This window comes from Streptomyces sp. NBC_00016 (assembly GCF_045040885.1).
Classification (GTDB): domain Bacteria; phylum Actinomycetota; class Actinomycetes; order Streptomycetales; family Streptomycetaceae; genus Streptomyces; species Streptomyces coriariae.
This window is the reverse complement of sequence record NZ_CP108305.1, coordinates 1-55,633: the sequence shown is the minus strand read 5'-3', so window position 1 is coordinate 55,633 and position 55,633 is coordinate 1. Positions and strand designations below refer to the sequence as shown.

The window sequence follows — 55,633 nt, the reverse complement described above, 5'->3', positions numbered from 1 at the left end:
TGGTGCGCAGCTTCAGCTCCGCGGGCACCGTCGGCGGTTGAGCCCGCCCGGTCCCGTGCCAGCCGCTCGCGTCATCGCACGAGCTGCCAGCAGCGGATTTGCCGCTTTAGGCTGCGGCCTGTTCCGGATGCCAGGCTTTGGCGCGTACGGCAGCTTCGATGCTGAAGCGGGGCTTGTCCTGCTCCTTGGCGTGGGCGGTGACGGCGGCCTGTGCCTGCGCGGCCAGATCCCGCCAGTGCTGCCAGGCCGTCTCGTATGTCTCGGTCTGTTGCGCAGTCCACGGCGTCGCCGTGGGCCGGCCATAGGTATCTCCCAGTTCCAGGACCCGGCTGTGCGCCTCGTCGGCCAGTCTCTGCATCTCCACCAGTTCTTCGAATGTGTGTGCCACGACGACGGATCCTATGTCGGTCGTGCCGGGGGCTCCGACACCTCGCCGGACGCGCATGTCCCTACGGCGTGTCCTCGCCCTGCGCCGTCCACGTCCGAAGCACCCGCTCCCGGGCACCCGTCTTCTCGATGAGGTGGACCTCGACCTTCGGGTCCTGGGTGTAGAGCCCGACCCACTCCGGGTACCGGCCCTCAGCTGGGCCTGGCAGCGCCTACTCGCCTTCTACGGCCGGCCCGTCAGCTTCGAACCTCAATCGGACGAGATACGAAGTCGTCATCGTGCCCTTCTCTCAATTTCGCGCCAGTACGTCGATGTTCCTCCTCGCCGCCGCGCGCGCGACCAGCCGGTGAGGTTGGGGGTGGCCTCTCCAGCCCCCTCGAGCAGTCGGACCCGATGGGTCCGCTCCGGGGACTGCCTCCCCGCCTACGGGCGTGTGACGCGCGGCACAGGCGGGGGTTGGTCCTCGTGCGGAGCAGTCCTTGGTCCCATTCGAGGGGTGGCGTCGAACATCACAATCGAACAGTTGAGCGATTAAGCGTTATGGTGGATACCTGGAGAGGTCACAGGTCAGGGAGGGACAAGCGAAAGGCTGGAGGTGTGGGGCCGTGGATTTACTCATCTGCACGTCGCGTCCGGCTACTCCGCTCGCCACGGCGCTTCTCTTCCCGCGGCCGTGGTCCAGCGGGCCGCTGAGCGCGGGATGACGACGCTCGCGCTGACCGACCGGGACACCGTCGCGGGCACCGTCCGCTTCGCCAAAGCCGCCGCGGCCGCTGGCATCCGCCCCGTCTTCGGTGTCGACGTAGCCGTCGCCCCGCTCACCCCGTCGAACCCGTCTGCCGGACGGTCGCGTACGCCCGCACGTGGTGGCGCGCACGTGATCGAGCCGCCGTTGCGGATCACCCTGCTCGCGCAGAACGCGGCGGGGTGGGCGCGGTTGTGCCGTCTGGTGTCCGCCGCGCATGCCGAGGCCGACGGCGCGCTGACCGTCGTGTCCTGGCCTGCTCTGCGCGAGTACGCCGGCGAGGACCTGGTGGTGCTACTCGGCCCTGCCTCCGAGCCGGTGCGTGCGCTGTCCGCGGGCCGCCCCGACGTCGCCGAGCGGCTCCTCTCGCCGTGGCGGGAGCTGGCCGGGGAGCGGCTACGGCTGGAGAGCGTGTATCTGGGCGGTCAGGGCACCGGCGCTGGTTCGCTGCGGCTGGCCGCGCGCACCGTGGGCCTGGCCGATCAGCTCGGGGTGCGTGCGGTGCTGACGAACGCGGTCCGCTACGCCGATCCCGGCCAGCATCGGCTGGCCGATGTCCTGGACGCCGCCCGGCTCCTGCGGCCCGTTGATCGTCGGTACCTGGATGGCGGGGAGCGGTGGCTGAAGGACCCGGCCGCCATGACGGCGGTGGCCGAGCGGATCGCCCAGGCGGTGGGTAATGACCGGACCCGGGCCGGGCGGCTGCTGGCCGAGTCCGAGGCCACGGGCCAGTCGTGCACGCTCACCCCGGCAGATCTGGGGCTGGGGCGGCCGCACTTCCCCGAACCGTCCGTCGTCGGCGCCAGCGGCGAGCGGGGTTCGGCGATGCGGCTGCTGCGGCAGCGGTGTGAGGCCGGCATGGTCGCCCGCGGCCTGGACCGCGATGAGCGCTCGGTACGGCAGCTCGACTACGAGCTGGACGTCATCGGCCGCCTCGGCTTCGAGGGCTACTTCCTGGCCGTGGCCCAGGTGGTGGCGGATACCCGGGCGCTCGGTATCCGGGTCGCCGCGCGCGGCTCCGGCGCCGGTTCCATGGTCAACCACAGCCTGTTCGTGGCCACGGCCAATCCTCTTGAGCACCGGCTCCTCTTCGAGCGCTTCCTCAGTGAGCGGCGTACGTCGCTGCCGGACATCGACCTCGACGTGGAGTCCGAGCGACGCCTCGAGGTGTACGACGCGATCATCGAGCGGTTCGGGAAGGAGCGGACCGCGGTCACCGGCATGCCCGAGACCTACCGCGCCCGGCACGCCCTCAGGGACACCGGGCTCGCCCTCGGAATCCCGCCGCAGGTCATCGGCGACGTCGCCAAGAGCTTCCCGCACATCCGCGCCCGGGACATCCGCTCCGCCCTGGCCGAACTGCCGGAACTGCGGCAGCTCTCCGCGCGGGCGGAGAAGTTCGGGCCGCTGTGGGAGCTCGCCGAGGGCCTGGACGCGCTGCCCCGCGGCTACGCCATGCACCCGTGCGGGGTGATCCTGTCGAACGCGGCGCTGCTGGACCGGCTGCCGGTGCAGCCGACGCCGGCCGGCTACGCGATGGTGCAGGCCGACAAGGAGGACGTCGAAGACCTCGGTCTGCTCAAGCTCGACGTGCTCGGGGTGCGGATGCAGTCGGCGATGGCGTACGCGGTCGCCGAGATCCGCCGCACGACGGGACGCGCGCTCGATCTGGACAATCCCGACCACGTCGACCTCAACGACCAGCGGGCCTTCGAGTTGATCCGGGCCTCGGACACCATCGGCCTGTTCCAGCTTGAGAGCCCCGGCCAACAGGACCTGGTGGGCCGTCTTCAGCCGAGGCACATGCAGGACGTCGTCGCCGACATCTCGCTGTTCCGGCCAGGGCCCGTGCAGGGCGGCATGCCCGCGCTCTACATCGCCGCCCGGCACGGCGCCGCTCCCACGTATCCGCACCCGGACCTGGAACCGGTACTCAACGACACCTACGGCGTCGTCATCTGGCACGAGCAGATCATCGCCATCCTCACGACCATGACCGGCTGCGACCGCGCAGCCGGCGACGTCGCGCGCCGTGCGCTGGCCGATCCCGACCGGTTGCCGAAGGTCGAGACGTGGTTCCGCCGCACGGCCGGCGAGCGTGGCTACGCCAAGGACGTGCTGGACGAGGTGTGGGAGATCGTCTCTTCCTTCGGCGCGTACGGCTTCTGCCGCGCGCACGCGGTGGCCTTCGCCGTCCCCGCTCTGCAGTCCGCGTATCTGAAGGCGCACTTCCCGCCGTATCTGTATGCCGGACTGCTGGAGCACGATCCGGGGATGTGGCCGCGCCGGGTCATCGTCGCGGACGCCCGCCGCCACGGCGTCCCAGTGCTGCCCGTCGACGTCAACCACTCCCGCGCCCAGCACAGCGTCGAGGGGACCGAGCGGGGCTGGGCTGTGCGGCTCGCCTTCTCCACGGTCAAGGGCATCAGTGAGGCGGAGACCGCCCGCCTGGTAGCCGGGCAGCCGTACACCGGGCTTCAGGACCTGTGGCTGCGGGCCCGGCCGTCGCTGCCGCTCGCGCAGCGCCTGATCCGCATCGGTGCCGTCGAGGCCCTCTCCCCCGGCCTGACCCGGCGGGACTTGCTGCTGCAGGCCACCGAACTGCACCGGCAGTCCCGCAACCGCGCCACCACCGACGGGCAGCTGCCGCTGGGCGGCGAGCTGGTGACCGCCGAACCGAGCGGGCTGCCGGACATGACCAGCCGTGACAAGCTCAGCGCCGAGCTCGACACCCTCTCCATCGACGTGAGCCGGCATCTGATGGAGCACCATCATCGGCTGCTGCGCGAGCTCGGTGCGACCGACGCCGCCCACCTTCGTCGCATGGTGCCGGGGCAGAAGGTGCTCGTCGCAGGCGTGCGGGCCTCCACGCAGACCCCGCCCATCCCGTCCGGCAAGCGCGTCATCTTCACCACGCTCGAGGACGGCTCCGGCCTGGTCGACATCGCCTTCTTCGAAGACTCCCACGAAGCCTGCGCACACACCGTGTTCCACTCCGGCCTGCTGCTGGTGCGCGGAACGGTCGAGGCCCGCGGCCCGCGCCGCACCGTCGTCGGCGAGATGGCCTGGGACCTGGACGAGGTCGCAGCCGCCCGCCGCGACCACGGCCCCCAGGCCGCCCTCGACCTCCTCGGCCAGCCCGGCCCGGCCCCCACCCCGGCCCAGCCGCAGCGCACCCTCGCCGATGGCACGGCCGGGGCTCGGCTGCACCCCTACGCCGACCTCCAGCCCGCCGGCACCCGCTCCGCCGACCTGCGACGACTCGGCCACCGCTCCCAGGGAAGCGCAGGGTGACCGGTATGAGCAGCCGCTGCATCCTCCACCTGCGCTTCGTCCTCCCAGCCGACCCAGACCCAGAACTCCCCGAGCGGCTGCGCCGCCTGCTGGAGGACTTCACGCCCCGCGTGCAACTGATCGAACCCGACATGGCCGTCCTCGACCTGACCGGCGCACTCCCCTACTGGAAGCGGGACGCCCGCAGCGTGAGCGAGCTGGTCCAGCTGCGCGCGCTCGCCTTCTTCGGCCTGCGCAGCTCGGCGGGCGTGGCGCCGAACCGGATGCTCGCCGCGATGGCCTGCGCGCTCACCGGGCCCGGTCGTCGCACCGTCATCGACGACTCCCCCGAGGCGATCACTTCCTTCCTGCGTCCCCGTCCCGTCCGGGAACTGCCCGGCGTGGGCGCGAAAGCGGCGGCCACTCTCACCGAGTACGGCCTGCACACCGTTGGCGATGTCGCCGACGTCCCCCAGCTCACTCTTCAGCGCCTCCTCGGTGCGAGGGCCGGACGTGCACTGCACGAGCGCGCCCACGGCCGCGACACCACGGCCGTTGATCCCACCCCGGCGCCGGCGAGCATCAGCGCCGAGCACCGCTTCACCCGCGACGAACTCGACCCCGCCCAGCACCGGCGCGCCCTGATCGCCCTCGCCAACCAGCTCGGCGCCCGCCTGCGAGACTCCGGCCAGATCGCCGCCGGGCTGACCTGCACCGTCCGCTACGCCGACCACAGCTCCACCCGCCGCGCCCACACCCTGACCGAAGCCACCCACCACACCGTCCTGTTGGCCCGAGCGGCGTATGCGATCTATGACTTGCTCGGGCTCCAGCGCGCCCGGGTCCGCAGCATCACCCTGCGCGCCGACGCCCTGCGCCCTGACGAGCAGGCCACCCGGCAGCTCACCCTCGACCAGGGCGACGACAAGCCTCTCGCGCTCGAAGCCGTCGCCGACCGCGCCCGGTCCCGGTACGGACACGACGTGATCTATCCAGCGGCTCTCGCGGTCCACGCTTCCGGCCGACGGGGTTCCAGCGAAGGTGCCTAGCCGGTGGCCTCGTCGACGCGGTGCGGGTTGTGGTTGCGGACGTTGTTGACCATGGTGGAGGCAGGGCGTTCGTCGAGGTGGCCGCCCGCGGGCTGGCCTAGGAGCGCGCGCAGGTCGTGGGGATCCTGGTGGGTGGGGTCGAGCCAGGCGTCGTAGTGGTCGGTCGGGCGGTGCTCGCTCGAGGACGACCCACACGCTGTCGGTAGGGCAATGTTCCAGCTCGTGCGAGCGTCTCTTCGAGAGGCGGGTCGGAGACGTGGAAGAGGGACGTATCGGCCGCACATGCCGCCACTGTGCTATCCGTGGCCGGGGACGTCGCCGATCATTCGGGTCCGCTCAGCGCGCCGACCGGACCGTTAGGGCGTAGGTGTGGCGTGTGGTCCTGACTCCTCCGATTGAGCCGATGCTTGCCGAGTCCCGGCCTGTACTGCCGCCCGACGGCATGCTGCCCGGATCGCTGCACTACGAGCAGAAGCCGGACGGGTTCAGGGCCATCGTCTTCGCGCGCGCCGACCTGGTTCGAGTGCAGTCCCGGCAGGGCTCGGACCTGACCCCCGCGTTCCCGGACATTGCTCAGGCCGCCGCACTCGTGGGCGAGGACCTCGTCCTGGATGCCGAGCTCGTCGTGCCTCACGAAGGGCGGCTGCACTTTGGCGAGCTGCAACGCCGCGCACGCCACCGCGGATCCAACGCCATCCGCGCTGCCGCCGAGCGTCCCGCCTATCTGATTACTGGAGTACGCGCAGGTTCCTGGGGGATTCTGAGTGCAAATCACTTGCTTCTTAGCAGGCCGGAGACCTGTGTTCGACATGTCCCTCCGTGGCTGGATTTTCCGTAGAAACTCGCAGAATCTGCGAGTGCTACCCGTAATCTGCGTGATCGTGGATGAATCCGGAATCCGTCGCGAGACGGCGGTGCCAAGGTCGGCGGACGGGCATGGCGGGGCCGGCCTGGCTGAGGTCTTCCATCTGCATCGTCGTCGAGGCGAGCGGACTGGGATGTCGGAGCGGGACTACTTCTTCGACACCCTCGCCGAGTACCAGTGGGCGCGCGATGCCGCGGGCTTGGTACCGGAATCGGTCGATAAGCTCGTGAAGCCCGTGATCGAAATCTGTGAGTATTTGAATCTCGCACCCTGGCGCCTGCAGCCGCGGGACCTGGACCGCTACTTCGCCGGGCCGGGCAAGCGGGCGCGTTCCACCGTGCGCAGCAAGATCAACTGTATCGACGGGTACTTCGCGTTCCTTGAACAGCGGTATGCCGGCGAGATCAGCCGTCGTTTCGGCGTGGTCGTGGAGTCACCCGTCGATCCGTTCAACCGGCCACGCCACCGCGGCGACTTCGGACTACGGGTGCCGCCGTCGCAGCAGGCCATGCAGGAGTTTTTCGCCGCGTGGCGGCGTGCCCTGCCTCAGGCGCGCAAGGAGGCGGTCGCATGCCGCGACTACGTCATGGCGAAGATCGCCTATTTGTCGGGGGTACGTGCGGCGGAACTGTGCGGGGTGTGCATGCGCGATGTGCACTGGGAGTCGGGTCAATGGGGTCGCTTCCTCGTGCAGGGCAAGGGAGCCCGCGGGTCAGGGCCACGACAGCGCGAGGCTTTCATGTTCGAGCAGGGGCGCGAACTGCTGTGGTGGTATGTGGAGGAGGTGCGGGGGTTGTTCCGGGATGATCCTGAGCATCCGTCGGCGCCGCTGTTCCCCTCCGAGCGGTTGCCCGTGGCGGTCGCGGCGCTGAATATGCCGGTCGCGCCGAAGATGGTGCCTTCAACGTTCCGGCGGGCGCTGAGGTCGGCCTCGGCGGCGTATCTCCCTGGTCCGGTGGAGGAGTTGTTCCCCCATCTGCTGCGTCACGCGTGCGCGACGCACAACTATGAGCGGGGGATGTCGCTGTGGGAGGTGCAGCGATTGCTGGGTCACTGGTGGAGTACGACCACGGTCCGGTACCTCCTGACGGCGCAGGGCGATCCGGAGCAGGCGGCGCGGCGGGCGTCGGCCGAACGGGCAGGGCAGCGGCTGGTGGCGGACACAGGGAGCCTTCGGTGAAATGGAATCTGCGCTGGGTGGCGGCGCGGCAGGACATCTGGCGTCCGACGGACTTGCTGGCGGCGTTCCGGCGGGTGGGCTTCAGCCCGTCGTTGAGCAAGGTGTCCGCCTTGTGGGGCGGCACGCCGGTCACGGTGCGGCTGGAAGACCTGGATCTGATCTGTCAGGCACTGGGATGCACAGTGGCCGATCTCCTGGAGGCCGAACCGGCGGCCACCGGCGCTGGGGAGGAAGAGGTCGAGACCCGGATGGCCGCAGGCGGCGAAAGGGCCCCTGGCCAGGTGCGTCCGATGCCGCGACGCGATGGCCCGCGACGCCTGCAGCCCCCGAACTGAGACGCGGGAATGGAGCGGGTGAGGCAGTGCGAGGACTGCCTGGCCGTGGCCCCGGGCCGGCCCCGGCGCAGCTGGCGGTGCCGCGGGTGCCAGCTGTGGGATCGCCAGTACCCGCAGCGCGGAGTGTGCCCCCGCTGCTGGTACCAGCAGCACCTCGGTCAGGACGGACTGTGCCGCGGGTGCGTGCTGAGCGTGCGCGACGAACAGGCCACAGACACCGTGCTCGATTTTCCGGCTCCGACACAGCTTCGGCTGCTGTTTCCCGGTGCGGCGCGGGAGGCTTGGCGCCTGGGCCGGCCGACCGCTGAACGACCTGCGGAGTCCCGCCGATGCGTGCTGCCGGCGGCCATGCCCGGACAGCAGGTGCTGTTCCCGGTGCTCCGCCGGCTCGGGGCGCCGGAACTGGTAGATCTGGCCGGAAGGCGCTGGCCCGAGGAGGCGGCATTCAAGCAGCACACGCTGGTGCTGGCGCGGCAGCGCGGCATGGGTCGGGAGTGGTGTGTGCAGGTGGGGCGGCGGCTGCGTCTGGCGCTGGCCGTGCGGGATGCCGAGGGCGAGAGGAAGGTCTCGCGCGAGATCCTCGACCAGGGCCGCGGGATGCAGTTCGGTGCGGCCGCCGCACAGGAAGTCTTGGAACTCGCGGGTCTGTGGCACGGCCCGACGCAGGTGACCGACCAGATGCGCCCGCACCGTAAGGGAGTGCCCGCCGGCGTCGTGACGGGCTGCGCGCATTGCGGCAGCTGGGGCATCACGACCCGCCTGTGCAATGCCTGCGCCGGCTGGCGTCGCGGTGAGCACCGCCCGACGGGCCGGTGCGCTCGCTGCGCCCGCGACGGCCTGCCCGTGCACCCGAAAGAGAGCCTGTGCCGTGGGTGTCTGGCGTTCGTGCGGAACGTGCGTCCGACGCCCGCGGGCTTCACCCAGCTCACCTTCGCCGGACTGCTTGCCCACCAGCTGGTGGGCAAGACAATGAAGCCGCCCCTGGCGCCGGCCGTGGAGCACGACGGTGACGCCGCCTCGCTGTCCGCCTGTGATCCTGTGGTCCCGGGGCAGACCACCCTGCTGACCGTCCCACGCGACTGGAGGGCCGTTCACGCTGTGCCGCACGGCGCCTTGCCGTCGCTCAGCGCCGAGGCAAGAGTGCTGCTGAAGCAGTTCACGGTCTGCCTTCCCGCCACAGCTGGCGGACAGCAGAATCACGCCCACTCCATCGAGCTGCTGCACCGGCTGCTGGCCTACACCGGCATGGCGGAACCCATCGCCGAGCGGGACGTGCGGACGCTCGCGGCCCTGGGGCCGAAAGCTTCCCTGCACCGGATCGTGTTCTTTCTGCACGAGCGCGGCCTGCTCGAACCCGACCACCGGCGCACGACAGCCGCCGCCCCTTCGCTTGCTCGCCTGGACACGGCCCGCACGGATGCCCGTCACCGCCAGGCCATCGAAGACAAGCTCCAACGGCTTCCCGATGCCATGGCCGGCCAGGTGCGGACGTGGGTCGCCGTCCGCCGCGGAGAAGGCCGCCGGCCCCACCCGCCTGCCGACTACACACGCATTCGGCGCGACCTGAACGTCGTTCTTCCGGTTCTGGCCCTATGGAGCCAGGACGGGCTGGATCTGCGGCAGATCACCACAGGGGACGTGACGTCCGCGCTCAGCGACCGGCGGGGACACCAGGCCCGCGGTGTCCACCACGTCCTTCTCAGCATCTTCCGCGCCCTCAAGCAAGAACGCGTCGTCTTCGCGAACCCGCTCGCCAGGCTCTCCCTCACCACCCCCGTGCGCCTTCCCGAACCCCTGCCCAGCGACCGGCTGCGCGGTCTGCTGAACGTGATCGACAGCGCGATGGGGCGTCTGGCTGTCGGCCTGGTCGCCGTCCACGCCATCAAGGTCACCGACGTCGCCCAGCTACCCCTTAGCGCGTCCGACCTGGCTCACGCCACTCTCCACCTTCGCCTGCGTGGACAGCCGCACACGGTCTACCTCGACACACTGACCCGCCGCCTGGTGGACGACTGGCTTCACGAGCGGCAGCAGCAGTGGCCCGCCTCTCCCAATCCACACCTGCTGGTTACGACGCACTCAGCGCACCACCCCGCCCTCCCGCCCGTCAGCTACTGCGCCCTTCGCCGCGCGTTCGACCGCACCGGCATCACCCCTCGCCAGATGTGGAGCGACCGAGTACTGGACGAGGCCCGGCAGACAGCCGACCCAGTACATCTGGTGCAATTGTTCGGCATTCATCCCGGAACCGCTGTCCGCTATGTCCATGCCGCCCATCCCGACAAGGCACTGCCCGTAATCCGCTGACCTCGGCATGGCAGCTCTCCCCATAAGGGGTGGCCACTGCTTGGTCGGCTACGGAGAGGAGGGATTTTCCTTGGCCCGGTTGGGGTTACCCCTTCGGTAGGATACCCAAGGGGGTATTCGTAAGGAGTGTGGGTTGTGGAACTGGCGATGGCGGCTGAGGAACTGAAGACGGTGGTCAACCGGCTGCGCCGGGCGCAGGGCCAGATCGCCGGTGTGATCAAGATGATTGAGGAGGGGCGGGACTGCGAGGACGTCGTCACTCAGCTCGCCGCTGCGTCTCGGGCTCTGGACAAGGCCGGTTTCGCGATCATCGCCACTGGGCTGCAGCACTGCCTGACCGATGCGGACATGGCCGCCTCCGGCGACCGGGAGCAGATGCGCACCCGGCTGGAAAAGCTGTTCCTTTCTCTGGCCTGAGCTGTGGTGCCGCAACGCCGGATCACCCGCCGGGTCGGTTAGCCACTCGGCCTGGCTGCGAAAGGGGAGGGCCCCGGAGAGCCGGGTCCCTCCCCTTTGTGGTGTGGTTCAGCGGTTGCGCAGTGCAGCCAGGGTGTTGTCGAGGTCGGCGGCGCGGGGGCGGTTGTGGGGGAGCTTGGCGAGGACGGCGGCCATGCCGCAGGTGTTGGTCAGGGCGGAGAAGACCAGACCGCCCGCGATGCCGGCGGAGATGAGCTGGAAGGCGGGGTGGACGACGAGCCCGAGCAGCAGGCCGAGCAGCACGATCACTCCTGCGGTGAGCCTTACCTGCCGCTCCATTCCCCAGGTGGCGCGGGAGGCGCCCTGGGGGCGGTGGAGTTCGTGGCCGTCGGCCGCCCAGGCTCCGGTGCCTCCCGACAGGGTGGCGGCAGTGACGCCGTTCTCCGCGAGGATCTTGCAGGCGTTCTCGGAGCGTGCGCCCGAGGCGCAGACCACCAGGACGTCGCCGCGGTCGGCGGCGTGACGGATGTCGGGCAGCGCGCGCTGGATCTGGTCGAGGGGGATGTTGAGCGCGCCGGGGAGATGGCCGCCGGCGTACTCGCCCGGGGTGCGCACGTCGATGACGGTCAGTTCGCGCAGGCGGGTACGCGCCTCGTCAGCGGCAAGGGTCGTGGGGGTGGTCATGGCAATGTCCTTACGGTTCGGAAGTTGTGGTGGAGCTGGATTTGACGGAAGCGGGCTGGAGGCGGTCCTGGGAAGCGGGGTGGGCTGGAGGAGTTCTCCTGGTCCCTGGTCTGAGCCGTTGGCAGCCGTCGTGTTCAGGCGATGACGTCGACGAGCATGAAGGCCGCCACCGCCAGCAGGACACCGGCGAAGATCTTCTGAAGGGTGGTGCCGGAGATCTTCGTCGCGAGGCGTTTGCCGTCCCAGGCGCCGAGGATCGCGGCTCCGGTGAAGGGGCCGATGATCTCCCAGTGGAGCCCGCTGCTGGTGCCGGTGCGAGCGGCGAGCGCGGCGAGTGAATTCACCGTGATGACGAGCAGGCTGGTGCCCACCGCCCGCCGCATGGTCAGTCCCAGGACGCTCACCAGAGCGGGCACGGCGAGGAATCCTCCGCCAACCCCGAGGAAGCCCGTCACGGCGCCGAGTCCGGCACCGGCACCGGCCGCCTTGCCGGGACGAATCCGGTCCGGCGGCTCGGACGTGGAGGGCCGCAGCATGCGCACGGCCGCCAGCGCGGCGATGAGCGCGAACGCCGCCGTCAGTACCGCCTCGGGCAGGCGCCCGGCGACAGCCCCGGCGAGGAAGGCGGGGACGATGCCCGCCGCGGCGAACAGGGCCCCTGTCCTCCATGCCACGTTCCCGTCGCGGGTGTGGGCGTACAGGGCGGTGGCGGAGGTGGCGGTGACGATGATCAGGCTTGCGGTGGTGGCGGCGGCCGGGGTGAAGCCGAGCAGGTAGATCAGCGCCGGTACGGCAAGGACGCTGCCACCGCCGCCGAGGGCTCCGAGGGCGAGACCGATGACGGCCCCGGCGGTGAGGGCGAGAACGAGTACGGTCACGCTATCTGACCGCTGTTCCCGCGTTCGTCGACGACCGGGTGCCCGGCGGCGGCCCACGCGTTCATGCCGCCCTCGACGTCCACCGCCTGCGCTCCGCGCTCGGTGAGGAGCCTCGCCGCCTGCTGGGAGCGGTGACCGCTGCGGCAGATCACCACCAGCGGACGCCCCTCAGCTTCAGCGGGCAGGGCGGCGCCGGCCACCAGTTTCGTCAGCGGTACGTGGACGGCGCCCGGCGCGTGGCCCGCGGTCCATTCGGGCTTCTCACGCACGTCCAGCAGGACCGCGTCCGCCCGGTCGCCGCTGGTACGGCTGCGTGCCTCGTCGACCGTGGCACGGGGCCCGTTTCGGCGAAATAGGAACATCACACGCTTCCTTCCTTGCGAGAGGGGACGGCCGGAAATCAGCCGGAGGTCAGGGATAGCCCGGCCTCCGCCGCGGCGTCGAAGCCGTCGTCGACGGCGACCACGTCACGGCCGGCGGCTTCCAGCAGGGAGGCGGCGATCGCCGCGCGCATCCCGCCGGCGCAGTGCACCCACACCCTCCCGTCCGGCACCTCGCTGATACGGCCGTGCAGCTCATGGATCGGGATGTGGACCGAGCCCTCGATGTAGCCGCCCGCACGCTCCGAGTCCCGGCGCACGTCCAGAACGACGACGTCGTCGCCGCGCTTACGGATGTCAGCGAGGTCGGCGAAACGGGCGCGGGGGAAGGAGGCGAGCTGCTCCCCCTCGCGGATCCAGCCGGCCGGGTCGCCAGTGGCTGCGGCGGCCGGGCGGTCGATGCCCACCCGCGTCAGCTCCCGCTGCGCGGCGGCGATCTGCTCCGGGGTATCGGCGAGCAGGGTGACGGGCTTGCCCCACGGGATCAGCCAGGCCAGGTAGGTGGCGAGCTTGCCCTCACCCTCGAAGTTGAACGACCCGGCCACATGCCCCTCGGCGAAGGCCAGGCGGCTGCGCAGGTCCACCACCCACTCACCCGCCGCCAGCCGGGAGGCGATCTCCTCGGCGTCCGCGTGCCTGGGCGGGGTGAGATCGACCGGCGCCGGGCCCGCGGCGTTGGCCGGGCCCATGTGCGCGTAGTAGGCGGGCACGTCGTCCAGCCCTGCGAGCATCTGGGCGACGAAGGTGTCCACATCCAGGGTCAGCGCGTCGTTGATCTCGCGTTCCTTGCCGATCGTGGTCGCGTCCCCCTCGGCCTGGGAGGAGGAGCAGAAGCTGCCGAACCCGTGGGTGGGCAGCACCGGCACCTCGTCGTCCAGCTCGTCGGCCAGCCGGTGGGCGGAGGCGTGCTGGGCCCGGGCCAGCTGCTCGGTCAGCCGCGGCTCGACCAGATCGGGGCGGCCGACGGTGCCGATCAGCAGGGATCCGCCGGTGAACGCCGCCACACCCCGCCCGTCCTCGGTAAGGGCGTAGGAGGTGTGGTGCGGGGTGTGCCCGGGAGTGGCGATCGCGCGTAGCACCAGCCCCTCGTCGACCGTCACCGTGTCGCCGTCGGCAATAGGGGTGCGGGCGAACGACACGCGCGCGCCAGCCGGCACCAGGTACTGCGCGCCGGTGACACGGGCCAGCTCCAGACCGCCGGTGACGTAGTCGTTGTGTACGTGGGTCTCTGCCACGAACGCGATGCGCACCCCGCGGCGGGCCGCTGCGGCAATGACCTGATCGATATCCCGCGGTGGATCTATGACCACGGCAGCACTGGGTCCGCCAGCCAGGTAACTGCGGTTGCCCAGGCCCTCGAACTCCAGAGTGTCGACGAAGAACACGGCTATGACTCCTCTCGAACGATGTACCCCCGGGGGTATCTGACACTCACACTAACAGCTATACCCAGGGGGGTATTCCAGGGGTCGAGGAGCGCCCCCTCAAGGCTTCACCTGGCGCGCTTCGGGTACCCGGTGGGGTATAGAGGAATCAGTCGTTCCGCACCTACTCGGGAGTGCCCGTGTCCTACGACCGCACCATCCGCCTGGCCGTCACCGACTTCGACGCCGCCACCGCCGCCGTCCGCCAGGCCCTGGCCGACCAAGGGTTCGGCATCCTCACCGAGATCGACGTCCAGGCCACACTGAAGGCCAAGCTCGGCCACGAGATGGAGGACTACCTGATCCTGGGTGCCTGCAACCCGCCGCTCGCCCACCAGGCCCTGGAGGCCGACCGCTCCATCGGCCTGCTCCTGCCCTGCAACGTCGTCGTCCGCCGCGACGGTGACCACACGCTCGTCCAAGCCCTCGACCCGGGCACCATGGTCACCCTCACCGGCCTGGACGCCCTCAAGCCCGTCGCCGACGAAGCCACCGCCCGACTCGACGCCGCGCTCAGCGCCCTGACCGCCGCCTGACCTCTCCCCGGTTCGGCGTCTGGCCGACGCCAGCACGCGATGCCGCAGTCTTATCTCCCGGCCGGTGCCGCCCACCCAGCAGCAGCCCTCGCGCCATACTCGCCGGCGCCACAGTAGCCATGCCCCTCGACGGCCACGGACCGCTCTTCTTCATCCTGACCACCGTCTCTGCGGCTGCCGCGCTCATCACACCGAAGACAGCCACCTACGCCGTGCTCTACCGATCCTCCCGGCTCTGACAACCACAACAGCCCCGGCAGGCATAAACGAACCCGCCCTCCCTACCACCCATAACCCGGCAATGACGCGCGGGTTCAGCGGTTGCCCCCTCCAGGAATCCGCGAACTCGTTCCCTTCTGCCTTCGACCTGCTGCACCTGGCGGGCACCGACACCACACCATGGCCGTATCACCGGCACCGGGCCGCCATCGAGGAACTCTTCACCGGCCAGCAGCTGCACGCCCCGTGAACGCTGACCCCGTCGACCACCGACCCCGACACCGCACGCCAGTGGCTGGACTGGGCCACCGGCCTGGAAGGGCTGGGCTTCAAAACGACTGACCGAGCCCTACCACCCCACGGCCAGGATCTGGCGCAAGTACAAGCTCTACGAGACGCGCACGACGCCATCGTCGCCGCCGTAACCGGGCCGGTCGATGCGCCGCAGTCCCTGCTGCTCGGACGCCACGACCCCGCCGGCCGCCTCCAGTACATCGGCCGCACCACCACCCTGTCCCCCGCCGGCGCCCGCACCATGGCCGGACATCTCGCCAAGGCTGGCACGGGGCACCCATGGATCGGATGGTCGTTCTCCGCTGGCTGGGGATCCCGGGAAACCCTTCACGCGGTCCTGGTGCGGCCCGACGTCGTCGTCGAAGTCTCCGGAGATGTCGCCCGCGACAGCAGCGGCCGCTTCCGCCACCCCGTACGGCTACGTCGCGTACGCGACGATCTGACTTCGGGCCCCATCTGACGGGAAGGCGTTGCCACACAGAGAGGCGTACGGATGTGCAGGGGCGCACGTTCACCCTTGACGTGTGCTCCCGCTGTGAGCTTTGGCACGCTGCCTTCGGGAACTGGCACCGCGTATCCGACGCCTCGTCAGCCACAGTGCCAGGTGGGGGGACTTGAGCTTTGTTTGAGCTTGGGCTCAGCGCCCATGCGACCGCTTGGTATGGCACGGGGTGTCAGATACCGCTTTGGTAGTGGGGGGTTGACCGGAAACGGAATCCGCAGCCCTCCGGTAAGGTCTCACCACCCGTTACCCCCGGGGCCTACGCGCGAGCGTGGACTCCCCCGGGGAGTCCGCGAAGTCTGTGGACCTCCCGCGGAACTGCGAAATCCGCAGTCTCCAGAGGAATGGGGTGACGGGTCCTGATGACTGAGATGGAAAAGTCTGAGGGGCACTGCCAGTGTTGCAGCAAGCGGGATCGGCCCAAGCGGGCCACCCGGTGGCTGGGGCTTGTGATCCACGTGATCTACGAGATCGCGCGGGACTGGCCCTGGTAATGCGGAAAGCCCCAGCCTGAGGGCCGGGGCTTGACCGACTTGACAGGTCGGCCGCACTGCACGCGGTGTGCGAAGGAAGGCCCCATCTGGATGCTTCGCGGGCGTCGGGTGGGGTCTTCTTTATGTCCGAATGCGGTTACCGCCGCGTACGCAAGCGATTCCGGGCATGTGTGATGTCCGTCACGCAAGGGGGCTGCGATGTCCCCACTATGCCTTGACTTGCCGCCCTCATGCGACGGGTAGTCACATGTTGATCAGCGGCCCCAAGACGCTCTGACCCGGAATCGGTGCAGGTAGTTCCCGATTTTTCCCATGTGGGCGTGACTGATATCACATACCGGTTCGGGTGAATGGCCGCCTGCATGGACGGGCTGTTTTGGGGTGTTTTGCCAGAGCTTCACTAGTCGCTCGAGAGGGTCCGGGCAGGAGTCGCCGAACTGTACACGCCACCACTGACAATGGCGTTCCTGCAGAGACGGTTTCCTCACCTTCTCTGCATAATCCCGCAGCCCGCCCTGTTACGCCCGGTAACACCATCTGGCGAGGCAGGGAAGCCTACTGAGGCCACGTCAGCCGATGCCGTGTCGCAGCCACCAGTGCATCTGCGTCGCGTGTCGGGTCCAGCCCTTGCGTCGGTCATAGCTGTGAGAGCGGCGAGTTGAAGCAGGGTACGGCCCACTTGGCCGACGACCTAGTAATGTTCGGCCGCATGAGCATCCCGAGCCCCCGGGGAGAGCGAGAGAAGCTAATTACGGCCCTCACTCCCCAGCTGCGCAGGCACTTGAAGATCCGCGCCTTTGAGCACGGAATGGACATCCAGGACGCGACTGAGCACGCGATCAACGCCTGGTACTCAGCCGACGCCGACGATCTCCCCAACGTCCCGACCGACGGGGCGAAGACGTGGGGGACGTTCCTCCCTGTCGGTGAGCCGGACCGGTTCAAGGCTGCCTGCTCGGAGCGCGGTGTCACCTACGTCAAGGGGCTGGCGCAGGCGCTCACGCTGTGGCTCGACAACCACCCCTCTCCCACCGCTCCGTTGGTCGCTCAGCCGGTGGTGCGGGTGATAGTGGCCAACCAGAAGGGAGGGGTGGGGAAGACGTTCCTGTCGTCGGGGATCGCGCAGGCTCTGGCGGAGGCCGGCCATCGTGTGCTCATCGTCGACTACGACCCGCAGGGGCACCTCACGGCGGAGCTCGGGTTCGAGGAGCTCATGTACGAGGACGACGTCGAGACCCTGATGATGCACATGGACGGGACCGCAAGAGGCGACATACACGATCTGCTGGTGTCTCTGGACGGCGAACGGTTCGGCGACCGGCTCCACCTGCTTCCCGCATCCGACGACGCGTTCCTGCGCGACGTCGCCCTGTCCAAGGTGAGCTTCAGCGAGGCTGCCCTGGAGCGGGCCATGGAGCCGCTCGAGGCGGACTACGACGTCATCATCATCGACGGCCCGCCCAGCCTGGGTCTGAACATGGACACCGCGCTGTACTACGTGCGCCGCCGTGACGGAGAGCTCGCCGACCGGTCCGGAGTCATCACGCCGGTCTGGGCGAACAAGGCCTCCCACCGCGCGTTCCGTCTCCTCAGCCGCCAGATGGACGATCTGTGCAAGAAGGGCCGGATCCAGGTCGACTACATCGGTCTGATCATCAACGCGTACGACAGCCGGCGCGGCAAGCTCGTGAAGCAGAACAAGGATGAGTGGGAGAAGAGCAGTTCCCCGCCCGTCCTCGCCGTGATCGGTGATCTGAAAGAAGGCCGGGAGGCTGCGGACGGGGAGATCCCGCTGCTGGAGTACGCCCCCGACAGTGAACACGCGCAGGTAATGCGCGATCTGGCGAAGGAGCTTGCCGTATGACACCCCCTCAGGACCGGGTCACCCGGGGGTTCAGCATGGGCGAAGACAACGGAACGGGCGAGAAGAGGGCGCCGCGCCGGATCCGGACCCGTCAGCAGATCATGAACGGTGAAGGCAAACGGCCTCCCGCCGCGGTAGAGCTCAAGCTGCTCGCCGGCAACCCGTTCAACCCGCGCGACGAACTCACCGAGATCGAAGAGACAGCCGAGTCGCTGCTCGCCAAGGGACAGATCCAGCCCGTCACGGTGGTGCGGCGCGCAGCCTTCCTGAGTGCGCACCCTGGCCAGGAGGAGGCGCTCGGCGAGGACGCCGAGTACGTCGTCATCGACGGCAATCGGCGCCTGGCAGCGGCTGGCATCGCCGACCTGACGGAACTGCGGATCGACGTCCATGACGATCTCGCCGCTTCCGCTGCGGACATTCTGGAGTCCGCCCTAATCGCGAACATCCACCGCGTGGACGTCCCGCCGATGGATCAGGCGAAAGCGGTCCAGAAGCTGGTGAAGGTCCACGGTTCGCAGGGCGAGGTGGCCAGGAGGCTGGGCAAGACACCTGCCTGGGTGTCGCAGCGTCTGGCGCTCCTGGAGCTCACTCCCGAGCTCCAGGAGCAGGTGGAGGCGGGCGAGCTGAAGGTGGAACCCGCCCGCCGTATCGGCCGGCTGCCCAAGGGGCAGCAGGCGGGCGAGGCACAGAAGGCCATCGCAGCCGCCAAGACCCCGCGCCAGCGGCGGCCCAGCCCGTCGGCGGAGCAGGACAGCGCCTCTGTCGTTAACGGCGTTAATACCTCCACGAGCACGCCGACACCGACCAGCCCGGGCACGGCAGCCGTCAACGGCGTTAACACCCCGGCAGGTACGTCGCCATCGGCCTCCGCGGCGGTGTCGACCGTTAACGCCGTTGACACCCCGGAGGACCAGGCCCCGGAGCAGGCAGCGCAGAACGACGCTGGACAGCCCCGCCGACTCCCCTACGATGACCCGTTCTCCGTGGTGACCCACCTCCAACTGAAGATGGAGCCGCCAGCATTTGCTGAGGGTGCCCGGGTATGGCTGAGGATCCTGCGCGAGCAACAGCCTGCTGAGTACGCGGCTCTGCTGGCAGACCTGGTGCGGCAGGAAGAACACACATCGGTCTGACTCTCGGACAACTGGAAAGGGCCCGACCCCGCGAATGCGGGATCGGGCCCCCTTTTGTCTGTCAGTAGTGATCGCTGCGCCCGTTTCCGCTCCTGCTCCTGCGGCGGCGACAGTCGCCAGCCTCCAGAGGGCGGCTGCCTTGCTCAGCGAGCTTGTACTCAGCCCACGCGCCCACAGTGCGCACCACGTTGGAAGCCGACCGCGTCACGGCACGAAAGCACCTGGGTGAGCTGGAGCCTGAACTCGCCCAGCGTCGATCATCTCGAACGGCACCCGGGTACTACGTCGACTGCGTCACGGCGGGCCGGGCAAGGTCGGACTCCCGTTTCGGCGCGCGCTGGTCACTGACCACCTATACACAAGGGTGCGGGCGCCGTGAGAGGACTCTGTGCAAGGACGCGCGCAGTGTGCGGGGGGTTGAGCTCCGCCGGGTCGCCGCCGGGGCAAGAGCCCACTCAGTGTCCCCATGGCCTGCTACTTCGAGCTGACACAAGAGTGGCGGGAAACGCTCGCCGATCTATGAACAGGCTGTGGTTCTTCTGTGTTTTGATCAACGCGACCGGGCGCGAGCATGACAGGTCTCGCGTCCTACTGGCTGACAAAACAGGGGGGCACATCTTGAGATTGAGGAGATACCTGGCCACGGGAGCGGCTGTGCTGGGGCTGTTAGGCAGTTACCTGACCACTGCCCAGGCGTCCCAAGCTACCAACGCTGCCGTCGGCACTGCGCAGGCTGCTAGCGCCGCGCTGGCACCCACCGATGACACGCCGCTGCCGGAGGACCTGGATGATTCGTCCGAGGAACTGAACGACGACATCTCCCAGCCGGTGCCGGAGACAGAAGACGGCGCGCCAGCCGTCTTGGGGGACACTCCAGGAGATGGGAGCGCGCAGGACGACGGCATCGGCAGTCCCGACCCGCTGGCGGCCGCCGAGAGTCTCTCCATCATGTGCCGGACACGGATGCTGATCGCTATCCGGGACGGAAGCGACGTACCGATCCCGTGTGCGACATGGGACAGCACACCGCTCACATCCGAGATGCGTGCGGCCGCCTCCGCCTGGCCCACCCCTACGTGGTGCGATGACGACGGAGTCAGCAACAAGTGGTACGTCAACCGGTTCAAGGCATGCGGGATCTTCTCTGCCACGCTGAATGTCATCAACCCGCGTACCGGCGCGACGGTCGGCACCATGCACTACCTGACGCGCGCGTACGCCTACAGCGGGCGGGATGTGAAGAACTGGGCGTATCAGGTGGAACTGATGCAGGTGTCTGCCACCGGCTCGGCTGTGGGCATGAGCGCGTCGGGCAGAGCGACCTGCGCCGCCAAATGCAAGGTGACCGACAGTAAATTCCCCTCGCAGCCGATGAGTTCGAGCAAGGACGCTGTCGGGCAGTTCTTCCTGGAGACCACGATCAACACCTCGACCAAGGGACAGGTGGGAGAAGGCCAGGCTACGGCGGCATGGGTGTTCACCAAGGCCGGAGTCAGCCCCAGCAACGAGATTTCCCTGCCGACGCCTCCCGTTCGGTGCGACAACGCGCTTCCGGGCACGTCGAAGCCGGGTTGCGTGATGCCGTACATCCCGGAGATGGTCTACGCCAAAACAGGCGAGTACCCGCAGCTCGCCCAGCACATCGAGGACGCGCAGAACATCAAGAACCTGCCGGGCAAGCACGGCACCACGAGCTATCTCACCCGGCTCACAGACAAGGCCAAGATCACGCAGAACCGGAACACGGCCTGCCCCACCAGCCTCCCGCGTCCGCTGTTGGCATCCTGTGATGAGTACCCCTTCGCCTCAACGTGGCAGGGCGCCAGCACGGGCGGCAGCTACAGCCAGCGCATGATCGATGCGAAGCAGAACACGGGCGGCGGCCGGACTGTGAGCCTCTTCTACCTGTACAACCGCATCATCGAGAAAGACCGGTTCCTGGTGTGGATCAAATAGCGGGAACTCCGACTAAGGACTGCGGATGAGCGACGAGGTCGAACGGGGCAGCGGACGTGTCCCGGTGCAGTACCACCAGTTCAACATCAGCGACGAGGAGGGACCCACCGCCCCAGATCTGGCGTACGAGCACAACGGGCTCGTTCAGGTCACCGAGGGTGTCACCGTCATCCACACCGGCATCCACACCGGCGACGTGGACGTCACCGTCACCTTCCACGAAACCGCCCCCGCACCCGGCAACGACGACTGGCAGGAGATCGTGGAGCTCTCCGCACACTCCGCGTCGGGCGATCTCATGGTCCGGGGCCTGATGGACGACCTGGACGAAGAACTTCCCGCCCTGTCGTTCAACGGCCCTGGCGACTACCGGCTGCGCATTCACGCCCGCGGCCGAGACACCGCAGTCGACCTCGCCCCTGATGAGGTCACTGAGTGGTACCTCATCCAAGCGTGGCCGGCACCTGCCGCACCCGTCGCCGTGCTCCGCCACAGCGACAGCTACGGCGCCTCGGTACGCTCTCGCTGAGCACTTCACCCCTCTGCCCGCCCACCGCCACGTGGGCGGGCAGAGCCATCTGCACCGCAGGTAGGAAAGACCGCCGTGTGGAGACGGGCGAGCTGAAGGTGGAGCCCGCCCGCCGTACCGGCCGGCTGCCCAAGGAACAGCAGGCGGGTGAGGCGCAGAAGGTCATCGCAGCCGCCAAGACCCCACGCAAGCGCCGGCACGACCCGGTAGCGGAGCAGGACGATGCCTCTGCCGTTAACGGCGTTAACACCTCCCCGAGCACATCGGTGCCAGCCGTCCCGGACGGCGCGACCGTTAACGGCGTTAATACCTCCGCGGATGCAGTGTCACCGGACTCCCCCACGGCACCGACCGTTAACACCGTTAATACCCCGGAGACACAGGCTGCGGAACAGACGGGGCAGGACGACCCCGGACAGCCTCGCCAACTCCCGTACGGTGACCCGTTCTCCGTGGTGACCCACCCCAACTGAAGATGGAACCGCCAGCTTTTGCTGAGGGTGCGCAGGTGTGGCTGAGGATGCTGCGCGAGAAGCAGCCTGCCGAGTACGCGGCTCTGCTGGACGAACTGGCAGGCCAGCGAGAGCACACGGCGGGCTGACCTCCGTGCCCGGAATCGCAAAAAGGGCCCCTGCGCTCCCAGATCTGGGAGCGCAGGGGCCCTTTTTGTAACTGGCTGTGGTGGGTTGGTTCGGGTCAGGCTGCCCAGATCGCGGATGCCGCATCGCCGTCGGGGTTAGGGACGCTGGCAGCTGCGGCTGGGGCGGCAGGGTGCCGCATGGCGGTGATCGGGACGGCGCCGGGCTCGGTGTCGGGTGCCCAGACCATGCGCCAGGTGTCGTCCCACTCGCATCCGCAGTCGTGGTCCGGGTGTGGGTGTCGTAAGAACACGCCGTGGGTGTGGACGGCGCGCGGGATGGGGGGATGAGCACCGAGGGGTCGTCGCCGGGGTACAGGTGCAGGTTCCGCCAGCCGTGGATCTGGGCCATGTACGCGGCTGCGGCCTCGATGATGTCGGCCCACCGCTGATGCCCGAGGGCCAGGAAGCCGACCGGGTAGAGGTCGCCGTCGGCCCCGCCGTCGATCCCGGCGACGAACAGGCCCTGGTACGCGATGAACCCGTGGTCGGCCGTGCCGTCGGCATAGGGCGTCCAGATCTGTTCGGCCGGGGTGCGGGGTGTTGTCGTCGCCCTCGCTGGTCTCGATCTGGTTCAGGCCAGTGGTGGTCATGCGCTCGCTCCGGTGTTGTTGTCGGTTGCCGTCTTGACCATGTGGAGGTCCGTTTCAGTAGGTGGATAGGGAGCGCCGGGGCGGTTGAACGGGAGGCCGGCGGCCGCCCCGGGCGTCATGCGGCCGCGGCGCCAGGTCGGCGCTTGGCAGTCACGGGTCGAGGTCCTCCACCCCGGGGACGGGGATGTCTCCGAGGACGTCGTCGAGGGCCCGGGTGACGGTGACCCGGTCTTCGGGCCGCGTGGCGTCGAGTACGGCGCGGGTGAGATCGATCAGGTCGAGGTCGCCGAAGAGGTCGGTGAGGTCGGCGATCGTCTCTGCGTCGAGGCCGTCCGTGTCGTCGGCCGGCAGGGGCAGGGGTGCCGTCCACAGGACTTCGAGGGTGGTGACGTCCATCCACATCGGCTCGTCCGGGGTACGGGGCAGGCGCAGGTGGCCGGTGATGCGGAGCTGGTCGCCGGGGACCAGGTCGTGCAGCACGGCGGCCGCGAGCGCGGGGGTGGTGGCCGTGCACGGCAGGACCATTTCGTCCGCGCGCTCGTCGGTGGGGGAGACGATGAGCCGGAACCGTGCACTCGTCTCCTGCGAGCCGCCGGGGACGGTCTCGTCGTCGAGGAAGCCTTCCAGGGCGACCGCTATGCCGGTGTCATCCATGGTCATCCCGCCTTCCTGGCCTGCACTCCGGTCAGCAGCCGGTGCACGTTGCGCTGCTGTTCGTCGCGCGTGAGCCGCCGGGGTCGGCGCGGCAGGGGGCCGTTGAGGTCGCGGTCGAGACGGACGATGCGGGCCTGGTGCACGATGAGCGGGGTGTAGCGGGCGGCGAGGCGCTGCGCGCGGCGCCGGTCCTCGCGGTCGGCGACGACGGTCGCCCAGTCGGTGCCGAGCCGGTCGGCCAGGCGCCAGCGCAGCTGGATGCGCTGGCGGGCGGTGGTGCTGGCCCACACACCCAGGCGTGCCTCGCTGGCGTGGGCCAGCGCCCACTTGAGGCAGCCCGCTGCGATCGGGCAGCCGGAGCACAACTGTTTTGCCTGCTCGATGTCGGCCTGCGCCGCCGGGGTGCTGGTCGCTTCGTGAGAGAAGAGGGTGGGCTGGCGCTGGCAGGCGGTGGGGGTGGCGGTGTAGGGGAAGGTGATCCGGTCGGAGTCCGGCAGGTCGGATCGAAGTCCGGGCATGGCAGAGCTCTCCAGGAAGAAGGGGGGAGGGTCAGGCGTGGTCGTCGTCGCGCTGGCGCTTGGGCTGGATGTCGGAGGCGAACCGGCCGCGACGGGCTTCAGCGGGGTTCGCGGTGATCCAGTCCTCTGCACAGGCTTTATGGACGGGCTCTCCGTAGTGGGAGCGCATCGGCGTCGGCTGGTGGCACAGCACGCACGGCAGGTCCTGCCAGTGGTCGAAGTGGCGGCCGTCGCGCCAGTCCAGCAGACCGCCGGGGGCCGGGACGCAGCCCGGCTCCCACAGCGGCGTCTTGCGGGTACGGCGGGTCATCCGAGGGGCAGGTGCGTGCCGGGGCGGCCGGGACGGCGTCCGTGGACGGCGGGGGCATAGGCGTCGTGGCGGGTCGCCAGGTAGCCGGGCGGCTTCTCGCCAGTCTTCACCCGGTACATGGCCATGTCCGCTCCGCGCAGGATGCGGGAGGCGTCGGCCGCACCGGGCAGGTCGGCGGCGCGGGCGGTCCCGATGGACACGGCCGGGGTGAGCCTCTGTCCGCCGTGATCGACGGGCTGCGCGAGCACCTGGCGCAGCGCGGTGACCTCCCGCAGGGTCGCGGTCGGCGCGAGCAGCACCGCGGCGGCAAATTCGTCGCCTCCGATCCGGGCGGCGAGGCCTCCGCAGGCCTGTGCCCACGCCCCGATGCGGTGGCCGATGGCGGCGATGAGGGCGTCACCGGCGGCGTGTCCGAGGGTGTCGTTCACCGTCTTCAGGCCGTCGGCATCGGCGACCAGGACGTGCAGGAGGCCGCGGTGTGCACGGGCCAGGGACGCGGTGCGGGCCTGGAGGGCGTCGCGGCCGGGCAGGCCGGTGAGAGGGTCGCGGCGGGCGGCTTGCAGGTGCCGGCGGACCCTGACGTCATCGGCGACGGCAACCGCTAAGGGCACCGCGACGGCGGCGAGCGCAAGTATCCGCGAGCGCTGCCGTAAGGCGGGCTCAGCATGCATGATGGAATCTCCGTTCTGCCCTTTCGGGGGCTAGATCGAGAGAGGCGCGCCCCGAGTGCTTCCAGGCGAAAAGGGGTGCGCCTCTTCCTGCGTGATCACGTGTGGGCCGGGGAGTGCCGGGCCGGGCATGCTGGGAAGTGCACTCGCCCCTCGTGACGGAGAAGCTGAGGGGCGGGTGTCTCTCCAGCGGTAGGGCCTAGATGCTTCGGCAGTCGCCGACGGTGTCGTCGTGCATCGACCGGCCGTGCGTCGGCGCGAGCTCCGCGAGCAGTTCGAGCAGCATCTCTTCGCCGTCGAGCGTGATGTTGGTGTAGTGGCCGCAGGTGCACGGCACGACCAGCGTGAGGAGGTCGGCGGCGCCGTCGTACTCGGTGATGCGCAGGGTGTGGTGCAGCCACAGGCCGCCGTCCAGCCACGCCACAGCCGACGGCTCGACCCGTCGGCCGCCGCTGTCCGTGGCCGCGGCCCCCTGCCAGTGGGCGGCTTCCACGGCCTGCGCGAGGGTCTGCGGGTAGGCGGCGTAGGTGTGATGGGCGGCGGCGGTCTCCGCGTCCTCGCGCTGCTCGCTCTCATCGGGGCCGTACGCGTCGGCGGCCACCTCCAGCAGGAACGCCAGCGGACTGTCAGGCCCGTACGCGCGGGTCGTGGTGGTGTCGGGCATGGGTCAGATCTCCAGATCGTGAAGGGACGCCGGGTCTCACCGGCGCTGGGGATGTGAGTGCGGGTGGGGTCCGGCTCACGCAGCCAGCTGGTGCGGGCCGGACGCCGGGGTCATGCAGGTGCTGGGGTCCACGGGAATGCCGTCATGGCATTCCAGGCAGCAGCCGAGCTTCTTGGAGAGGCAGATGTAGAACCGCCGCCCGCACCGGTGGCAGGTCTGCCTGGCGGCCATCGCCCGGTCCAGCGCCCACTCCTGCGCGAGCGTCGGCACCCGCTTGGGCGTCGCCACGGTGAGGTCGTAGAGCCAGGCCCGGCGGCGGTGCGTGCACGACCACTGCGGCGTGGTCCGGCAGGCCTTGCAGCGCAGGATCGCGACGACCTTGCCCCGGCCGGGGCACAGGCCCCTGTCCCGCAGCTGACGGCGCGTGACCAGATGGTCCGGGCAGGCTCCCTGGTCGTACTCGGGCAGGCCTTGCCCGCCGCGGGGTATGCGCTCTGCTTGCTCCCGGGGACGGTGCGGCCGGGGGCGTGGCATCACTGCCCCCAGGCGCCGGGCAGCCGACGGGGACGGTGCGGGTAGCGGGAGCCGGGGCGCTGCGGGCGGGGCCGGCCGATCCGGCGGCGCGGGCGAGGGATGAGCACGAGTGATCTCCTCCAGACGTCGGTGGGCAGCAAACGGTGCGCCCCGCCGGTGGTGCGTCGGCGGGGCGCGATGTGTGGTCAGGTGGCCGGGCGGCCTGTCCGGTCCTCGCTGGCCGGGCGTCGGCAGGCGAGGGCCGGGCGGAACGTCCGGGGTGTGGCGCACCCTGGCAGGGGGCGCGGGTCGTACGTCACGCTGGGGGCGTCGACAGAGGGGGTGTCACATGGCGGTGGAGTTCGACGCGGTGATCGACCGGGATGGCGTGACATGGCGGGCGTACACGGACGATGACGGGGTGCTGGTCATCGATGTCGACGCGGATGTCGAGGTGTGGGTGAACCGCGCCGTGGTCGGCGGGTACGTGTATCCGGCGTGGGTCGACGACTACGGGCGGCTCGTCATCGAGCTGGACGGCTGACCCCCGGGCGGCCGGTCTACCGGCCGCGGGCGTCGGCGAGGCCAGCCGCTTCGAGCAGCATCCGGGCCGGGACGGCGCCGGATCGCTGCCGGTCGTTGAAGACGGGCACGGATTCGTCGTGGAACTTCCGCTGGACCGCGTCCAGGAGAATCGCTGAAGCGTCGTCAGCGAGGCCGCGGTCGCCGCCGGATTCGGCGCGGATGGCGCCGATGAGGCAAACGGCGCCGTCCTCGTCGGTGAGGACGCCCGCGCACCATCCGGCGGTCTGCATGCGGTGGTGGGCGCGCTCGAGGAGCGCGGCGGCGGGGGTGCGGTAGGTGGCCGGGGCGGGCGGCTGGTGGGTGGGGGTGAGCGGGCCGATGATGACGTCCGCGAGGTCGATGGGGTCGATGGCCAGGTGCGCGGTGCGTACTTCGTGGGCGACGGCGGCCTCTTCGAGGCGCAGCGTCATAGCGGCGTCGATGGCGGCGAGCCGGGCCTCCAGCCCGAGCGTCACGGGCGCCGCCGAGGCGGCGGGTGCGGCGGGCTGCGGCGGCGCGGTGGCGGTGCGAGTGGAGGCGGGCATCGGGTGCTCCGGTCAGACGGTGGCGATCAGGTCCGCCAGAACGCTCATGAGACGAGTGATGGCGGGGGCGAGGCCGGTGGAGGCGAGGGTGAAGCCGAACGCGGTGCAGGCCAGGGCGGGGGCGGCGGTGACCGTGCCGCGCCTGACAAGGGCTGCGACGGTCAGGCAGAGCAGCAGGGGCAGGGAGATGGTCACGGCCACGGCGGTGATCCCTTTCAGGGTGGCGGGGGCAGGCGGGTGCTGCCCGGCGGACTGCGCCGGGCAGCGGAATGGGGTCAGTCGACGGTGGTGACGGCGAGGTCGGCGCGCAGTTCGCGCAGGACGTCGTCCTGGGCTTCGGGCTTGACCAGGACCTCGCGGGCCTTGCCACCGTCGGCGGGGCCGACGATGCCGCGCTGCTCCAGCGCGAGAATGACGCCCTGTACGTCGGCGTAGCCGATGCGGAGCTTGCGCTGGAGCATCGAGGTGGAGCCGAACTGGGAGCTGATGACCAGGTCAGCGGCCAGCAGGACCAGTTCACCGGCCGCGGCGGCAGGGTCCGGGTCGGCGCTTGCGGACTGCGGGACGTCGGCCCCACTGCCGGCGGGCAGGGGGACGACGGGAGCGTAGACGCCGTGGTCGACCTGGCGGAGCCGCCCGTCGGCCACGAGGTCGCTGAGGGTGTTACGGACGGTGCCGGCTGCCGCGTCGACCGCGCTGCGGATCTCCTTGGCGGTCATCTCCCGGTCGACGGCCGCGAGCACCTTCTCCTTGACGGTGGGTGCCTTCCGGGCGGGCTGGGGGATCGGGGGCGGAGCGAAGCTGCCCAGCCCGCCGCCCATGCCGCCGACGGCGTCGGAGCTGTCGTCCGTTCCGGATGGGGGCGGCATGGTCCAGTCGTGCCACAACCCCAGCTCGGTGAGCGCCTCGGTCTCCCGGTCGGTCAGCGTGTTGATGCCGCCGCTCTCCGGGAAGATCTCGTCGAGTCCGTCGGGGGATCCGTCGTCCGGCAGGTGCACGTAGAGGGTGCGCATCATGGTGGCGTCGGAGCCGGTGACGGTGTGGCCCATGCCCTGGGTGGTCTCGCCGGGGACGTCGCCGGCGGTGCCGAGCATGCGGTCCATCAGCGACATGTGGGCCCCGAGCCGGTCCGGGATCGGCGCCAGTTCGGCGTCGCCGGCGAGGCCGCCGGTGGCCTGCCGGGCGGCGATGCCGCCGGTGATGCGCAGGACCACGCCGATTCCGCCCTGGACCTGGTCGCGCAGGGAGGCGGCACCGCCGAGCTTGTCGAGGTTGAGGGACTGTCCGGCGAAGATCACGCCGATGCCGAACTTGCGGCCCTCGCGGGCGAGGACGTCGGTCATGTGCGCGATGTCGTCGCCGTACACGTCGTCGCCGACCAGGCTGTTGAACTCATCCAGGACCAGGGTCAGGGCGGGGTAGGGGGAGTGGGCGGAGAAGTCGTGGCCGGCTTCCGTGTTCATCTGGCCGCGGATGTCCATCAGCGCGATGGCGGCCTTCAGCAGCCACCAGGTGAAGACCGGGCCGGAGTTCTGCCGGTCGACGTGCCGGCCGACGGCGGACATCTGCGCGTCGGGGCGCGCGGACGTCACCCACGTCGCCATCCCGGCGAGTGCCCACGCCGCGCACATCAGCGCCAGCGACACGGTCTTGCCGGAGCCGGTGACACCGACCAGGAACCCGTGGAACGTGCCGCTCGCGGACCGCATGTGGACCTTGGCGTCGCTGCCGTCGTGGGCGGTGCCGATGGTGTAGCGGCCGTAGGCGTCCAGGGTGAGCAGCTCGCGGGTGGCGCGGCGGGCGACCTTCAGCGGCGCCGACTCGTACAGGGTCACCAGGACTTCGCTGCCGCGTGTCTCCACGACCAGGCGCAGCTCTTCGGCCTTGACGCCGAATGCGGTGCACAGCTGGTCGAAGTTGACGCGGGCGACCTCGCCCGGCTCGACTTCGGCGAGGATCATGCCGCGTGCGGGGAGCTGGTCGCGTGCGGGCTGGCGTTCCACGCGGACGATGCTGCTGCCGGGGATGGCGCCGCCGGGCCGGGCGATGAGCGCGGTCCAGAGGTCGTCGATGCTGCGGCCGGCCTCCTGGGTGGGGGCGACAGTCAGCCGGATCCTGCCGGGTCCGTGTTCGGTCTCGCGCAGTGACACGGCCAGGGTGGGGACGCCGAAGCAGGCGGCGATGGCGTCGGCGTCGATCTTCCCTACCGGCTTGCCGACGGGGGCGACGATGTCGCAGGCGAAGTCGGGGTGGTCGCGGGAGATCGTCTGCTCGATGTTCTCCAGCCGGGTGCCGGGGGCCACTTCGTGCTGGTCCCACAGCCGCATGACCAGGCCTGTGAAGCCGGGCGGGTAGGCGGTGGTCATCTCGCCCGGCGGGGTCCAGGTGGAGCGGGACGCGGGCAGCCAGGCGGACATCAGGCCGCCCCAGCCGAGCGCGAGGGGGATCTCCCACCAGCTGGCGCCCGGGGCGAGGGCGGCGGCCGCGTAGACGGCGCTGCCGGTGACCGGTCCGAGGAGGCGCTGGCCGGAGCGGATCGTCTTGCGGAAGTCGCCGGACTTGACGCGCTGGTAGAGCCACCAGGTACTGGCGCCGCCGATCGCGCCGACGGTGAGGTGGGCGGGCAGCAGCTCGAGGTTGGGCAGTACGGCGAGGGCGGCGGAGGATGCCCCGTAGGCGGCCAGTTCCGCTTTCGCCCGCGTGGGCATCCTGCGCATCACGGCAGATCAGATCCTTTCAGGGATGAGGAAGGGGCCGCGCCCGTCTTCGGGCGCGGCCCCCGAATGAGGCGGTGGTAGTGCGGTCAGAACGGCCGGTAGAAGCCGGCCCGGGCCTGGCGTGCCGGGCTGGAGGTGACCGCTTCGTGGACGGCGCCGTATTCGGCCTGGTGCTCGCTGCCGGCGTGGCCGGCGGCGAGCAGTACGCCCTCGGCTGCGGTCTGGAGGCCCTTGCAGCCGTGGACGGCCCCGTCGAATGCCTGGCCGATCTCGATGACGGCGGCGATGTGCTTGGGGTCGACCTCGGCGGCCGTGCACAGGTCGGCGAGTTTCAGGGAAGCCCTCGCGTCGCTGCGCATGCGTTCGGCAACGAGGTCGGCCTCTTCCATCAGGCCGGCTGCTGCCTTCTTCAGGGCGGTGAACTTGGCGGTCACGGCTGTGAAGCCGTTGGCGGCGCCGTCGTCACCGATGGCGGGCGCGCTGTGTGCCACGGGATCTCCTTCTAGTTCTCGTTGTGGATGCGGGCGCTGGGGGTCAAGAGTCCGGCGTCGATGGTGGCGTCCTGCGTGGGCCGGTAGTGGCGGGCCATCTGCGATTCCTCGGCTTCGGCGAGCTCGGCGGCTTCCAGGCACGCCTTCGCCATCCGGTCGGCCTGCCGCACCAGTTCACCGACCTGTTCCATCAGCTGTGCCAGGCCCGCGTGGGTGCGCCGGCCGCTGACGTTGTGGGTGGCCCGCAGGTCCTGCGCCATCGTCTCCAGCTCCCCCAGTAGCTGGCGGGAGTGCTTGGCCAGTCCGTCGCAGTCGTCGTAGGTCCGCATGCCGGAGGAGGTCAGCAGGGTGAGCGCGCGCAGTGCCACGTCCAGGGTGATGTCGGTGGCGTGCTGGGCGGGCATGCGGCCCGGCGCGGCGGCGGGCCGGGAGGCGGCAGCTGGCATGGGGATGGGCTCCTTTGGTCGGGTGGTGCCGGGCCGTGGGCCGGCCGGGCGCTGGGGTGCACGCGGCAGAGCGGGCGGGCCCTGACGGACAACCGCGTTCGGTTGCCCCGGCGTCCGGTTCGAGCGGGCCGGGCCGTCCTGCTCCACCGTGTACGTGGCCTCGGGCTCAGCGGCGTCGTCGAAGGGGGAACTGCGCGCGTCGGCACCGGGCTGAGCACCGCCCGCGCCCGCGTGCCTTCTTGCGTAGTCGTTCATGGCGTCCCAGAAGCGACGCTCATTCGAGTCCGTGCCCTCGTCGGCGCCCCCGGACTTGACGCCGGGCTTGGCGGCGCGACGAGGGCCTCCGGCGGCGGCCCACTGGTCCCGTCGGCGCTTCCACCGGTCGGCGAACGCATCGGCGACGGCGTCTTTGAAGGTGACCCGCCGGTCACCCCTGCCCCCGGGCGTGCGCCAGTTCCTCGCAGAGTTGCGGCGGCCGCTGCGGCTGCCCTTGCCGGTGTCCTCGCCCCGGGCAGCTGGCGTGGCCTGCTTCCACCGGTTGCGCGGCTTGTCTCCGGCCGCGTCCCAGAACGTCGGCCCCGGCTTCGCGTTCCTTACGGCACTGCGTACGGCGGCACCGGCGCTGCCGGTGCCGCCGCCGGCGGCCGTCGTGCCGCGGGAGGTCTTGCCCTTCTTCCACCAGTCGGCGACGGCCTGGCGCGGGGAGCGCCGTGCGGAGTCACCGGAGCGGCCCGTGCTGCCGCCGCCCGCGCTGCCGGAAGCTCCGCCGCCGGTCCGGGAGCGACCGGCCCCACCAGAACCGCCGGTGCCGGAGCCACCGCCGGTACCGCTCTTGCCGGAGCCGCGGCGCCCGGACAGCAGCCCGCCGGGACCGAGGGATCCGTTTCGGCTCCCTCCGCCGCTGTTTCGCGAGGGCGCGCCGTCATTTCGGCCGCGCGGCTGGCCGTTTCGGCCCGAGGTTGTCTGGCTTCCGGTCGACGTGCTGCCGTTTCGGCCCCGCCCTGGGGCCGCCGGGCCCGTGCCGTGGCCGGAGCCGCGCCCGAACATGCCACCGCCTGACGGCCCGCCGCTGCTGCGGCCGCCGCGGCTGACGGAGCCGCGCCCGAGGGCGCTGCGGCCGTAGTCGTGGCTGGACGGGACCCGGCTCTTGGCGCGCACGGCGCCGGCCTCGGCTCGCAGCCGCGCGGCGTCCGCGTCGGCCTTGGCGGCCAGGAGCTCCATCTCCCGCTGGTGCCGGGCGGCTTCCGCGCGTCGCGGACCGTTCTCCTGGATCCAGGTCTGCATGCCCTCGAACGCGGCAAGGGCGATGGCGAGGATCGCCGCGAGCGACAGCGCCCCCGGCTGCGGGGATCCCGCGTCGGGGGCGCCAGACGGTTCGGTGCCCTCGCTGCGCAGGGCTGTCGTGACCGCCGCCGGAGGGGCCGGCACGTGCGGCACTTCGGGGGCGTCGAAGGGCGAAATTCGAACATCCCCAGAGCCTTCAGGGGCGCTGGCGGCGAGGGTGGTGAGGTCGGGTGGCGGTGGCAGGTCCGGCAGCGGCGGGGAGCCGATCCGGGGCAGATGGCGCAGGTTGTCCGGGTGGTCGTCGTCGGACACGCGCCCTCCTTTCCTGGTGACTGCCGGTCACGGGAGGGGGCCGTCTCGCACGCATACGCGTAGGCGTGGTTGGGACCCCCGTCAACCCCCATTCCGGCGGTGATGATGATGACGATGACGATTACTGGCAGTGAGTTCGGTAGAGCCGCTCCAGCTCCGCCGACAAGGTGTTGAACACCGCCTGCTGCCCGGTGGAGCGGGCCTTTTGAAGAGCTGCGACCTTGAGCAGGTCGTGCCAGGCCCGGAAGAACAGCTCCGGGCCCTGGGCTCCGGCGGTGCGGGCCTGTTCGAATCGGGCGTTCCAGTGGGCGGCCTTCTTCGGGGACATGGCGGGCGTGCTCATCAGGCGCCCCGCTGCTGGTTGTTCGGGCCGAAGAAGTCACCCAAGAGCCGGGGCGCGCCGGCCTGCTCGCCGTCGCCCCCGCCCGGTGCCAGCCGCTGGAGCGTCTGCTGCGCGGAGTTGTGGGCGACGGCCCCGATCTGCTGCTTGCGCATGGCCTTCTTCAGCGCCTTGTCCTCGCGCCGCTTCAGGACCATGTCGGGCGTCGTCTCCTCGTACGCGGCGACGGTCGCGTTGATGGATTTGGCGGCTTTGCGCATGGCCCGGGCGGCCTCCCGCAGCGGCTTGACCCGCTTGCGGGCCCTTGAGGCGGCGGACAAGCCCCAGGGCAGGTCACCGTCCACGCGGCGGGTCTTCAGGTCGGCCTGGAGGGCGTCGGCGAGCGCGTCGTAGGTCTGTGCGTCGGTGAGCAGGCTCCCGCGGTGCTGGGCCTGCCAGCCCTCACGCTGCCCCGGCACGGCCAGGGCCTGCACGCCGGTGGTGACGCGGGTGGCGATGTCTTTGCTGGTCATCAGGGGGCTTCTCCTCAGGAGGGGTGGTCGGGCGATCCGGATCGGTGGGAAGCTCTGTGCGGCGTCTACGGCGCCTTCACCGCGTCCCCAGGGCACTAGTCCTGTCCTGGGGGCCGGTGGAACCGTCGAGACGGATTCATGCAGGTCAGGGCCGGTACCCTTGGGCGAGTAGCTCGGTGGCCTCTGCGCGGTACTCGGAGGCGGTGCCGGGCGAGGTGACGGACAGTTCGCGCTGGATGTCCGCGAGGGGCAGCCGGTCGGCGGCGCCGTCGGCCTGCGCGAGGATCATCCGGGCGACCTTGCGGACCGCGCGCTGGCGCGGGGTGAGCCGTGCGGTGTCCTCGGCTTCGACCGCGGCCCGCTCGATTTCGGCGGCGGCGAGCCGGATTTCGGCAGCGCGGTACTCGGCTTCGGCTTCAGCCTTGCGGGCTGCCTGCGTGCGGGCGTCGGCGAGGGCCTGGCGCTCCGTCTCCTCCGCCGCGTGCCGGTCGGCTTCGGCGGCGCGGCGGCGCGTTTCGGCAGCAGCCTCCTCCGTTTCGGCGGCACGCCGGTTCGCTTCGGCAGCGGCCGCGCGGGCTTCGGCGATGGTCTGGGTCTCGATCGCCTGAGCCTCTGCCGCGGCCACCCGGTCAGCCTCCGCCGCCAGCTTCCGCTTCTCGGCTGCCTGGCGCTCCAGCTCGGCAGTCTCCAGGTCGGCGGCCGCGCCCGCCTGCCGCTCCTGAGCGGCCGTGCGCTCCGCCTCCGCCGCCCGGGCGCGGGCTTCGGCAACCAGCGCCGTCTCCAGCGCCTTCTCCTCCAGCTCAGCGGCCCGCTCTGCGGCACTGGCCTGGGCCCGGGCGTGGGCACGGGCCTGGGCCGTGTTGCCTTCCACCCGGGCGCGGACGGCTTCCAGCTCGCCGTCGGCCTCCAGCCGCTCGGCTTCGGCCTTCTTCTGCGCGAGCTCCCGCCGGGTGGCCGCGTCCAGGTGCCGGCGCTCCGCCTCTTCCGCCCTCGCCTCCGCTTCGCGTTCCTGCTGCTCAGGCAGCGCGAGGGCCTGTGCGACGGTGTAGCCGTGGGCAGCCATCTTCATCGGCAGCTTCTCGTCGTCGCTGGCCTTGGACAAATCGTTGTCGTACTTGCGCCTGAGCCACTGCTCGTAGGCAGTGAGTTCCTGCTGGCGGCGGATCATCTCCGGGTAGGAGGTGACCCCGTGCAGCCGCATACGGCGGTAGAAGCGGGGTGTAGCAACCGGGGCGAGGATCCAGCGGTGCAGCGGGATCCGGTCGGTAGCCGTACCGGCTTCGAGCTGTGCTTTCTGGATGAACAGGCGGCGGGCGGCTTCCACGCCGATCACGAACAGGATCGGCATGACGCCGTGGCTGGCGCTCTTGACCGGGTCGGCGCCGATCTCGCCCTGTGCGGAGGCGTTGAACCAGATCGTGGCACCGGTCATCCCGTGCGCGGCCATGCGCAGCACCGGCCACGGGATGCCCCGCAGGATCAGGTAGAGGTCCAGGGCGAGGAACGCGAGGATCGACGCGTCCACGCCGATCGGGAACCAGGCTGCCAGGTCCTCGCCGAATCCCCAGCTCAGGGCGACTTCAGCGAGCGTGTTGTAGGACGTGGCGAAGCCGATGCCGCCAACCAGCGTTCCGAAGATCGCTGCGACGTAGGGCAGGGCAGCCGTGAAGCGGTCCCGCTTGGGCTTGCCTGGGTTCCGCTTGTCCGTCTCCGAAGCGAACTCGGATGCTGCCGAAACGAAGCCGGGTGCGCCCGAAACGGCGGCCGGTGCCCGCGAAGCAGGGGTGTCGGGTGCCGCCTGGTGCGGCAGGTCGGTGATCGTCACGAGGGGCCTCCTGAGAAGGCTGGCGGGTGGGGGCGAAACGGTGGGGGCCGCTCCCGAAACGCGGGCGGCTGCTCCCGAAACGGCGACCGGTGCCCGCGAAGCAGGTCCTGGAAAGCGGCCCGGGCGGGTCTGCCTCCGGTCGGGGCCGCGGTGGTCAGTGCGCGGCCGGCAGCGTGCGGTGCCGGCGCAGGCCCTCGGCAAGGGCGTCCAGCTCAAGCAGCCGCGTGCGTTGTGTGGTGATCTGCCGGTGCAGGTGGTCGGTCAACCGGTCGCCGTAGGTGCTGGGAGCGGAGCCGTCGTAGGAGCCGTGCCAGGCGACGCGCCAGTCGGAGGCCTCCAGGCCGAGCTCCTGCGCGACCGTGTAGAGGGGCAGGTCGTGGTCCTCGCCTGCCGTCCGGATCTGGTCGTGGGCGAGCCGGGCGAGACTGGCCGCGACGGCGTCGAACCGATCGGCGGCGGCCTCAGCGGCGGCTTCAGCGTCGGCCAGGCGGAGCAGCTGCGCCTGCCAGTGACCGTCGGCGGCCTTCCGGAACCCGTCGAAAGTTCGGGTCAGGGTGTCGCGGGCGGCGATCCAGGCCTGCCACAAGGCGGCGGCCTCGCGCAGCAGCGGGGCCGCCTGCCGGCGCAGCCGGGCGTGGGACCACGCGACCTGCGCGGCGTCGTACTCCGTCGACAGACGGCGGCGCTGCTCGCGGGTGACAGCCGGATCGCGCCAGGCGTCCAAGGGGAGATGCGGTTCGTCCTCCAGCCCGGTGAAGGGCAGGACCTGGACAGTGAGGGTGTCCCAGGGGCCGGGCTCGGAACCCGCGACGTGCGGGTGCCGCCAGCGGACCCAGTAGTCAGCGGCGACGGCGGGGCGGTGCGGGTCGATGGCCCGGCCGTCGGGGAGCAGTTCGCCGGTGTCGTCGAAGACCAGGACGCCGTTGCACAGCAGGCTCCACCCCTGCTCGGGGTGGGCGGCCACCACATGGGCGCGGTCAGCATCCGGGCTGGTGCCCGTCGGGCAGGCCGGGGTGTGCAGGCACAGGGAGCGCGGCTGGCAGCGGGGCAGGCCGGGGTCGTCCAGTGGGGTCAGTAACGGGAGCGTCCGCATGAGGTGCCTCCGGGAGGGGGTGAGTCGTGGCTCGCGCGGGCTGCGCGGCTCCCCTGGACGCCGCACCGTCCGGCCGCCGACGGGGGCGGGGCCGGGCGGTGCGGGTCAGGCAGCCGACAGAGGTGGCGGTGTCGGACTGGCGGAACGTCAGCGCCGCTTGCTGCGCTGACGGTTGAGGTAGGCGTCCTGCAACCGCGTGAAGCTCTCGAACAGCCGCTGTCCCTGCTGGCAGCGGCTGGTGTCGGTGCAGGCGGTGCAGGTGGCGTGGTGCTGGCGGTGGGCGGTGGAGGCGACCTGGTAGCGGTCGTAGAGGTCCTCAGGCACGGGGCGGGTCCTCGAGGTGATGTGGGCGGTGCGGGTGGAGGTCGGCGACCCGGTGCCCCGCCTCCCATGCCGTGATGGCCGCCGCGGCAGCGGCGGCGAGCAGGGCGCGGGCGCGGGGGTGCCGAGCAGGACGGCGGCCCGGGCAGCGTGGTATGGGCTGCCCGGCCGCCTGTATGAGGTGCGGCATCAGTGCCCGGCGGCCCGGCAGGCGTCACACGTGCCGCCGTTCCAGTCGTCGAACCACGCGTGGCACCAGGAGCACTGGCCACTCGCGGCGAGGACCAGGCGGCGGGCGAGGGCGGCCAAGTAGGCGCGCATCAGGCGGTCCCCCTTCCCTGGCAGTCACCGCAACGGACCCAGCCTTTGCGGGTGATCCCGCCCTCGCTGTAGTCCACGGTGCTGCCGTCGGCGCCGTGGCAGGTACCGCAGGGCTGCTGTCCGCTTGCCTCGATCTGCCTCAGTCGCATCTCCGCGACGGTGCGCGGGGCGCGCCGGTCGGCGGGGATCCTGGCGTCCTGGCGGCGGACAACGTCCAGGAGGTGAGCACCCAAGCGGCGGTGGGCGTCCTGCTCTGCCGGGACGGGCCGGGTGCGTGTCATGCTGTCGATCACAGGGACTCCTCGAAAGTTCCTGTACTGGCGGCTCCGGAGCTCTCAACCTCCGGGGCCGCCGCCCGTGGCTGGCCGGACGGCCAGCCACGGCCCGGCTCTCACCCCTTCGCGCTCTGGCGGGATGGGAGCTGGACCGTGGCGGATCGTCAGGCGGCCTGGGTGTAGGCGGGCCTGCCCTCGCGCAACAGGTAGTCGGACGTCGTCCACACCGAGCCGACCGCGAACGGCTGGCCGTCGGGGCGCAGGGTGTCGCGGACAATGACCGCCCACCGCGCGCTGTCACGACGCAGCAGCTGCGCCGCCTCGCGCGAGTCGGTGATGAGTGCCAGGACCTCGAACCGGCCGTCCGCGTTCTGGTAGATGGCGCCCGGGCGGCGGGGGCCGATCTCGTCGGCGGCAGTGCGGGGCAGGGTGATGAGGGTGGGGATCATGCTGCGGCTCCGATCAGGCGGGTGGGGACGGTGTGCCGTGCGGTGTGCTGCGGGTGGGGACGGCCGCCGGGCTGCTGGGGCTGGCGGCCGTCACGCTCGTGCGGCTGGGGCCGGATCGGGAGCGGCGGCCTGGTGTCCGCCAGGGCGGGGGCTGCCATGCTGTGCATCAGTGGGTCGTCCTCTCAGAAGGGCAGACCTGCGAAAGGACCCCCGGGGTAGCCGCCCCGGGGGTCCATCGCGTGAGTGCGTCCTGCGCACTCCGCCGCCGACCGGCCCGCGCTCGAGGCGGGGCAGTCGACGGCGGGCAGCGCAGGGCTGCGGGTGGCGCGACACCCAGAGTTGGGGTGCCGGATCTCGGGAGACATGGACCACTACCGCCGGGAGATCCGTCCGGGCGGGTCTGCGGTGAAGGTTTGCCATGTCGTTCTTTAGCGTCGTGGGGGTGCCGGCCCTCCGCACTCTCCGTCAGTAATGAGCACCTGGCTGGTGATAGCCCAGGCCGCACTGCTAAAGCGCGCCCGACGGGTCGTTGTACGTGCCGACTGCCACCACCAGAAGTAATGGCGCCGCACGACGGGTCTCCACTCACCTCAGCCGGTGTGGTCACGGCGTCGTCGGTGTGGTGGATCACGCTGTGGAGTTCTCAAGTAGCGAGCGCTTCCTTGGTGTCCTCACCGAGGGAGGGTTCTTCCGGGCGCCACCTAGTCGACTTACTTAGCTTGGTTGATACAGTGCACCACCAAACAAGCTGTGTCAACGAAGCTGGTCAAGCTATCTAGCCCAATGAGGGAGCCTTACGATGTGGCTCATGACGGCCGAGGACTTGCAGCCCTACCAACGGATCACTCAGGACGTGAAAGACCAGGTCAGGCTGGGCCGATTGAAGAGCAACGACAAGCTGCCCAGCACTCGCGAGCTGTCGGATCACTACGGTGTCGCCCCTGGCACAGTGCAGCGAGCCCTTGCCGAACTCCGCAAAGAGGGCGTCGTCTACTCCCACCAGGGCCGCGGATCCTACGTTCGCGAGTCGGCCGTTGACGCCGTCGCTGATCCAACCGCCCGGGCGATTCAGCAGCTCCAGAAACAAGTCGCTGACCTGACCGAGCGGCTGGAACGGCTTGAAGCCGACAACGACGAGAAGAGCTGATCGAACGCCGCAAGGTGGGGTGAATGCGATTACATCAGGCACAGAGCTCACCGGTCCCGCTTGCTGTTCGACTCCAGGAGGACCTTCACAATCAGCCCCGTAAGGCTGGTGCCGGCCGCAGTGGTGACGATGTCGCGGATGACCACGATCAGCACCGAAACCACCAGGCCAGCAGCAAGGATCGCAGCGACGCGTACCGCCGTAGCGCCTGGTCGTCTGCGCGGCTGCAGCGCCGCAGTAGATCTCATGCAGGGGCACCCGTGCATCGATGCCGCCCCGGGAGGCGTGAAGTCGACGTGGCGGCCATGCGCGTCGGCGACGGTGCCCGCCATGTTGTGGGCGTGCCAGAACTGAGTCATCTCGCCCTCCTTGAGCGCTGGTTACAGGCTCCGGATCTCGGCGAAATCCGGTACTCAAGGTGTAGGCGTGATTTTCGCCGACTTCTACGGTTGCCCTGTATCCGTCGGCCGGATACAGGGACTTGGATACATGGAGGGGAATCCGAATGGGGCAGCGGCCGAATCTGCTAACACCGGACCGGTCGCCGCAGCATCGTCTTGGGTTTGTGATCCGGGAGCTGCGCGAGGCGCGCGATTTGTCCATGCGGGAGTTAGCCGCCAAGACCTACGTTTCGCACTCCAAGGTGCAGCGATGGGAAAGCGGCGACCGCCCCCCGAAGGACCTGGCCGAGGTCGAACTCATCGATCGGGCACTTGGCGCTGGCGGGGTCCTAGTTGAGCTGTGGCAGAGCATTAGCCGGGGTGCCAGTGACCCTCGAGATGTATCCATTGCAGTGCCTCATGTATCCGATACCTCGTCGGCCCTGGTCACTGCCCTATCCCAGCAGGCAGCGTCGGATGGCGAGGGGATCTTCGTCCCTCGACGTCTAGACGATGGAACGGTGGTGCTCGTGGCACTCAACCGACGCGCGCTCCTGCGCGCCGGGGCGGGGATCGGGACAGCAGTGATGGCTGGCATTCCCATGCCAGCATTCGCGGCTGTCGCAGAGGATCCCTTCGGCTTCGCAGAGAGCATGACCGAGAACTGGCCGGGACTTCGGTTGTCCCGTCCAGCGCCCGAGTTCGGTGTCGACTGGCATGCGCTGCTGCCAGCAGGTCGTTCCATGCTCGGCTCACAGCTTTCGCTGCAGGTACACCCTGCGCGCGTCGAAGCGGGCCGAGTGATCGTGTGTATGCCTGACCAGCGCCGGGCCGAAGAGTTTCTGGCGCGGCCACATCGCGGTCTGCTGGTAGGAGCGGTGGACACCGGTGGGGTCACAAAGTTCTACGCATTGGACGCCCGTACGGCCCGCACAAAGATCACGAGAAATGGCGGCGTATGCGAAGTCACTGCGCCGACCGCCTACGAGTTGGACGACCTCACCTACGGCATTCTGTGGGCCGTTAGCGGCTACGACGACGCCCTGCAGGCCGATGACCATGCTCTGGCCGAGACGCGCAGCGATCTCAAAGCGTACGAGCGACTGTCTGCCTCAGCGGTCAGCCGGGAAGCCGCACCGGGACTTAACACCGTCGCCCACATGTGGCTGGGCAGCGATTTCTGCGCCCGTCACATCCTGCGTGCGCTGCCGAATCTTCCGGCGCTGCCCGCCTTCTGGACCCGGGAGCAACGAGGTGAGGAGGCCAGCGCGTGGCTGATCTTCGATCACAAGTTCCCGTACCTACGGGAGACCACCAAGACCCTCGGCAGCGCCAGTACCCGGGCCTTCTGCATCCCAGAAGACGTCGTCCGTTCCTCCCCGCAGCATGAGCGGATTCTGTTGTTCCTGGCCGTGGCGCTTATGGAGTCGCTAGGTATCCACTCCCAGTTCACGACCGATCCCGCCTACCAAGCTGTCGAAGGCTTCGTGGTCGCCCCGGACAAGGAGGCGGTGATCGCCAACTGGGTTCGAGGGGACGGCATGTGGCACGTCGACGTGACGGCCCGGTCCTCGATCGTTCGGGAGTTCACGATCGCAGCACGCGACGTCGACGCGGACTCAATCACCGCTGCACCCACGGCTGCCGGACGGCTCCGCGCCCTTGCCCAGTACCTGGAACTGCCATGGTCCTGGCTGATCGAGCGGTGCGGCCAACTCGCCCGGTACGGGTCATCCGGGCTAGTTCAATCCCGCAGCCGGCTCGTCTCAGCGGCCGGGATCGACGCTGCGTGCCAGTACGTGGGATCTCTCCCCGCCGATCACTGACCCACCCAGCCCCGCCTTTGAACAGGAAGCAGACTATGGCCGACCAGTCCCGGCGCGTCGCAGTGATCTCACTTGGCGGCACCATTGCGATGACCTCCCAGACGGACGGCGGCGCTACACCGACGCTGTCAGCCGACGACCTCGTCACAGCCGTACCAGGCCTTGCCGACACGGGCATCGCGATAGAGGTCCACGACTTCCGCCGGCTGCCCGGTGCATCGCTAGCCTTTGCCGACCTGCTCGAGCTCGCCGCGCTGCTGGGGACACTCGCGGTCGACGGAGTGGTCATCACTCAGGGGACGGACACGATCGAGGAGACCGCCTATCTGCTGGACCTCGTCATCACCAGCGACATGCCCATCGTCGTCACTGGAGCCATGCGCAACGCCAGCATGGCCGGAGCTGACGGTCCTGCGAACGTGCTGGCCGCCGTTCGCGTCGCGGCCAGCACTGAGGCCCGCGGCGCAGGCTCTGTGGTGGTATTCGCTGAGGAGATCCATGCTGCCCGCTGGGTCCGCAAGACCCATGCAACCAGCCCCACGGCCTTCACCTCATACCCCGGACCGATCGGGTACGTCGCGGAAGACAGCGTGCGCATCACGGCACGCCCCGCGCCCTCACCGAAGCTCGCCCCCCGCAACGGCACCCCGGACGTGCGCACCGCGATCTACACCGTAGGCCTTGGCGATGACGGAACTCTCCTGTCGGCGCTGAGCGCTCAGGCCGACGGCCTCGTCGTGGCGGCCTTCGGTGCCGGCCACGTCCCGATGGCCTGTGTGGAAGCGCTCAGTCATTCCGCGAAGCTAATGCCCGTCGTTCTCGCATCACGGACCGGATCAGGGCCCGTGCTCCGCCAGACCTACGGCTTTCCTGGCTCAGAATCCGACCTGCTGGCGCGCGGGCTGATCTCGGGCAACACCCTTGACCCGGTCAAGGCACGCATCCTCCTGCAACTGCTCCTGATGGCAGGCGCCGAAAAGGATCAGATCGCCCAAGCCTTCGACACCGCCTCGTAACCACCCCATAAACCTCGGGACTCACCTTGCGTAGCTACGAACTCACCACCGGTCGGACCTTCGGCGTGACCTTCGACCACGGCGACGACTTCTTCCCCACGCTCGCCGACTTCTGCCGCGAGACCGGCGTGAAGCACGGCTACATCCCCATGTTCATCGCCGGCTTCGCAGAAGCCGAGATCGTCGGTGCCTGCGAGAAGCTCGAGAACCCTGACGCTCCCGTCTGGAGCAAGGTCCATCTGACCGGCGTGGAGGCCATGGGGTGCGGAACGCTCGCGTACGACGCTGAAACGGACACGGTTCTGCCGCACATCCACACGTCGCTGGGCGAGAAGGCCCGCTCGGCGACGGGATACACAAGCCATCTGCTGAGGGCGCAGGTGCAGTTCCTCGTCGAGATGCTGGTCGTAGAAGTCACCGCGCCGGTAATGACACGCCCCAAGGACCCCGCCCTCTACGACGTACCTCTGCTGACCTTCGGGTGACAGAGCCTCAAATGCACCACCAGAGGCAGCAGTCCATGTACAGTTTCAGATCACATGTGAAAGGGGGAGTGATGACCGATCTGTTCGATGCGGTGGATGCGCTGCTCAGCCGCCCCGCTGATGTTCTTCCTCCGCCCGAGGTGCGGGCTCGACTGCGCAAAGCCTCCGGCTTGACGCAGGGAGAAGTAGCCGATGCCTTCGGCGTGCATCGAATGGCCTTCCTGCGGTGGGAAAACGGCCACTCGATGCCGCGCCCAAAGCACCGGGCCGCCTACTTGCGCCTGCTCAGAGGGTGGGCCGAGAAGCACCCGGACGCGGCCGTAGGCTTCGAACTCTCGGAGGCGTGCTGAGGTGCACACGACCTCCCGATCACCGTAGAAACGCCGAAGCGGCCCTGTCGCCACAACAGGACCGCTTCCTAGCGAATCGACTCGCAACCCGTCAAAGCTTCGAGTCGTGAGCAGCGAGGTGACCTCGTCTGCCGGGTGATGCCCGTGAGCCCAAGGGCCCGCGTGGTCACCTATACCCAGAGTATGCGCAGTAGATTGCGCAACGCCACTACTCAAGGGTTCTGATAGGTCACATGTACTGGTCACGGCTCCCCTACCTGGGGAGATGACCCACTTGCACGGCCCGCCCTTCCTCTCGCGCCGGACAACCGGCGCTGCTCGCCCGTCCAGCCAGGCCCCGGCTTGGCGCGCCTCCGCCTCCGCTTGCGACCCGGTCGAGGTGCGTCGGTGATCCAGCACATGAACCTGGTCTTCCAGGCCGATGACCTGAGCGTCGGTGAAGGCGCCTTCCTGATGGCGTGCTGCAACCACACCGACCAGCGCGGGTACGTGATTGCGTCCATGCAGCAGCTGGCCGACGAAGCGCACATGAAGATGACGGCCGCCAAGGCGAACAAGCAGCGGCTCATCGAGCGCGGCCTGCTGGCGGCGAAGGACCGGTACAGCCCGAAGAACGGGGCCCGTATCGCGGACCTGTACCGGGTGAACCTGGAGCTGCTGGCGAGCATGAAGCGCGCGCGCACCGACTACGGGCCGACCCTCGTCGAAGAGCTGACGTTCCCTGCCCCGCCACAAACCCGCAGGTCAGACCCCCCGTCGGATTCCGACCCTACCCCCCGTCGGATTCCGACTCCCCCCGGTCGGATTCCGACCCGCCCCCGGTCGGATTCCGACGGGGGCGGGGGGTCGGATTCCGACCCCCTTCTCCTTCCTTCTATTAATCCCTCTTCTCTCTCTCCTGCCGCAGCCGACGCTGGAGCTCCGGTCAGCGCCTCGCCGGACGGAGAGAGAGAGATCGATGCTGCGCCAGGAAGCCAGAACCTCTCCGGGGCTGACGTTCCTCAGCAGCGCGCGAGTTTGGGCAAGAATTCGGCAGCAGGGGTCCGGATCGTGGATGCGTACGCGGCTGCCCTCGGCCGGCCTGTGCTGAACGGCACCAGGGCCAAGCTGGAAGGTCAGGCCGTTGAACTCCTCGCGCAGGGCCTGCCGGAGAGCTGGCTGAGCGACCGGGCGCAGGAACTGGCGGCACGCGGCTGGTCCGATCTCGCCCGCCATGCGGAGCGGTCGACCGCTCCGCTCCCGTCCGAGGGCAAGGCTGCAGTGAGCGGGCCCGGCTTGCCGGAGTGGTGCGGTGAGTGCGGCGAGGGGACTCCGGCCGCGCGCCTCAATCCGCGGTTCCGCACGCTCGGGCCCGTGGGTACCGGCGAGCAGTGCCCGAACTGTCACCCGGCCCGTACGGCTCCCGCAGGCTCGTAAGGCCGCTGAGCGGCGCTGAGCCTGCCTCTCGGCTGCCTGACGGGGAAAGCCTCGCCGGACAGTCGGATCGGCCCTCAGCGGGCCATGTAGACGATCAAGAAGGGAGGTCCCGATGGGTCTCATCGGTGACGGCCTGGACCGGGCCATGCAGCAGGCGTTCACCCGCCCCATCCCCAAGACCGCCGGGGCACAGATGCGTTTCCTGGTCAGACAGTTGGACGGCACTCGCGCGGTGGCCGGCCTGCTGGGCATCTCCCAGCGCACCGTGGAGCGCTACGTACGCGGGCAGTTCAAGCACCCGCGCCCCGATCTCGCGGACCGCCTGGCCGACGCCGTCCGGGCTCGCTGGCAGCCGGGAGTCCGCGCCCGCGCCCGGAAGGCGGCAGCCACCTCGCAGGGAATCGTCATCGAGACCCGCGCACGGTTCGGATTCACCGCCGCACCCGGCACCACCGACGACGGACGCATGCGCCGTCTCACCCAGGCCCTGCCTCCCGAGTACGCGGCCCGGCTCTTCTCCGCGCACGAACAGGGCGCGTCCGAGGGCGAGCTGGAGCGGATCGCCGCAGAAGGACTCCAGGAGGTGTACTTCAAGGACGGCGGCCGCCGCGCCGGAGATCTCACGGTCGAATTCACGGACATCGACTACATCGACTTTGGGCTGTAGCGACGTCAGGCGGGCTGCTCCTGGCCTGGACCGAGCCGACGCCGTTGGGCGGCGGCCGGCTCCAGGATTTCGACGCCGGCGGGGGGTGGCTGGGCCGCGGCTCGCTCAGCGGCGGTTCCTGGCCGATCGAGGGCGGCGGCGGGGACGGCGGGGAGGGGCTGGGGACCGGTGCCCAGAGGGCGGCGGCGGGTGGCGCTCACTGGATCATCCTGGCAGGTCCCATGCCGGGCCGTTACCGCCCTGGTTTGGCTGCGAGGCAGCACGCCACCACCCGCGGGGATGGCTGGTTTGCGGTCTGTAGACCCTCCCAAAGAAGGGAACGTATGTTTCATTTTCGGGGTAGTGAGTACGGTGCGGATGTCGGGTGGTTGGATGCCAGTGCCCGGTGGTGCGGCGGGTCGTTGGGGTTACCGCGGGCCGTTCCTGTGCCGTCGGGGATGAGGCTCGGTTCGAAGGGATGGAGGGCCGGCCGGTGAGTGACCGCAGTTCGATCGAGTGGACCGAGGCGACGTGGAACCCGACCACAGGGTGCGACCGCGTTTCGGAGGGGTGCGACAACTGCTACGCGCTGACGCTGGCGAAACGGCTGAAGGCGATGGGATCACCGAAGTACCAGGCCGACGGTGACCCGCGAACTTCCGGGCCCGGGTTCGGGCTGACGGTGCATCCGGACGCCCTGCGCGTGCCGTACGGGTGGAAGAGTCCGCGGACCGTGTTCGTGAACTCCATGAGCGATCTGTTCCATGCTCGGGTGCCGCTTGACTATGTGCGCCGTGTCTTCGACGTGATCGCGGAGACCCCGCAGCACACCTACCAGGTGCTCACCAAGCGGGCGCGCCGTCTGCGGCAGGTTGCCGACCGGCTGGAGTGGCCGCCGAATCTGTGGATGGGTGTGTCTGTGGAGAGCGCGAAGGAGCTGCCGCGCGTCGACGACCTGCGGCAGGTGCCGGCGGCGGTGAAGTTCCTGTCCTGCGAGCCGCTGCTGGGGCCGTTGGACGGGCTGGATCTGACGGGCATCGACTGGGTCATCGCCGGAGGCGAGTCCGGTCCTGGGCACCGGCCGCTGGACGAGGCGTGGGTGACGCAGATCCGGGACATCTGCCAGGAGGCCGGGGTGTCTTTCTTCTTCAAGCAGTGGGGCGGCCGCACGCCGAAGGCCGGCGGCCGCGAGCTGGACGGCCGAACTTGGGATCAGATGCCGCAGCTCGTGGTGGCGTGAGAGCAGCCGGGGCCTTGTGCGGTCAGTGGTTCAGGCCGCAAGGCTTCCGGGGTGGACAGTGATTTCCCGCGTCCTGCGCACGCCCACCCCGTTGCTGGGAGTCTTCCCCTGCTCATGCAGGAGGCGTACAGCCTTGCGCACCACCGGCTCCGGTACCTGGCCGTAGAAGCTACCGAAGACCTCCAGCGTGTAGTCGACCAGCTTGATGGGCCGCCGTGTGCGCAGCAGCAGCTTCTCCAGGTTGTCCGCAATCTCCGGTACCGCCCGGGCTTCCAACTCCTGGGGGTCCGGCCGGCTGGAGAAGAACGACAACTGTCCCTCGCTTTCTTCCTCCTCCCGGGTCTCGAAGGTCTTCCACCATTCGTCCCGGGCGCGGGCAACGGTGTCGCCGAACACCCACAGCCCATACTGGCTGCGGGTTGCGAAGACCAGCCGGTAGACAGCTCGCTTGTGCGGCGCGTGCGACACGGGTACCGACTGCACGAACATGCCCGTGCGCCGGGCAAGCCGACGGGCGTACTCGGCTGCCACGGCCTCGATGGCGTCTTCCGCGGCGCCAGCCCTGGCGGAAGCCGCCGACGCGTCGGCGAAGTACTCGCGCCACCACGTGCCGCCGCAGACGTCGTCGAAGCGTTGCAGCGACTTCTCGTTCCCCTTCGGGGAGCGGACATGACCGCCCAGACGCCAGACCGCCATCATGCTGAAGTTCATCAGCAGCTCGGTCGCCGGCTTCCGCTGCGGCCGCTGCCGCGCCAGGACCTCCACGAGACGGTCCTGGGGCAGCACCAGGCCGCACGGATCCAGGAAGAGGAACAACGGCTCGCGAACAGCGCGCTGGACCACGCTGTCGAGGACACCGTCGACTTCGCCACGGTGGGCGTGTGCGAGAACTCCGCTCGCCCGGTAGTGCCCGACCACTTCGTTCAGACGATCGAACGACTTCTGCTGCGACTCCGTGAAGAAGCACTCCACAGTGATCCCGTGCCGGGCGCGGAAATGGGAAGCGACGCGCAGCGCGATCTCTGCCGACGCCGGCTCACCGTTCTCGTACCGGCCCTCACCTGCATAACCGTCCAGGTAGACGACACGCTTGTCGTGCGACTGTGTGCCCGTCATGCCGCCGAACTGGGGCACGTAGCGTTTCAGGAGCTCATGCTTGAACACGCTGGGCAGCGCTTTGTCTGCCCAGTAATGGCCACCCGTTCCCGTGGACATGGCTCCCCCCATTCCGTCACGGCTCAACTAACTGCCTGTTACGCATAGTCAGGCCATGTACCGAAGCCCGACAAGAGGCCCAACGCGCCACCTGCTGGCTGATCGAGCCTGCACCGCATGAGAGAACGCCGAACTGGCTCCCGGTTCCTGCGGTACCCCATACGGGGTACGCCTGGTGCCACCTGCACCGGCCCTGCTCTGACTGGTCACGGACACGCGAAATTACGGCACCCCTCTTCGGTCCGCAGTCCCCCCGCCAACCCCCGGCCACGGCCGCCGTGGATGCCTGGCGCCGTCTAGCCACCCAGGGAACGCAGCCAGCCTCGAGCGCAGTACGCGCCGAGCCGGGGTTCCGGGCGGCGCCGCCAGAGCAGATCTAGGACTGGACACGGCTGTGGGCGCGAACGCAGGCAGGCCGGGGGCGGATTGACCATCGAGCGAGGCGAGGCCGGGACCAGGGGTCCCGGCCTGCGCTTGGTGGAAGGGCGAGCCACCGCCCGTTCCACAAGAACCCTGTTCGCTGGTTGGAGCCAGAGGAAGTCAGGGCCCGCCCAAGAAAGGGCAGATGTGCGGATGGTCGCAGCATGGTGCGACGACAGCAAGCGGATGTGAGACGAACTCGAAGAAAGGGGTGAGAGGGATATAGGCCCAGAGTGAAGCAATGGCCAAACTTTTGGGGAAAGTGCAGGTGGCCAGAGAGGGATGACGGGTGCGGCGATGCGCCTTGATGGAAGTTGCCACTTGGCGCTGTCTCTGGAACGTGCGACAGATACGAATTTAGTACCCGCGATCGGCATGCGAGCGGACCGATCACTGGCACGATGCTGTGCACCGCGGTGCGGCGGAGCCACCCGCTGCGCAGCCGGTCTTGGTTGGAGCCAGAGTTCGGTACTTCGGTACCGCGTAGCCGCGTGCAGCATCGCGCGCGGCATCGGAACAAGGGAATCCCATGATGCAGCATCGCTCGATACAGCTGAGCAGACAGCATTCGGCGCTAATGATCAGATAGCTCAGTGGCGCTCACGGGGCGTCCCATGGCGCCCATTCCGAACCCAAACAGCTGGAAGGGCCGACTGGCCACAGCACTTCGTGAAGGCCGAACTGCCCTCGGGCTGACCCGTCCGCAAGTCGCCGACAAGGTGGGGACATCGGTCGGGACGATCCAGCGTGCGGAGGCCGGCCGTGATCTGCCGACGCTTCAGATGGCACATGCCATTGCGGTTGTCTGCCGCCTGGATGGAGAGCGGATCGAGTACCTATGGCGGCAGGCCTCGCAGCGCGGGCGCAAAGCACACCTGACGCGGGCACGGCCACTGGCTCAGATCGTCAACTCCGCTGAACTGGGACTGGCACTGAGACGCGCTTGGGAGAAGAACGGCTGTCCGTCGGCGAGAGAAATGGAACGCCGGGCTAAGGCCCGCGTCCGCGAATTCGGACACCTGTCCCGGTCGACGGCGTGGCGAATCCGTGAGCGGGACCAGCCGGTCATGTCGAAGCACCAGCTGTTCGCCTACCTTGTCGCCTGCCAAGTACCGGAAGCGCGCCTCTACCTTTGGGCTGAAGCCTGGCAGCGGGTACGGCAAGCGGAAAGCCGACACGACACTGCGGGTGACGCCCGCCAATGGGCGCTGAAGGAAGCCGAAGCGGAACAGCGCCTACGCGAGGCCGGGCTCGTCCCAGAAGAACGTTTCCGGGGAACCAGTGTTCCCTGGACCGTCCGCTGCCGGCGACGTATGTGCCGCCAGATCAGCAGAATCCGCTACGCGGACTTCGTCGTCACCGGCCGCGGCTGCCGAGTTTGCGGCGGACATGCCGCCTAACGGCACACCCGTCTCGAAGCGCTCACGCCTCAGACACCACGCACCGACAAGACCCACCAGAGCACGCAGACCAGGAGGAGACCCATGCCCGTCATCAGTCGCCAGCCCGCAGGCTTCCGGAAGAGAGTCGCAGCATGGGTCCGCCGCCGCTCCCAGGCGATGCTCTCCAGCGCCCTGCGTGGCGCTGCCTATGGCGCCGGCGCAGGCATTGTTGGCATGTTGTTCTGGTGCATCCAGCAAAGGTTCTAGCCCCTCCCTGAGCATGCTCGGATGCGAGGCTGGCAGCCCCACACAGGAGCCTGTTTCTGTGCAGCCCGAAGACTGTTGAGGACCGGGGGTGTGCGGCATTCTTCAGCGATGCAGTCCGATCCCGAGCCGTGGTACAGCACCACCCTCAACCTCTGGCAACTGGCGGGAGTGCTGGTCGCCAGCTGGACTCTCACCAAAGCACTGACTGAGGGATGGCGCCGCACTATCGGTCGCCGACGCTACGTCACCACCCGCCTCCGCAAGATCGCCCCAGGTGTCCGGCACGACTATGTCGCGTCCCTGCTCGGTGAACCGAAGTGGCAGTCGACGAAGCAATGCACCAGGCTCCGCCCGACCGAGCCTCAAGAAGCCAGCGGCGAGACGCTGAAGGTCGAGCTCACAGTCCGGACCTGGCTCCTGTCGAAATTCTGCTACCTGGTCACATGGTGCGACAACGACGCCGTGGTCATGTACGGGATCACCACGACCAGCTGGTGGTTCCGGCCCTGGATACGAGTCCACGAGACCCGGGTCCGGCTGGGTAAAACACCCTTCGCTGCTCTCACCGATAGCAGCATCCATCGGGCCTGGCTCGGCAACCGCCGGTTCGGGTACTACGAGGAGCACTACTTCGGCAACCTAGGCGGCTACCGATCGTGGTACGTGGGAGTCAACGACTTCGGATACAACGCCTTCCCTGTCGCCGACGGCTGGTTCGACGTTTCGGACCCGTCTCGCACCCTGCTCCTGTCCGATGCCCGTAAGGCGTACCGGGCGAGCGCGCCGATCAACACGGTCGTCGTCAGCGGCATTGCCCTGTACGAGGAGGTCCAGGACGGCCGCTTCTTCGGTATTGCCTTGGGTGCCGACCAGGACCTGGTCCGCCTAGCCGATCCCGAGTACCACGTGCTCGACAGCAGGATCGCTCGTGCTCACCGGCGTGTACGTGCGTGGCGCTGGGACCTGCGCTACCGACGGTGGGAAAAGAAGCAACTGGCGCGGCAACACCAATGACCGTGCCGGGCTGGCGTGCCGTGTGGACATGAGAGTTCTCACAGCCACCGGGGTTCACTGTCCAGGTCCTTAGCAGTGCCCATGGTCCTGCACGGGTCGGCTGCCCCCACACTGGCTGCGTGAGTCGGGCAAAGTTCGTCTTGCAGATCCTTGATGTCAGTGCCCAGCGCTACTGTTAAGGCGAATGTCCCTTGTGCAGGGCGGAGTTGCATTTATGGCGTTCTTGGTGAGGCACGAAGTATGGGGAACCATCGACGCGACAATTCCTGATCTTGGCTGCGGTAGATCTTGGGGCACTGTGCACCGCGTACGACCGCGGGCCCCCCTCACCTGCCGTGAGTGCCAGCACACCATGGTCCCGGTCCGCTCTCCCCGCGGGTTGCGCTTCTTCCGTCACGCCCCGCGAGCCCCGCACTGTTCCATGTCGGGGGGTGAGTCAATTGACCACCACATGCTGAAACTCGAACTTGCCCACGCAGCTCGCGCCGCGGGGTACCACGCCGAATACGAGGTCGCCGCGACGGACCGTTCCTGGCGCGCCGACGTGATGGCGACCAGCGCCGACGGCACACAGCGCGTGGCTCTTGAAGCGCAGCTCTCGTTGATCACCCCGGAGGACATCAAGCAGCGCACGAACCGGTATGAGCAGGACGGCGTGGGAGTCTGCTGGTTCGGTCTCAGACCCCACTCCTGGGTGGGAAGTGTTCCCACGATACTGCTCAATTCCGGTCGAGACAGGGGTGTTTGGTCCGTGAGCGCCGGGATCGCGCGCATGACGAAACTGGACCCCAATTCATCATTTCAGCAGTGGATTCCAGTGGAAGAAGTAACCCTTACCGATGCTGTTGCATGGATCCTGACCGGACGGATGAGGGCATACCGGCCTCAGTCCCTGGCCAAGTCGGTTCTGGACCCGCAAAGTCGGAAATGGCCTTCGAGTTGGGTCGGTCAGAATTCTGACGCATGGGACATGTGGTGGACTACCTCTAGTCACATAGAAACGGACATTCAACAGCATAATGAGTACCGCGAACGAGTCCACCTCACGATCCTGCGTGCTGAATCTCCGATGTGGGCATTTCGTGCGCGAACGAAAATTGAAGATATATCCAGTCTGGAAAAGTTAGTATTAAAGCAATTCAACAACAATGCCACACGCTCCTTGAGTGACTTCCTTATCCGGCCGGACCCCAAATATGCAGACGGGTTAGCCTTCTATGGATATCGCTGGAACGGCTCAGGAACGAGGCGGGACATCGAGCCATTTGTTGTTGTCTGTCCTGACATTATCGGTCCACACGCCCAGTATTGGGCGAATGATGTGCCCGCAGCTTTTCCTGTCCACTATCGAGACCGTCTCGACAGAGTAAAGAATGTTTGGCTATTTGACCTCGAAAAGGGAATTATCTGGCCAGTCGAATCGAAAAAATCAGTCATCGACACCGCTCTCGCAAGTTGGAAATCCGTGACCCCGATCGACGGCAGCTCGCCTGAGACGCAATAAGGGACGAATACCGCGCTGCACCAGCCAGGACCCCACCGGGAGCACGTCGCCGGCGTCCACATGAAGATCGAGGCACCCCAATGAGTCTGTCCCGCCCGGAACCGGACCGACTCACCCCCGCCAGATCCGCGAAATCATCCGCAAGGTCTGTGTAAAGCCGGGTAGCGTCCTTGGCCATGCACAGCGATCTCGGCACCGATGAAGCATGGGAGCGGCTGCGGGCCAGCCGCTCGAACCCACCGGCCAGGGCCAGCACTGGTGCCCGTCGCAAGACTTATTCGGCTGCCCTCGAGCAGCTTGAGCAGATGTTCCGTGCAGCTGCTGTTGTGGGCCCCGCCACCCGCCCGCTCCAGGTCTTCTACGGCCTGAGCCAAGCTGGCCGTGCCATCACGGCAGCAGCCTGGTCACTCAAGGGTGAGGACTGGCGGCTGGACTCCCATGGAATCAAAACCACGGGATTCGACCGCCCCTTTCCTGAAATCGAGATACGAACTGATCCGGCTGGTACCCAGGGCAGCTTTGTGAAGGTCAGCGAAGTACTTGATTCACCCGTATGGGAGAAGACCTCCGTACGCTTGGAAGACGTCTGGGACCTACTTCCTCCGACTCGCCGTCATCCCCTCACATCCAGGAACCGGATGCCTGCTCTGTACACAGATATAGAGAGCGTCGGAGGCCATCTCAACTCCTTGATGAGCCTTCCTGTGTGTGACATCCCCGACCGAGTTATAGAGGCAGGAACCCGCGAAGCACTGGCCGACTTTTTCGCTACTTACCCCGCCCTCGCTGGGCATGCTGGCTACGAGATTACCGGTCCCCTAGGTGACGATGGGCCTCCGGACTACGCTCGCTATCGCCACGGCGGCGGCGAGCTGAGGGTGATGTGGGCCATGCCCGAAGGAGTAACAGACGGTAATGAGCTTCGTAGACATATACGGGCCATAACCCGCAGCTACGCCGGATGTTGGTACTTTCTGCCAGCCCTGCCCCGGATGACCCGAGAACTGCATCCTCTGATGGCCTGGTGGGCCGTCCTATATACCCTGTCGATGCTAGCCCGCTACGAGCCTGCGACCTGGGGCAGGCTCATCAGCGTGGACAACAGCCAACACGCAGTTCCAGTTGAACAGGTCTTGGAACGCGCCATTAGCCACCTTCCTGTTCTGATCGCAGACACAATCATTGAGGTGAGCAGCTAATCGAATCGAAGCCCTGTCGTAGCTACGCCGCTCAGATAGCAGCGGCAGGGAGGAGCAGCGGCCCGGCGAGAAGAATCCAGCCAGGCGGCGACCCTCGCCACTTGATATGCCGGGCCGCCCTCGTACGGTTCCCGGCCAGCGGGCGCGGACGCCAGCTGCTCGCGGGGTTCGCGGCCGGCGCCGCCTACGTCGTGCACCGCCACCCGACTTGGAGCCAGCCCCTCGGCGCCGCGTTCGGCGCGGTCACGGTCATGGTCGCGCTGGTCGGCGTGATCCTCGCCCGGTGAGCCGCACGTCCGTGCCTGGTCGAGGCACCGGGGAGCCCCGACCACGCACGGTCTGGGGGGAACGTGCGCCGCGGAATGGGCTAGTTACTGACCGGCCGGGCATTCCAACCGACAGACCCTTGCGGACGCCGCCGACGATCAGGACGACGCGTCCGTCTTGGACGGCCAAGGGCATGACCCTTGCCACCAGGTTGGGCAGTTCGTCGACAAGAGCAAGATCGCCCGTGCTCTGTCCTGGAGCCAACTGGCGGAGCGGGAGCCCCACATGGCGCTCTCGCCGCCGTGCAGCCTGTCGATGGGTATTCGGGTAGGGAGGCGGCCTGTTAGGCCGTCAGATCGCCACCCAGGCCCTTCCTGGGGGCAACGGAGGTTTAGCAGTCACTCGATGAGACCGATCTTTTCGCTCAGGTGGATCATGAGTGTCGTTGTGGCAGCGAACGTTGCAGCTGCCCAGATGACTGGTTCAGCAGCGCTTTCCGCCACGTGAGTGCCGATGATGTAGGCGCCGAAGGCTGAAGCGATACCTGTCACGACAGCCAGAAGCACCACCAGCACCTTGATTTTGGTGCTCTGGGGCCGCGGCACAGGGACGGGAGTGAACATGGGCAGCTCACTGCTCCCGTTGCGATCCGTTCCACAGTTGCCGGCCCGCTCGGGCTGCTCGTCGATGTGTACCGTCATGGATAGGCCCTCCAGGGTCTAGGGGCCTGCCTGCCACGATCCGCCAAAGACCGACAGGCAGGCCCCACTTCGTTCCCCGGCCTGGAGCGGCCGAGGCTGCCGTTCACGCCCCGCCACCTGCTGAGGCGGCCTGATGGGTGCGTACTCCGCTGAGGGAGTGCAGCGACATTAGCCCCAGACGCGCCGTCATTTCCGGCCGCCCAAAACGGAACTTACCGATGAGTTAAGTAATGCTCTGTCCATAGGGCGTGCGCGCCTACGCGCACGCGTAGGCGCGCGAGAGTGACGCAGTTCACTTCCGCGGACGTTTTCGGCGCTTCCCAGAGCCCTTCGTGAGGCGTTTCTGAGGGACGCTACGGGTGGTCTGTTGACGCTTACGCCCCCTCCCTCGCCGGGTGGATTGGCGGTTGGGTCGGCGACCCTGCGGCCACAAGCCGTACCGACGCAGAACCTTCCTGCGTTTGTAGTCAGCTTCGACAAGCCACCGGTCATACTCTGTTTCCGAGAGATGTTGGGGAGGCCGGCTTCCCTTGCCTCGCTGGATGGCGATGAGCTCCCTCTGGCGCTGAGCTTGCTCCAAAGAGCGACGAACCGAGGCAAACCACTTTGAGACTCGTGGTTTGGTGTAACCGGTCAGGAGAGCGAACTCGTCAATCGCAATGCCTGCGGCCATAGCCTTTCGAACAAGCGCCTTAGCCCTGGCGGAGATCTCCAGATCTCTCTGAACTGTGCGGCGACGCTGTTGATCAATGAGCTCAAGTCGGCACTGAGCGGTCTCAACCGGGACGACTCGAGGTCTTTTCTTCTGCTTGTTCAGCCAACGCATCACAGTCTCGAGCTTGTATCCGGTCATCGCGGCGGACATCTCGAGACTGATTCCGGCTGCCACTGCCTCCGCAATGCGTTTTCGCACGTCACGCAAATTGTTAACACCAGCCAACTTTAAGCGTTTACGACGTCGAGAAATGCGAACCAGGTGTACACGGAGATCCTCGGCCGCCTCCTCTGGCAAAGCCCCGTACCGCCTAGATAATCCATGCTTCATGAACAACCCCCTCGGCGGCATCATGCCAAAGAGCCATCAGGTTTGTAGCCTGGTCAGAGCGATCGCTGGCATGCCGATCGGCTGCGCCATACCGTGAAGCGGATAGTGGACAAAATGCCAATCTCTACACAGCATGGATCGCATGATGCAGGACCGGAAGGTAGCTGTTCTGTGGTGTGGTCAAGGTTCGCCAACGGTACTCGCCGCATCACGTGGTCCACAGATCCGGTGGGTGGTGGTTGGGATGCAGCGCCGTAACCTGGTGTCCATCGTGAGCACGTCGGACACGGTCTGACGGTGGATCAAAGGTCTGTGCGGTTTGTCGTTGGGTGGCTGCCTTGACGGCAGGGGTGTAGTGGGTCAGGATCCCAGACCTTACACAGGCTAGAGGGTGATGCACCCTCATCCCTTGCTGCCCGGCGAAGGCGGTAGGGCGGGAGCGCAGCGGACGCCCAGGATTCCCGCTTGCGGGAATCCCCCTATCCGCGCTTGCGCGGATAGGCACGCTCTAGAATTCCGTTTACGGAATTCATTCCCGCGTTTACGCGGGAATCCGAATTGCGCTTGCGCAATTCGTGCTCTATGCCCCGGCTTGCCGGGGCATTA

The 55,633-nt window shown here is 68.6% G+C and carries 58 protein-coding genes and 1 pseudogene; 29 read left to right on the top strand and 30 right to left on the bottom strand.

What is annotated here, in order from left to right; genetic code table 11:
• Window positions 1-106: 106 nt before the first annotated feature.
• Complete coding sequence (locus OG933_RS45350) at window positions 107-388, bottom strand: hypothetical protein (RefSeq protein ID WP_405633766.1); 282 nt, start codon at window positions 386-388, stop codon at window positions 107-109.
• A 595-nt stretch (window positions 389-983) separates the two neighbouring features.
• Here OG933_RS45350 and OG933_RS45345 point away from each other — a divergent pair.
• Both OG933_RS45345 and OG933_RS45340 read left to right on the top strand, forming a co-directional pair.
• Window positions 984-4,427 (top strand): DNA polymerase III subunit alpha, encoded by a 3,444-nt coding sequence (locus OG933_RS45345; RefSeq protein WP_331730921.1) that lies wholly within the window; start codon window positions 984-986, stop codon window positions 4,425-4,427.
• Between the two features lie 5 nt (window positions 4,428-4,432).
• Entirely contained in the window at window positions 4,433-5,455 is a 1,023-nt protein-coding gene (locus OG933_RS45340) for a DNA polymerase thumb domain-containing protein (RefSeq protein ID WP_331730918.1), read from the top strand.
• On the opposite strand, the gene OG933_RS45335 is transcribed toward OG933_RS45340, so the two are convergent.
• A complete protein-coding gene (locus tag OG933_RS45335) occupies window positions 5,452-5,739 on the bottom strand; it encodes a hypothetical protein (RefSeq protein ID WP_331730913.1) in 288 nt (95 codons plus the stop codon). The genes OG933_RS45340 and OG933_RS45335 overlap by 4 nt on opposite strands.
• Before the next feature lie 119 nt (window positions 5,740-5,858).
• On the opposite strand from OG933_RS45335, the gene OG933_RS45330 reads away from it, so the two are divergent.
• The 5 genes from OG933_RS45330 (at window position 5,859) to OG933_RS45310 (ending at window position 10,559) form a co-directional block, all read left to right on the top strand.
• A complete protein-coding gene (locus OG933_RS45330) occupies window positions 5,859-6,293 on the top strand; it encodes a hypothetical protein (RefSeq protein ID WP_331730910.1) in 435 nt (144 codons plus the stop codon).
• A 160-nt stretch (window positions 6,294-6,453) separates the two neighbouring features.
• Window positions 6,454-7,500 carry a site-specific integrase gene (locus tag OG933_RS45325; RefSeq protein ID WP_331730907.1) on the top strand — a complete coding sequence of 349 codons (1,047 nt, stop codon included), beginning with the start codon at window positions 6,454-6,456 and terminating at the stop codon, window positions 7,498-7,500.
• Complete coding sequence (locus OG933_RS45320; RefSeq protein WP_331730904.1) at window positions 7,497-7,835, top strand: helix-turn-helix transcriptional regulator; 339 nt, start codon at window positions 7,497-7,499, stop codon at window positions 7,833-7,835. The genes OG933_RS45325 and OG933_RS45320 overlap by 4 nt, the downstream gene beginning before the upstream one ends.
• A 192-nt stretch (window positions 7,836-8,027) precedes the next feature.
• Entirely contained in the window at window positions 8,028-10,142 is a 2,115-nt protein-coding gene (locus OG933_RS45315; RefSeq protein WP_405633765.1) for a hypothetical protein, read from the top strand.
• Window positions 10,143-10,277: 135 nt separating this feature from the next.
• Window positions 10,278-10,559 carry a metal-sensitive transcriptional regulator gene (locus OG933_RS45310; protein WP_010358257.1) on the top strand — a complete coding sequence of 94 codons (282 nt, stop codon included), beginning with the start codon at window positions 10,278-10,280 and terminating at the stop codon, window positions 10,557-10,559.
• 108 nt (window positions 10,560-10,667) lie between these two features.
• Here OG933_RS45310 and OG933_RS45305 read toward each other — a convergent pair whose 3' ends face one another.
• The 4 genes from OG933_RS45305 to OG933_RS45290 form a co-directional block, all read right to left on the bottom strand.
• A complete protein-coding gene (locus OG933_RS45305) occupies window positions 10,668-11,243 on the bottom strand; it encodes a rhodanese-like domain-containing protein (RefSeq protein WP_331730859.1) in 576 nt (191 codons plus the stop codon).
• A 134-nt stretch (window positions 11,244-11,377) separates the two neighbouring features.
• A complete protein-coding gene (locus OG933_RS45300) occupies window positions 11,378-12,121 on the bottom strand; it encodes a sulfite exporter TauE/SafE family protein (RefSeq protein ID WP_331730856.1) in 744 nt (247 codons plus the stop codon).
• A complete protein-coding gene (locus tag OG933_RS45295) occupies window positions 12,118-12,483 on the bottom strand; it encodes a rhodanese-like domain-containing protein (RefSeq protein ID WP_331730853.1) in 366 nt (121 codons plus the stop codon). Before OG933_RS45295 ends, OG933_RS45300 begins: the two co-directional genes overlap by 4 nt.
• A 38-nt stretch (window positions 12,484-12,521) precedes the next feature.
• The gene (locus OG933_RS45290; RefSeq protein WP_331730850.1) at window positions 12,522-13,886 is read right to left on the bottom strand and encodes an MBL fold metallo-hydrolase; all 1,365 of its coding nucleotides are present in this window, start codon (window positions 13,884-13,886) and stop codon (window positions 12,522-12,524) included.
• A gap of 179 nt (window positions 13,887-14,065) precedes the next feature.
• On the opposite strand from OG933_RS45290, the gene OG933_RS45285 reads away from it, so the two are divergent.
• Window positions 14,066-14,461 carry a DUF302 domain-containing protein gene (locus tag OG933_RS45285; RefSeq protein ID WP_331730847.1) on the top strand — a complete coding sequence of 132 codons (396 nt, stop codon included), beginning with the start codon at window positions 14,066-14,068 and terminating at the stop codon, window positions 14,459-14,461.
• A 301-nt stretch (window positions 14,462-14,762) separates the two neighbouring features.
• Window positions 14,763-14,930 (top strand): hypothetical protein, encoded by a 168-nt coding sequence (locus OG933_RS45280; protein WP_331730845.1) that lies wholly within the window; start codon window positions 14,763-14,765, stop codon window positions 14,928-14,930.
• A gap of 138 nt (window positions 14,931-15,068) precedes the next feature.
• On the opposite strand, the gene OG933_RS45275 is transcribed toward OG933_RS45280, so the two are convergent.
• On the bottom strand, window positions 15,069-15,227 hold the full coding sequence (locus OG933_RS45275; protein ID WP_362275995.1) for a hypothetical protein: 159 nt from the start codon (window positions 15,225-15,227) through the stop codon (window positions 15,069-15,071).
• Here OG933_RS45275 and OG933_RS45270 point away from each other — a divergent pair.
• From OG933_RS45270 to OG933_RS45245, 6 genes are all read left to right on the top strand, one after another.
• Complete coding sequence (locus OG933_RS45270) at window positions 15,174-15,434, top strand: hypothetical protein (RefSeq protein WP_362276161.1); 261 nt, start codon at window positions 15,174-15,176, stop codon at window positions 15,432-15,434. The genes OG933_RS45275 and OG933_RS45270 overlap by 54 nt on opposite strands.
• Window positions 15,435-16,679: 1,245 nt before the next feature.
• The gene (locus OG933_RS45265) at window positions 16,680-17,834 is read left to right on the top strand and encodes a ParA family protein (RefSeq protein ID WP_362275999.1); all 1,155 of its coding nucleotides are present in this window, start codon (window positions 16,680-16,682) and stop codon (window positions 17,832-17,834) included.
• On the top strand, window positions 17,831-18,970 hold the full coding sequence (locus OG933_RS45260) for a ParB/RepB/Spo0J family partition protein (RefSeq protein WP_362276003.1): 1,140 nt from the start codon (window positions 17,831-17,833) through the stop codon (window positions 18,968-18,970). Before OG933_RS45265 ends, OG933_RS45260 begins: the two co-directional genes overlap by 4 nt.
• A gap of 654 nt (window positions 18,971-19,624) precedes the next feature.
• Window positions 19,625-20,926, top strand: a complete 1,302-nt coding sequence (locus OG933_RS45255) for a NucA/NucB deoxyribonuclease domain-containing protein (protein ID WP_405633763.1) — start codon at window positions 19,625-19,627, stop codon at window positions 20,924-20,926.
• Window positions 20,927-20,951: 25 nt separating this feature from the next.
• A complete protein-coding gene (locus tag OG933_RS45250) occupies window positions 20,952-21,455 on the top strand; it encodes a hypothetical protein (RefSeq protein ID WP_331730833.1) in 504 nt (167 codons plus the stop codon).
• Between the two features lie 77 nt (window positions 21,456-21,532).
• Window positions 21,533-21,928, top strand: coding sequence for a hypothetical protein (locus OG933_RS45245; RefSeq protein WP_331730830.1), 396 nt, complete (start codon window positions 21,533-21,535; stop codon window positions 21,926-21,928).
• Between the two features lie 907 nt (window positions 21,929-22,835).
• Here the strand turns inward: OG933_RS45245 and OG933_RS45240 are convergent.
• The 6 genes from OG933_RS45240 to OG933_RS45215 all read right to left on the bottom strand — a co-directional run bounded on the left by OG933_RS45240 (window position 22,836) and on the right by OG933_RS45215 (window position 26,033).
• Entirely contained in the window at window positions 22,836-23,345 is a 510-nt protein-coding gene (locus OG933_RS45240) for a hypothetical protein (protein WP_331730823.1), read from the bottom strand.
• A complete protein-coding gene (locus OG933_RS45235; RefSeq protein ID WP_331730820.1) occupies window positions 23,342-23,857 on the bottom strand; it encodes a WhiB family transcriptional regulator in 516 nt (171 codons plus the stop codon). The genes OG933_RS45240 and OG933_RS45235 overlap by 4 nt, the downstream gene beginning before the upstream one ends.
• 31 nt (window positions 23,858-23,888) lie before the next feature.
• Complete coding sequence (locus OG933_RS45230) at window positions 23,889-24,167, bottom strand: hypothetical protein (RefSeq protein ID WP_331730817.1); 279 nt, start codon at window positions 24,165-24,167, stop codon at window positions 23,889-23,891.
• A complete protein-coding gene (locus OG933_RS45225) occupies window positions 24,164-24,838 on the bottom strand; it encodes a GGDEF domain-containing protein (RefSeq protein WP_331730814.1) in 675 nt (224 codons plus the stop codon). The genes OG933_RS45230 and OG933_RS45225 overlap by 4 nt, the downstream gene beginning before the upstream one ends.
• 196 nt (window positions 24,839-25,034) lie before the next feature.
• Complete coding sequence (locus tag OG933_RS45220) at window positions 25,035-25,499, bottom strand: hypothetical protein (RefSeq protein WP_331730811.1); 465 nt, start codon at window positions 25,497-25,499, stop codon at window positions 25,035-25,037.
• A gap of 75 nt (window positions 25,500-25,574) precedes the next feature.
• Entirely contained in the window at window positions 25,575-26,033 is a 459-nt protein-coding gene (locus tag OG933_RS45215) for an RRQRL motif-containing zinc-binding protein (RefSeq protein ID WP_331730808.1), read from the bottom strand.
• 328 nt (window positions 26,034-26,361) lie between these two features.
• Here OG933_RS45215 and OG933_RS45210 point away from each other — a divergent pair, with 328 nt between their 5' ends.
• Window positions 26,362-26,556 (top strand): hypothetical protein, encoded by a 195-nt coding sequence (locus tag OG933_RS45210; protein ID WP_331730805.1) that lies wholly within the window; start codon window positions 26,362-26,364, stop codon window positions 26,554-26,556.
• Window positions 26,557-26,572: 16 nt separating this feature from the next.
• Here the strand turns inward: OG933_RS45210 and OG933_RS45205 are convergent, their stop codons facing one another.
• The 14 genes and pseudogenes from OG933_RS45205 to OG933_RS45140 form a co-directional block, all read right to left on the bottom strand.
• Window positions 26,573-27,121, bottom strand: coding sequence for a hypothetical protein (locus OG933_RS45205; protein WP_331730801.1), 549 nt, complete (start codon window positions 27,119-27,121; stop codon window positions 26,573-26,575).
• 12 nt (window positions 27,122-27,133) lie between these two features.
• Window positions 27,134-27,322: a hypothetical protein gene (locus tag OG933_RS45200; RefSeq protein ID WP_331730798.1), complete on the bottom strand. Its 189-nt coding sequence runs from the start codon at window positions 27,320-27,322 to the stop codon at window positions 27,134-27,136.
• Window positions 27,323-27,396: 74 nt separating this feature from the next.
• Window positions 27,397-29,838 (bottom strand): DNA translocase FtsK, encoded by a 2,442-nt coding sequence (locus OG933_RS45195; protein WP_405633759.1) that lies wholly within the window; start codon window positions 29,836-29,838, stop codon window positions 27,397-27,399.
• Window positions 29,839-29,924: 86 nt separating this feature from the next.
• Window positions 29,925-30,329, bottom strand: a complete 405-nt coding sequence (locus OG933_RS45190) for a hypothetical protein (RefSeq protein ID WP_331730791.1) — start codon at window positions 30,327-30,329, stop codon at window positions 29,925-29,927.
• Window positions 30,330-30,340: 11 nt separating this feature from the next.
• Window positions 30,341-32,371, bottom strand: coding sequence for a hypothetical protein (locus OG933_RS45185; protein WP_331730787.1), 2,031 nt, complete (start codon window positions 32,369-32,371; stop codon window positions 30,341-30,343).
• Window positions 32,372-32,492: 121 nt separating this feature from the next.
• Entirely contained in the window at window positions 32,493-32,714 is a 222-nt protein-coding gene (locus OG933_RS45180) for a hypothetical protein (RefSeq protein WP_331730784.1), read from the bottom strand.
• Entirely contained in the window at window positions 32,714-33,223 is a 510-nt protein-coding gene (locus tag OG933_RS45175) for a hypothetical protein (RefSeq protein WP_331730781.1), read from the bottom strand. The genes OG933_RS45180 and OG933_RS45175 overlap by 1 nt, the downstream gene beginning before the upstream one ends.
• Before the next feature lie 145 nt (window positions 33,224-33,368).
• The gene (locus OG933_RS45170) at window positions 33,369-35,048 is read right to left on the bottom strand and encodes a DUF2637 domain-containing protein (RefSeq protein WP_331730778.1); all 1,680 of its coding nucleotides are present in this window, start codon (window positions 35,046-35,048) and stop codon (window positions 33,369-33,371) included.
• 841 nt (window positions 35,049-35,889) lie between these two features.
• Window positions 35,890-36,075, bottom strand: a pseudogene (locus OG933_RS45165) (DUF5999 family protein); the annotation flags it as partial.
• Window positions 36,076-36,288: 213 nt separating this feature from the next.
• A complete protein-coding gene (locus OG933_RS45160; protein WP_331730775.1) occupies window positions 36,289-36,465 on the bottom strand; it encodes a hypothetical protein in 177 nt (58 codons plus the stop codon).
• Window positions 36,466-36,651: 186 nt separating this feature from the next.
• A complete protein-coding gene (locus OG933_RS45155) occupies window positions 36,652-36,783 on the bottom strand; it encodes a hypothetical protein (RefSeq protein WP_405633756.1) in 132 nt (43 codons plus the stop codon).
• The gene (locus OG933_RS45150; protein WP_405633755.1) at window positions 36,783-37,064 is read right to left on the bottom strand and encodes a hypothetical protein; all 282 of its coding nucleotides are present in this window, start codon (window positions 37,062-37,064) and stop codon (window positions 36,783-36,785) included. Before OG933_RS45150 ends, OG933_RS45155 begins: the two co-directional genes overlap by 1 nt.
• A gap of 158 nt (window positions 37,065-37,222) precedes the next feature.
• Entirely contained in the window at window positions 37,223-37,507 is a 285-nt protein-coding gene (locus tag OG933_RS45145) for a hypothetical protein (RefSeq protein WP_331730773.1), read from the bottom strand.
• Window positions 37,504-37,674 (bottom strand): hypothetical protein, encoded by a 171-nt coding sequence (locus OG933_RS45140; RefSeq protein WP_405633753.1) that lies wholly within the window; start codon window positions 37,672-37,674, stop codon window positions 37,504-37,506. Before OG933_RS45140 ends, OG933_RS45145 begins: the two co-directional genes overlap by 4 nt.
• Before the next feature lie 641 nt (window positions 37,675-38,315).
• Between OG933_RS45140 and OG933_RS45135 the strand changes: the two genes are divergently transcribed.
• A complete protein-coding gene (locus OG933_RS45135) occupies window positions 38,316-38,654 on the top strand; it encodes a GntR family transcriptional regulator (protein WP_365118577.1) in 339 nt (112 codons plus the stop codon).
• A gap of 47 nt (window positions 38,655-38,701) precedes the next feature.
• Here OG933_RS45135 and OG933_RS45130 read toward each other — a convergent pair whose 3' ends face one another.
• Window positions 38,702-39,013, bottom strand: coding sequence for a hypothetical protein (locus OG933_RS45130; RefSeq protein ID WP_331730768.1), 312 nt, complete (start codon window positions 39,011-39,013; stop codon window positions 38,702-38,704).
• A 146-nt stretch (window positions 39,014-39,159) separates the two neighbouring features.
• Between OG933_RS45130 and OG933_RS45125 the strand changes: the two genes are divergently transcribed.
• The 7 genes from OG933_RS45125 (at window position 39,160) to OG933_RS45095 (ending at window position 46,013) form a co-directional block, all read left to right on the top strand.
• Complete coding sequence (locus OG933_RS45125) at window positions 39,160-40,860, top strand: helix-turn-helix transcriptional regulator (RefSeq protein ID WP_331730765.1); 1,701 nt, start codon at window positions 39,160-39,162, stop codon at window positions 40,858-40,860.
• Between the two features lie 35 nt (window positions 40,861-40,895).
• Window positions 40,896-41,876 carry an asparaginase gene (locus OG933_RS45120; protein WP_331730762.1) on the top strand — a complete coding sequence of 327 codons (981 nt, stop codon included), beginning with the start codon at window positions 40,896-40,898 and terminating at the stop codon, window positions 41,874-41,876.
• Between the two features lie 26 nt (window positions 41,877-41,902).
• Entirely contained in the window at window positions 41,903-42,361 is a 459-nt protein-coding gene (locus OG933_RS45115) for a PCC domain-containing protein (protein ID WP_331730759.1), read from the top strand.
• Window positions 42,362-42,432: 71 nt separating this feature from the next.
• The gene (locus OG933_RS45110) at window positions 42,433-42,711 is read left to right on the top strand and encodes a helix-turn-helix domain-containing protein (protein ID WP_331730757.1); all 279 of its coding nucleotides are present in this window, start codon (window positions 42,433-42,435) and stop codon (window positions 42,709-42,711) included.
• A gap of 387 nt (window positions 42,712-43,098) precedes the next feature.
• Window positions 43,099-44,127 carry a hypothetical protein gene (locus tag OG933_RS45105; RefSeq protein WP_405633750.1) on the top strand — a complete coding sequence of 343 codons (1,029 nt, stop codon included), beginning with the start codon at window positions 43,099-43,101 and terminating at the stop codon, window positions 44,125-44,127.
• Between the two features lie 112 nt (window positions 44,128-44,239).
• Entirely contained in the window at window positions 44,240-44,794 is a 555-nt protein-coding gene (tpg, locus tag OG933_RS45100; RefSeq protein ID WP_331730751.1) for a telomere-protecting terminal protein Tpg, read from the top strand.
• A 472-nt stretch (window positions 44,795-45,266) separates the two neighbouring features.
• Window positions 45,267-46,013 carry a phage Gp37/Gp68 family protein gene (locus OG933_RS45095; RefSeq protein ID WP_331731022.1) on the top strand — a complete coding sequence of 249 codons (747 nt, stop codon included), beginning with the start codon at window positions 45,267-45,269 and terminating at the stop codon, window positions 46,011-46,013.
• A 30-nt stretch (window positions 46,014-46,043) separates the two neighbouring features.
• On the opposite strand, the gene tcmP is transcribed toward OG933_RS45095, so the two are convergent.
• On the bottom strand, window positions 46,044-47,228 hold the full coding sequence (tcmP, locus tag OG933_RS45090; RefSeq protein WP_331730748.1) for a three-Cys-motif partner protein TcmP: 1,185 nt from the start codon (window positions 47,226-47,228) through the stop codon (window positions 46,044-46,046).
• A gap of 1,034 nt (window positions 47,229-48,262) precedes the next feature.
• Between tcmP and OG933_RS45085 the strand changes: the two genes are divergently transcribed.
• The 5 genes from OG933_RS45085 (at window position 48,263) to OG933_RS45065 (ending at window position 53,301) form a co-directional block, all read left to right on the top strand.
• On the top strand, window positions 48,263-49,048 hold the full coding sequence (locus OG933_RS45085) for a helix-turn-helix domain-containing protein (protein ID WP_331730745.1): 786 nt from the start codon (window positions 48,263-48,265) through the stop codon (window positions 49,046-49,048).
• Between the two features lie 357 nt (window positions 49,049-49,405).
• Complete coding sequence (locus tag OG933_RS45080; RefSeq protein ID WP_331730742.1) at window positions 49,406-50,311, top strand: ETEC_3214 domain-containing protein; 906 nt, start codon at window positions 49,406-49,408, stop codon at window positions 50,309-50,311.
• Between the two features lie 184 nt (window positions 50,312-50,495).
• Entirely contained in the window at window positions 50,496-51,815 is a 1,320-nt protein-coding gene (locus OG933_RS45075) for a competence protein CoiA family protein (protein WP_331730739.1), read from the top strand.
• Between the two features lie 176 nt (window positions 51,816-51,991).
• Window positions 51,992-53,014 carry a YaaC family protein gene (locus tag OG933_RS45070; protein WP_405633746.1) on the top strand — a complete coding sequence of 341 codons (1,023 nt, stop codon included), beginning with the start codon at window positions 51,992-51,994 and terminating at the stop codon, window positions 53,012-53,014.
• 101 nt (window positions 53,015-53,115) lie between these two features.
• Window positions 53,116-53,301, top strand: a complete 186-nt coding sequence (locus OG933_RS45065; RefSeq protein WP_331730734.1) for a hypothetical protein — start codon at window positions 53,116-53,118, stop codon at window positions 53,299-53,301.
• A 378-nt stretch (window positions 53,302-53,679) separates the two neighbouring features.
• On the opposite strand, the gene OG933_RS45060 is transcribed toward OG933_RS45065, so the two are convergent.
• Window positions 53,680-53,982: a hypothetical protein gene (locus OG933_RS45060; protein ID WP_331730731.1), complete on the bottom strand. Its 303-nt coding sequence runs from the start codon at window positions 53,980-53,982 to the stop codon at window positions 53,680-53,682.
• Between the last annotated feature and the right edge of the window lie 1,651 nt (window positions 53,983-55,633).

Coding starts and splice junctions, on each gene's coding strand:
- OG933_RS45340 (WP_331730918.1), top strand. CDS start 4,433: ATGAGCAGCCGCTGCATCCTCCACCTGCGCTTCGTCCTCCCAGCCGAC.
- OG933_RS45335 (WP_331730913.1), bottom strand. CDS start 5,739: ATGTGCGGCCGATACGTCCCTCTTCCACGTCTCCGACCCGCCTCTCGA.
- OG933_RS45330 (WP_331730910.1), top strand. CDS start 5,859: ATGCTTGCCGAGTCCCGGCCTGTACTGCCGCCCGACGGCATGCTGCCC.
- OG933_RS45325 (WP_331730907.1), top strand. CDS start 6,454: ATGTCGGAGCGGGACTACTTCTTCGACACCCTCGCCGAGTACCAGTGG.
- OG933_RS45305 (WP_331730859.1), bottom strand. CDS start 11,243: ATGACCACCCCCACGACCCTTGCCGCTGACGAGGCGCGTACCCGCCTG.
- OG933_RS45295 (WP_331730853.1), bottom strand. CDS start 12,483: ATGTTCCTATTTCGCCGAAACGGGCCCCGTGCCACGGTCGACGAGGCA.
- OG933_RS45280 (WP_331730845.1), top strand. CDS start 14,763: ATGACGCGCGGGTTCAGCGGTTGCCCCCTCCAGGAATCCGCGAACTCG.
- OG933_RS45275 (WP_362275995.1), bottom strand. CDS start 15,227: ATGTCCGGCCATGGTGCGGGCGCCGGCGGGGGACAGGGTGGTGGTGCG.
- OG933_RS45265 (WP_362275999.1), top strand. CDS start 16,680: ATGAGCATCCCGAGCCCCCGGGGAGAGCGAGAGAAGCTAATTACGGCC.
- OG933_RS45260 (WP_362276003.1), top strand. CDS start 17,831: ATGACACCCCCTCAGGACCGGGTCACCCGGGGGTTCAGCATGGGCGAA.
- OG933_RS45250 (WP_331730833.1), top strand. CDS start 20,952: ATGAGCGACGAGGTCGAACGGGGCAGCGGACGTGTCCCGGTGCAGTAC.
- OG933_RS45240 (WP_331730823.1), bottom strand. CDS start 23,345: ATGACCATGGATGACACCGGCATAGCGGTCGCCCTGGAAGGCTTCCTC.
- OG933_RS45235 (WP_331730820.1), bottom strand. CDS start 23,857: ATGCCCGGACTTCGATCCGACCTGCCGGACTCCGACCGGATCACCTTC.
- OG933_RS45230 (WP_331730817.1), bottom strand. CDS start 24,167: ATGACCCGCCGTACCCGCAAGACGCCGCTGTGGGAGCCGGGCTGCGTC.
- OG933_RS45225 (WP_331730814.1), bottom strand. CDS start 24,838: ATGCATGCTGAGCCCGCCTTACGGCAGCGCTCGCGGATACTTGCGCTC.
- OG933_RS45220 (WP_331730811.1), bottom strand. CDS start 25,499: ATGCCCGACACCACCACGACCCGCGCGTACGGGCCTGACAGTCCGCTG.
- OG933_RS45215 (WP_331730808.1), bottom strand. CDS start 26,033: ATGCCACGCCCCCGGCCGCACCGTCCCCGGGAGCAAGCAGAGCGCATA.
- OG933_RS45210 (WP_331730805.1), top strand. CDS start 26,362: ATGGCGGTGGAGTTCGACGCGGTGATCGACCGGGATGGCGTGACATGG.
- OG933_RS45205 (WP_331730801.1), bottom strand. CDS start 27,121: ATGCCCGCCTCCACTCGCACCGCCACCGCGCCGCCGCAGCCCGCCGCA.
- OG933_RS45195 (WP_405633759.1), bottom strand. CDS start 29,838: ATGCGCAGGATGCCCACGCGGGCGAAAGCGGAACTGGCCGCCTACGGG.
- OG933_RS45180 (WP_331730784.1), bottom strand. CDS start 32,714: ATGAGCACGCCCGCCATGTCCCCGAAGAAGGCCGCCCACTGGAACGCC.
- OG933_RS45175 (WP_331730781.1), bottom strand. CDS start 33,223: ATGACCAGCAAAGACATCGCCACCCGCGTCACCACCGGCGTGCAGGCC.
- OG933_RS45155 (WP_405633756.1), bottom strand. CDS start 36,783: ATGCGCGCCTACTTGGCCGCCCTCGCCCGCCGCCTGGTCCTCGCCGCG.
- OG933_RS45150 (WP_405633755.1), bottom strand. CDS start 37,064: ATGACACGCACCCGGCCCGTCCCGGCAGAGCAGGACGCCCACCGCCGC.
- OG933_RS45145 (WP_331730773.1), bottom strand. CDS start 37,507: ATGATCCCCACCCTCATCACCCTGCCCCGCACTGCCGCCGACGAGATC.
- OG933_RS45140 (WP_405633753.1), bottom strand. CDS start 37,674: ATGCACAGCATGGCAGCCCCCGCCCTGGCGGACACCAGGCCGCCGCTC.
- OG933_RS45135 (WP_365118577.1), top strand. CDS start 38,316: ATGACGGCCGAGGACTTGCAGCCCTACCAACGGATCACTCAGGACGTG.
- OG933_RS45130 (WP_331730768.1), bottom strand. CDS start 39,013: ATGACTCAGTTCTGGCACGCCCACAACATGGCGGGCACCGTCGCCGAC.
- OG933_RS45125 (WP_331730765.1), top strand. CDS start 39,160: ATGGGGCAGCGGCCGAATCTGCTAACACCGGACCGGTCGCCGCAGCAT.
- OG933_RS45120 (WP_331730762.1), top strand. CDS start 40,896: ATGGCCGACCAGTCCCGGCGCGTCGCAGTGATCTCACTTGGCGGCACC.
- OG933_RS45110 (WP_331730757.1), top strand. CDS start 42,433: ATGACCGATCTGTTCGATGCGGTGGATGCGCTGCTCAGCCGCCCCGCT.
- tpg (WP_331730751.1), top strand. CDS start 44,240: ATGGGTCTCATCGGTGACGGCCTGGACCGGGCCATGCAGCAGGCGTTC.
- tcmP (WP_331730748.1), bottom strand. CDS start 47,228: ATGTCCACGGGAACGGGTGGCCATTACTGGGCAGACAAAGCGCTGCCC.
- OG933_RS45085 (WP_331730745.1), top strand. CDS start 48,263: ATGGCGCCCATTCCGAACCCAAACAGCTGGAAGGGCCGACTGGCCACA.
- OG933_RS45080 (WP_331730742.1), top strand. CDS start 49,406: ATGCAGTCCGATCCCGAGCCGTGGTACAGCACCACCCTCAACCTCTGG.
- OG933_RS45075 (WP_331730739.1), top strand. CDS start 50,496: ATGTCCCTTGTGCAGGGCGGAGTTGCATTTATGGCGTTCTTGGTGAGG.
- OG933_RS45070 (WP_405633746.1), top strand. CDS start 51,992: ATGCACAGCGATCTCGGCACCGATGAAGCATGGGAGCGGCTGCGGGCC.
- OG933_RS45060 (WP_331730731.1), bottom strand. CDS start 53,982: ATGACGGTACACATCGACGAGCAGCCCGAGCGGGCCGGCAACTGTGGA.